This is a genomic window from Pseudomonas sp. OTU5201, assembly GCF_038440135.1.
GTDB classification, from domain to species: domain Bacteria; phylum Pseudomonadota; class Gammaproteobacteria; order Pseudomonadales; family Pseudomonadaceae; genus Metapseudomonas; species Metapseudomonas resinovorans.
In genome coordinates this window covers 1-57671 of sequence record NZ_JASATC010000005.1, presented here as the reverse complement: position 1 = coordinate 57671, position 57671 = coordinate 1, and the positions used below count along the sequence as shown (strand labels likewise).

The following is a 57671-nucleotide window of genomic DNA, read 5'->3' as shown; positions in this document are numbered from 1 at the left end:
CCAACTGCGCAATGGCGTTCGCCTGCTGGCGTCGCCGTCCACCTGCGTGCAGTTCGCGCCGGGCAGCGAGGACTTCTGCGTGGGCAACGAGGCGCCGGGGTATCGCTGGTTGCGCCTGATGCGCAACGGAAGCGTTGAAACCGGGGTTTCGCGGGTCACCGGAATCACCTTCGAAGTGGACTACAGCGTCAAGGGTTATTGACCTTCTCGCCGTGGCACGGCAAGAAGTACAACTTTCCCTCGATCTGCCAGGAAGCCGCGTGTCCAGCTCGCAACCCAGCCTTCTCTACATCCACGGATTCAACAGCTCGCCATCTTCGTTAAAGGCGCGCCAGCTCGGCGCGCTGATGCAGCGCCTCGGGCTGGCCGGGCAGCTGCAGGTGCCTACCCTGCGCCACCATCCGCGCCAGGCCATTGGACAGCTCGAGGCCGCCATTGCCGAGCTGGGGCGCCCGGTGCTGGTCGGCAGCTCCCTGGGCGGCTACTATGCGACCCACTTGGCCGAGCGCCACGGCCTGAAGGCCGTGCTGATCAACCCGGCGGTAGCCCCGCATCGGTTGTTCGAAGGCCGGCTTGGTCCACAGAAGAACTATTACAGCGACGAAATCTGGGAGCTGACGCTGGAGCACGTGATGGCACTGGCCGAACTGGAAGTGCCGCCACCACAGGATCCGGCCCGCTACCAGGTGTGGTTGCAGACGGCCGACGAAACCCTCGACTACCGCCAGGCGGAGCGCTACTACCGTGCCTGCGCCTTGCGCATCGAGGCTGGCGGCGACCACGGTTTCCAGAACTTCCCTGCCCATCTGCCCGCCTTGTTGGCCTTTGCCGGCTTTCCCGCGCAGTTGTGGCGTGACATCGACTTTTCCGACCTCTGACTGAAAGGGAATCCATGGCTACTTACAACGCGGATGCCATCGAAGTCCTCTCCGGCCTCGACCCGGTGCGCAAGCGCCCGGGCATGTACACCGACACCACTCGCCCCAACCACCTGGCCCAGGAAGTTATCGACAACAGCGTGGACGAGGCCCTGGCCGGCCACGCCAAGAGCGTGCAGGTGATCCTCCACGAGGACAATTCCCTGCAGGTGATCGACGACGGTCGCGGCATGCCGGTGGATATCCACCCCGAAGAAGGGGTGCCTGGCGTCGAGCTGATCCTCACCAAGCTGCATGCCGGTGGCAAATTCTCCAACAAGAACTACCAGTTCTCCGGTGGTCTCCACGGTGTGGGTATCTCGGTCGTGAACGCCCTGTCGACGCGCGTCGAGGTGCGGGTCAAGCGCGAGGGCAACGAGTACATGATGACCTTCGCCGATGGCTTCAAGGCCAGCGAGCTGGAGGTCGTGGGCAGCGTCGGCAAACGCAACACCGGCACCAGCGTGCACTTCTGGCCGGATGCCAAGTATTTCGACTCTCACAAGTTCTCCGTCAGCCGCCTCAAGCATGTGCTCAAGGCCAAGGCAGTGCTCTGCCCGGGGTTGTCGGTCACCTTCGAAGACAAAACCAGTGGCGAGCGCATCGAATGGCACTATGAAGATGGCCTGCGTTCCTACCTGGAGGATGCTGTCAGCGAGTTCGAACGGCTGCCGAGCGAGCCGTTCTGCGGCAGCCTGGCCGGAAACAAGGAGGCAGTGGACTGGGCGCTGCTATGGCTACCCGAGGGCGGCGATAGCGTTCAGGAAAGCTACGTCAACCTGATTCCGACCGCCCAGGGCGGCACCCACGTCAACGGACTGCGTCAGGGCCTGCTGGACGCCATGCGCGAGTTTTGCGAGTTCCGCAATCTGTTGCCGCGTGGGGTCAAGCTGGCGCCGGAGGACGTCTGGGAGCGCATCGCCTTCGTCCTCTCGATGAAGATGCAAGAACCGCAGTTCTCCGGCCAGACCAAGGAGCGCCTGTCTTCCCGCGAGGCGGCCGCTTTCGTTTCTGGCGTGGTCAAGGATGCCTTCAGCCTCTGGCTCAATGCTCACCCGGAGCTGGGCATGCAATTGGCCGAATTGGCCATCAGCAATGCCGGCCGTCGTCTGAAAGCGAGCAAGAAGGTCGAACGCAAGCGCATCACCCAAGGCCCAGCCCTTCCAGGCAAGCTGGCGGATTGCGCTGGCCAGGACCCGATGCGCTCCGAGCTTTTCCTGGTGGAGGGTGACTCCGCCGGCGGGTCGGCCAAGCAGGCGCGGGACAAAGAGTTCCAGGCGATCATGCCGTTGCGCGGCAAGATCCTGAACACTTGGGAAGTGGACGGCGGTGAAGTGCTGGCCTCCCAGGAGGTCCATGACATCGCCGTCGCCATCGGCGTCGATCCCGGTGCTGCGGACCTGAGCCAGCTGCGTTATGGCAAGGTCTGCATCCTCGCCGACGCCGACTCCGATGGTCTGCACATCGCCACCCTGCTGTGTGCCTTGTTCGTCCGTCACTTCCGCCCACTGGTCGAGGCCGGGCATGTCTACGTGGCCATGCCGCCCCTTTACCGCATCGACCTGGGCAAGGAGATCTACTACGCCCTGGACGAAGCTGAACGTGACGGCATCCTCGACCGCCTGGTGGCCGAGAAGAAGCGTGGCAAACCTCAGGTCACTCGATTCAAGGGCCTGGGCGAGATGAACCCGCCGCAGCTGCGCGAGACCACCATGGACCCGAACACCCGCCGCCTGGTCCAGCTGACCCTGGAAGACACCGAAGGCACGGTGGAAATCATGGACATGCTACTGGCGAAGAAGCGCGCCAGTGACCGCAAGTCCTGGCTGGAATCCAAGGGCAACCTGGCCGAGGTCATGGTGTGAGGGGAGCCCTGATTCTCCTTGGCCTGCTGTCCTGCGCACCACTCTGGGCCGCTGATGACCCGGAACAATTGCGTCTGGCTGCCGAGTACCCGGTGGAGGGCATGCCCCAGGGCAACCTCTCCGGGCTGGCGCGCTGTGGCAATGAGCTGCTGGCCGTGTCCGACCGCGTCGACCACCAGCTGTACCGGCTCAAGCCCATTGGCGGCGTGCTCCAGGCTGAGGCCGAAATTTTCCATGCACCGCCGGCACCGCCGAGCAGCCTGCCCTGGGGCGTGCGCGCGCGTTCCTGGGCCGTCAGCATGGTGAGGGGTAACGAGCTGGATTTTGAAGGCATCAGTTGCGATGCCGCCGGTAACCGCTACCTGGTGAGCGAGACCCATGCGGCGGTACTGCAAGTGCCCGTGGCCGGAGAACCCAACTGGCTGCTGCTGCCGGACAACCTGGTCCGCCAGGCCCGTGCCAGCGGCATGCTGCTGCACTTCAATGCCCTGCTGGAGGGGATCGCTGTCGATCCCAAGGGCGAGCGGCTCTGGCTCGCCGCCGAGCGCGAGCGTCGTGGCCTGATGGTCCTGCACAAGCAACAATCCACCTGGCGCTGCACCGGCGGCTGCGTGATCTTCAGCGAAGCCGGTACCGAACGTCCGCCGGCACCTATTGGCAGCGAACAGCAGATGCCGCGCGACTTTTCCGACGTGGCCTTCCATGAAGAGAAACTCTTTACCCTGGAGCGTCTGGCGCACCAGATCTGCCGGCGCAAGCTGAGCAATGGTGAGGTGGAGCGCTGCTGGTCCTTCGCCGAGGAGGCCCTGGCCGACACCCGCCGCTACGGTGTGCCCTTCGGTGTGTCCGAAGGCCTGTGGATAGATGCCGAAGGCGCCTGGGTCGGCCTCGATAATGGCGGCAAGATCCGCGCCGATGGCGAACGTCGTCCCATCGTCTGGCGCTTCACCGCGCCCAAGGGCGGCTGGAGCGCGAAATGACCACGCAGACACCGGGCAGACGTGCGGGAAGGGTCATGCTGGTGCTCGCCTGGGGCATCGGTCTGATCCTGGCCGCGCGTTTCTTCGGCATCTGGGAGGAGCGTCAGCACAACCCCAATCGCGAGCCTGCGTCGGTGCGCGGCGACGGCTACGTCGAAGTGCGGCTGGCGAGCAGTCGCCAGGGCCACTATCTACTGAATGGCCGCATCGATGGCCAGGACGTGACCTTCCTGCTCGACACTGGTGCTACCCAGGTGGCGGTGCCCGCCCGGCTGGCCGAGCGCCTTGGCCTGGCGCCCGGTGCGTCGGTCACCTTGAGTACTGCCAACGGCCGTGTCACCGGCCAGCGCACCCAGTTGCAGGAACTGCGCCTGGGTGACATCCGCCTGACCCAGGTGCCGGCGATCATAGTGCCGGGCATGGACGGCGATGAGGTGCTGCTTGGCATGAGCGCCCTCAAACAACTCGAATTCACCCAGCGCGACGGCACCCTGGTGCTGCGCCAAGTCACTTCTCCGTGAGGCACGCATGAGCGAATCCCTCGATCTGAGCCTGGAAGGCGTTGAGCGCCGCTCTCTGGCCGATTTCACCGAACAGGCCTACCTCAACTACTCCATGTACGTGATCATGGACCGCGCCCTGCCCCATATTGGCGACGGTCTGAAGCCCGTACAGCGCCGCATCATCTACGCCATGAGCGAGCTGGGCCTGGACGCCGACTCCAAGCACAAGAAGTCGGCGCGTACCGTCGGCGACGTGCTCGGCAAGTTCCACCCCCACGGCGATTCGGCCTGCTACGAGGCCATGGTGCTCATGGCCCAGCCGTTCAGCTATCGCTACACGCTGGTGGATGGCCAGGGGAACTGGGGTGCCCCGGACGATCCCAAGTCTTTTGCCGCCATGCGCTATACCGAAGCGCGCCTGTCGCGTTACTCGGAAGTGTTGCTGTCCGAACTCGGGCAGGGAACCGTGGACTGGGTGCCGAACTTCGACGGCACCCTGAACGAACCCGCCACCCTGCCGGCGCGCCTGCCGAACCTGCTGCTCAATGGCACCACCGGCATCGCCGTGGGCATGGCTACCGATGTGCCACCGCACAACTTGCGGGAAGTGGCCGCCGCCTGCGTACGCCTGCTGGATGAGCCGAACGCTACGGTGGAGCAGCTCTGCGAACATATTCTCGGTCCTGATTTTCCCACCGAAGCCGAAGTGATCACGCCACGTGCCGAACTGCTGAAGATCTACGAAACCGGTCGTGGTTCGGTGCGCATGCGCGCCGTATACCGAGTGGAAGACGGCGACATCGTGGTCACCGCGCTGCCGCACCAGGTCTCCGGGTCCAAGGTGCTGGAGCAGATTGCTGGCCAGATGCAAGCCAAGAAGCTGCCCATGGTGGCCGACCTGCGTGACGAGTCGGATCACGAGAACCCTACCCGCATCGTCATCATCCCGCGCTCCAATCGCGTGGACGCGGACGAGCTGATGCAGCACCTGTTCGCCACCACCGACCTGGAGTCCAGCTACCGGGTCAATGCCAACGTCATCGGTCTGGACGGCAAGCCCCAGGTCAAGGACCTGCGCACCCTGCTCAGTGAATGGCTGACCTACCGCATCGGCACCGTGCGCCGGCGCTTGCAGTTCCGACTGGACAAGGTGGAAAAGCGCCTGCACCTGTTGGACGGCTTGCTGATCGCCTTCCTCAACCTGGATGAAGTGATTCACATCATCCGTACCGAGGACCAGCCCAAACCGGTCTTGATGGAGCGCTTCAGCCTCACCGAGATCCAGGCTGACTACATCCTCGACACCCGTCTGCGTCAGCTGGCGCGACTGGAAGAGATGAAGATTCGCGGCGAGCAGGACGAGTTGCTGAAGGAACAGAAGCGCCTGCTGGCCCTGCTGGGCAGCGACGCCAAGCTTAAGAAGCTGGTTCGTGACGAACTGATCAAGGACGCCGAGACCTACGGTGACGATCGTCGTTCGCCCATTGTCGCTCGCGCCGAAGCGCGCGCCCTGTCGGAAACCGAGCTGATGCCTACCGAGCCGGTGACCGTGGTGCTGTCCGAGAAGGGCTGGGTACGCTGCGCCAAGGGGCACGATATCGACGCCACCGGGCTGTCCTACAAGGCCGGGGATGGTTTCAAGGCCGCCTCGCCGGGTCGTTCGAACCAGTACGCGGTGTTCATCGATTCCACGGGGCGCAGCTACTCGCTGGCGGCCCACTCGTTGCCTTCGGCCCGTGGCCAGGGCGAGCCGCTCACCGGTCGGCTGACGCCACCGCCGGGGGCCAGTTTCGAGTGCGTGTTGCTGCCTGAGGACGACGCCACGTATGTCATCGCTTCGGACGCTGGCTACGGCTTCGTGGTCAAGGGTGCGGACCTGCAGGCCAAGAACAAGGCTGGCAAGACCCTGCTCAGCCTGCCGAACGGTGCCAAGGTGGTGCCGCCGCGGCCTGTGCAGAGTGTCGAAGAAGACTGGCTGGCGGCGGTGACCACCGAAGGTCGCCTGCTGCTGTTCAAGGTTGCCGATCTGCCGCAGCTGGCCAAGGGAAAGGGCAACAAGATCATCGGCATCCCCGGCGATCGCGTGGCCAGCCGTGAGGAGTACCTCACCGATCTGGCGGTGCTGCCGGCTGGTGCAACCCTGGTTTTGCAGGCTGGCAAGCGCACCTTGTCACTCAAGGCCGACGATCTGGAGCACTACAAGGGTGAGCGCGGCCGCCGTGGCAACAAGCTGCCGCGCGGCTTCCAGCGGGTCGATGCGCTGCAGGTGGAGCCGCTGGCCTGACGGAGGAGGCGGCGAATTGACGTGGGGCTCTGGAGTCCTGCGTCACATTGACGGATGATATGTCCCCTCGCCATTCCCTGATGGTGGTGAGGACGAATGAATTCGACTGCAGGCTGCCCAAAAGGCGGCCGTGGGTGAGATTGATGACCGTGCGTTTTCCCCTGGCTGTGATGCTGGTGGGCCTCCTGGGCCTCGCCGGCTGTGTGCATAGCCCCCCGATTCCAATGTTCCAACTCGATGCAGGCACCCCGGAGGTGCCGTCAAAAAAGGCTGGGATGCAGGTACTGCTCGGTCCGGTGACCGTGGCTGACTACCTTCAGCGCGAAACCCTCCTGCAGCGCCAGACCGATGGCAGCCTGACTGCAGCCCCGGACGGCCGCTGGGCCGGCAGCCTGGCCGCGGACATCGATCAGGTGCTGCTGCGTCAGTTGTCCTGGCGCCTGGACAGCCAGCGCCTGGTGCTGGCTCCCGGCAATCCCGGCTTTACGCCCGAAGTTCAGGTATTGCTGACCATCAGTCGCCTGGATTCTGGCCCCCAGCGCCCGGCTGTGCTGGAGGCGCAATGGCGCCTGCTGGACCGCGCCGGTCAGCTGCGTGACAGCCGCCTGGTGCGCCTGGAAGAGCCGCATGTCGGTACCGCAGCCGATCAGGTTCGGGCCCAGAGCCAACTGCTGCAGAAACTGGCCGAGCAATTGGCCGCTGCGGTCAAGCCACTGGAAGGTCAGCCGGTCGCCGTTGAGGCCCCGCGCAAACCGGCTGCTCCCGCGGCCCCGGCAAAGGCCAAAGAGGCCCAGCCGCCGAAGATCCCCATGGCGGCGCCAGTGCGCACCGACGTGGAGGTCTTCCGCTTCTAATCGCCGGATGTTGAAAGAAGCCCGCAACATGCGGGCTTCTTTTTGCCTGCTCGTCGAGGCTCTCCGCTGCCGGCCAACTCTGGCAGCGGATATGCGGCGCCGGATCGTGGCGGCACGTGCAGCGCCCCCCCAGCAAGGCGTCCAGTCTGGAATCGATACATTGGGCGCCGTGTTGCCCAGGCGCAGCAGTCCCAGCCGCCCTGGTAAATGCCCTTTGAGGGAACGCAATCGTCAGGCACTACGATTCGAACGGAAACAAAAAAGCCCGCATTCGCGGGCTTTCTCGTCGTTCGGGTGTTCAGTGTGCCCGGGCTTCGTGCATACGCGCCAATTGGCGCTCCAGCAGCGAAGGATAGGGCTCCAGCAGACGCTCCACGCAGCAGGCACCTTCCGGACTGGTGATGGAACGGATGCGGGCACGCTGGCGGACAAGATCGTCCTCGGCGACGGCGCGTTCCACCAGCAGCAAGTTGCGGCTGTGCTGGCTCAGCGCCAGCGCGCTTTGGGTGGTGTCGTTGAGCAGCAGATCGCCCTGGCCGAGACCGGACAGATCGTCACCCAGAGTCAGGCCCAGTTGCAGTTGCAGGGTGATGCCGCTGTCGGCAACTTCAATCTGCAGGGCATGTCCCAGGGCCCGCAGCAGCTCGCCGCAGCACAGCGCGTGGGTCAGGTAATCCTCGCCGCCGTCCTGACTGTGGAAGAGCATCAGGCTGCTGCCGTCATTCAGGGTCAGCAACTGGCCGTGGTATAGGCGGGAGGCCTGGTCGAGGCAGTCGCGATAGCGTTGCAGCAGATCCATCAGGCGCGCGCGTGGCAGGCGACGCAGCTGGTCCTGGGCGCCCAGCTGAATGGCCAGGACGGCACTGTTATGCCGTTCATCCGGGGCAACCGGCGCGGGTGCAGGGGCGGGCTCGGCCATTTCCTCGCGCAGGTCGGCGAAAGGGTCCTCCTCGTCCGGGGTGAACAGCTCGCTCGGGGATTCGTCCTCGCCGTCGAAGCTGTCATCGCGCAGGTCGCGGATCTCGAAGTGCTCCTGGTCGTTCTGGTCGTCCCGCTCATCTTCCAGGTAGTCCTCGTCGACCTCGGCGTAGTCTTCCTCCGGGATGGGTTCGGGCTTCTCCGGCACGAGGCGAGCCTGAAGTTGGCGAGCCAGGTCGCCGATCTCGTCCTGGCGACCGGCGCCTGGGGCAGGGTCATCCGGGTCGCGCAGCCAGACGCGCAGTTGCAGCAGGGGCGTTGAGATGTGCCGGCCAAGACGCAGGCTCAGCGACAGGGTCAGAGCCAGCAGGATCAGACTGAGCAGCCCCATGCTCTGCAGGCTGATAGTCATCGGCTGTTGGAATTGCTCCATGTCCAGGCTCAGGCGCAGATGGCCGGCGATCACTTCCTGGAAGGTGATTGGGGTGGAGTACAGGCCCTCGGTCTCACCCAGCAGGCCCTGCTTGGGCCGCGAACCGGCTTCGGCAAGGATGCGGTTGTCCACGCTGTAGATCGCCGCGTGGGCCACCAGCGGGTTCTTCACCAGGTTGTTTAGCAGCACATTGAGACTGAGGATGTCGTTGGACACCAGCAGCTCGGTGGCCGAGGCCGCGGTCTGTGCGGTCAGGCTCTGGCCCAGGGCATCAGCCTGCTGTTGCATGGCCTGCTTGAATTGCATGCCCATGACCCAGGCGTAGATCACCAGGGCCAGGGCTACCAGCAACAGGCTGTGGCTGGCAATGCGCAAGGCAATCGGCACGCGCCGCTGGCGCAGGGCGTGGAAGATCAGCAGGAAGAAATTGTCGGGTTTGACAGGCGTGGGCCGGTTCACAGAGCGCGGCTCTTCTCGGACGAAATTGTGGCGCAGTATAGCGAGCGCCCCTTGCAGGGCAAAGCGCCGGGCATGCTGCGGGGGCTGTGAAAGTGGGTAGAATGTGCGCCTTTTCATGCGTTGAGTGAGGTGCGCCTTGCGCGAGATTGTCCTGATCAACATCACGGGCGAGGATCGTCCCGGTCTGACGGCGGCTATTACCGGTGCGCTGGCCCAGGGCGGTGTGAACATCCTGGATATCGGCCAGGCGGTGATTCACGACACGTTGTCGTTCGGCATCCTGGTGGAAATTCCGGATAACGCCGAAGCCTCGGCCGTGCTCAAGGACGTGCTGTTCACTGCCTACAAGCTGGATCAGCAGGTGCGCTTTACCCCGGTGCCCGAGGCGGACTACCAGCACTGGGTGGACGGCCAGGGCAAGAGCCGCTACATCGTCACCCTGCTGACCCGCAAGGTGACCGCCGAGCAGTTGCAGCGGGTGAGCTCCATAACTGCCAAGTACGGCCTCAATATCGACCACATTGACCGTCTGTCGGGCCGCATGCATCTGGATACGCCCGCCGATCAAAGTAAGGGCTGCATCGAGTTTTCCGTGCGCGGCGAGCCGGCGGATCCGGTGGCCCTGCGTGCCGAGTTCCTCAGCGTGGCTCAGGAATTGAATGTCGACATTGCCTTCCAGCGTGATTCGCTGTTCCGTCGCAACCGTCGCCTGGCGGTGTTCGACATGGACTCGACGCTGATCGAGGCCGAAGTGATCGACGAACTGGCCAAAGCTGCCGGTGTGGGCGACCAGGTTGCCGAGATCACCGAGCGTGCGATGCGCGGCGAGCTGGACTTCCGTGCCAGCTTCAAGGAGCGTCTGGGGCTGCTCAAGGGGTTGTCCGAGGACGTGCTGGAAGAGATCGGCGCCTCTCTGCGACTCACCGAAGGGGCGGAAACCCTGTTCGCTGAGCTCAAGCGCCTGGGTTACAAGACCGCCATCCTCTCTGGTGGCTTCAGCTATTTTGCCAAACAACTGCAGGCCAAGTTGGGCATCGACTATGTGTTCGCCAACGAGCTGCAGATTGTCGATGGCAAGCTGACCGGTGTGGCTATCGAGCCCATCGTCGACGCCCAGCGCAAGGCCGATCTGCTGCGCGAACTGGCGGAGAAAGAGGGCTTGCGCCTGGAGCAGACCATTGCTGTCGGCGATGGTGCGAATGACTTGCCGATGCTCGGTCTGGCTGGGCTGGGCGTTGCCTTCCGCGCCAAGCCGCTGGTCAAGCAGTCGGCCAAACAAGCCATTTCCACGCTGGGCCTGGATGGCATTCTCTACCTGCTGGGTTTCCGCGACCGTGACGGCAGGGACTGAATGTCGCGCCGGAAATGAAAAAGCCGCCTTCGGGCGGCTTTTTCATGGGCTTCAAGGTAGTGGCTGGCCTTGGCCTGGCGGGCGAATGAATGCGCTACTCGTCTCCGGAGGAGAAGTCGTAGTCCATCGCCTGGCTGGGGCCTTGCAGGTAATAACCCTGGATGTAGTTCACGCCAGCCTGCCAGAGGGTGGCCAGGACGCTGGCCGTCTCGACGAAGGGCACGATGGTCATCTTGGCCTGGGCGTGCAGGCTCGCCAGTTGGGTCTTGAGGGCCTCCTGGTTCTCCGCACGGCTGAGGTCCTGGGTAAAGGAGCCATCCACCTTCACGAAGTCGATGGAGAGGTGCTTGAGGGTATTGAACGGGTTCAACGCGCAGCCGAACTGGCTCAGGGCGACCTGGCAGTGCAGTTCGGCCAGGCCTTGGGTCAGTGCCTTGGCTTGCTTCAGATAGGCGATGGCGTCTGGCTCGCTGAACTGGAAGATCAGTGCGTCGGACGGTAGGCGTGCCGCCTTTAGCGCCACGCTGAGCCACGGCAGCAGCGTCTGGTCCTGTAGGCTGGCGCCGGACAGGTGGACGAAGAGTCGGGTGTTGTGTCCCTTGGTGCGGTGTTCGGCGAGCAGCTTGATGGAGTTGAGGATCACCCAGCGGTCGATCTTCTCCGCCAGGCCTGCGTCCTTGGCGGCGTCGAGGAAATCAGCGGGAGGCACTTCCTCGCCTTGAGGGCTGAGCAGGCGCAGTAGCACTTCGTAGTGCTCGAAGCTGTCCCCGCGCAGGCTGATGATCGGTTGAAACAGCAGGCGGAAGCTGTTGTTCTCCAGGGCCTGCTGGACCATCGCCACCAGGCTGCCACGGTTGGCCGCAGCGGCCAGCTCATCGGCTGGGTTGTACAGTTTGAGGCCGTTCTCGTCGCCCAGTTCGTCGGCGCAACGATGAGCGCGGTCCACCACGTCCTGGGCCCTGGGGGTGGTCTCGCTGAGGCCGGCAACGCCGATGCACAGGCTGACCTGCACGGTGCGGCTGCTGACGTCGAAGAGGTGGACGTCGATCTTCTTCAGTAGGTTCTGCAGGCTTTCCTCGGCCTGTTCCGGGGCAATGCCCTGTTGCAGGACGCCGAATACGTCGTCGCCGTAACGGGCGAGTTGCGCATCGCCGGCGAAGTGGGCACGCAGCAAGTTGGCGAGGTCGGTGAGCAGCAAGTCGACACCGGCAATGCCGACTTCGGCGAGCAGGCTGGAGTAGCGGGTGACGCGGATGTACGCGACGCTCGAAGGCTGGCTGGTCTTGACCGCGCGCTCGGCCGCTGTGTCGAGCATTTCGTTGAAGTGGGAGCGGTTGAACAGGCCAGTGACCAGGTCCTGGCTGCTGATCTCGCGCAGTTTTTCCTCCAGCTCGGCACTGTCGGTCTCGGTGCGGATGACCACCTGGATGCAGGGCTCCCCATCATAGGTGGCAGGGGAGAAATTCATGCGTGCCTGGAAGCTCTGGCCGTCGACTTTGCAGCCATTGCAGGTGAGTTCGCCACTGCCTTCGCCGTCGCGGTAGTTCTTCAGGAAGTCCTTGAAACCGGCCTGGTCGACGCCGGCTATCAGGTCGATCATCGGCATGCCTTCGAGTTCGTCGCCATCGTCGTAACCGAACATCTCGACATAGGCGCGGTTGGCATAGATGTGCATGCCGTCGTGGACATAGGCGATGGCGTCAACCGAGCTGTCCAGCAACAGCTGGCAGCGCTTCTCAGCTTCCCGCAGGCTGACTTCGGCGGCGCGGCGAGCGCGGCGTTGCTCGAGGTTGGCCAGCTCGCGGTTGGCAACCAGTACCAAGCGCTCGTCTTCGCCCTGGGGCAGGGCGTCCTGGGCGCCTAGCGCCAGAGCCTCGGTGATGAGGTCGGAGTCGTTGTCTTGCACCAGTTGGATGAACGGAATGTCCTTGGACTGGCGCCGGATGCTGTTGAGGGCCTCGCCCGGGCTCAGGTGCTCGCTTTCGGGCGCGGCGATCAGGAGGTCCCAGCTTTGTTGCAGGACCTCATTGAGGTCGTCAGCGGAAATGATGCGATGGACGCGAGTCGCGCGGCCTGAGTTGCGAAACAGGCTGACCAGGCGCTCGGCTTCGTTCTGCGAGTCTTCCAGGATCAGCAGGCGGATCGTTTTCTTTTCGATGGCCATGGCCTGTGCTTAGCGCCGAACGAGCGCGAATAGGCGACGAATGGTGGTGAGTCGGGAATCTACAGCGACTTCCATAGCGAGTCAAAATCTTCCTCGCTGCCTTGCGACACGCTGCCTGGACCTAAGACAGGTTTCCCCTGCTGCGGTGTCGGTTGTTCGAAAGTCCGGTACTCGAACTGGTTGAAACTGCCGGTACTGGTCAGGCGTCGGGTGAGCACTGCGCGGTGTTCATCGCCATGCAGGTTGATCTGCACCTTGTTGCCTTCCTGGAAGGGAAGGCGCGGGGTGATCAGGGTGGCTGGACGGGAAATCGCGCCAATGGCCGGCAGCAGCAGGGCGCGCAGGTAATGGCTGTTCTGTTCGCCTTTGCGCATCAGCAGCACGCCGCAGGACTGGGCCTGGGGGGCCACCAGTTCGATGCCCATCTGGGTGCCGCCGCCTCTTACCTGCCGGATCCAGCGCACTACGGCGATGCTCCAGCCCTGGTCGGGTGCGTCCTGAACGCCGAGCAGTTCGCCGGCCTGTAGCTGGCTGGGGACTTCCTTGGGCCAGCTCAGGCAGTAGCCTCCTGGGCTGTGATTGACCACCGCGACGTTGAAGGTCGGATAGCTTTCCGGCGCCGTGCTGGCCTGGGGCGGAGGCGGGCTGCTCTCGGAAACGGGTCTGGTGTATTCGATTTCTTCCATCGGCATGCCCGGCTGCCAGCCCTGGGTGGGTTGCGCGTCGAAGGCGTTGGCCCAGATGTCTTTTGCAGGTTGCTTGCCGAGCGTGTCGAACACCGCCTGGCCGACATCCTCGGGCAGCTTGAGCACTTCGCTGAAAGGGCGACTGCCTGCCAGGAAGAAGTGCAGCGCGCTCATGCCGATGCACAGGGTCAGGCCGCCCTGGCCGGGGTTGCGCTGGAAGGTGCGCTCGGAAATATCGCCCCAGGCTGAACTCAGGTGCTGCAGCAGATCGAGGGTCAGACCCTCAGGCAGCGGCAGGCGCGCCTGGTTGCGCTGTTCAGCCGGCAGAATCAGGTATTCCTTGATGGCATCCACCAATGGCAGCGGATCGAGGCCCAGCAGCGTGCGTGGGTCGACCTCCTGGAACAGCGACTTGTAGCGCGGTGGTCCGTCCAGTTGTGGTGCCACGGCGAAGAGGCTGGAGGGCAGCTCGGCCGACTGTAGCTTGACCAGCGTGCTCCAGGGTTCGAGGATTTCCGCCAGGCGGGCGATGCCGTTCTGGCGCATCTGGTTGCAGCGGGCGCAACCCAGCAGCAGTGCCACCAGGTAGGTCTGCTCAACGCTGAGCCCTTGCGTGTGACGGGCAAGCGGGTCGCGCACGGCGACTCGATGGAGTTGGCGGCTCTGAGCCAACTGATAGAGCTGGTGCAGTTCCAGCCAGAGGCCTTCGGGAACCGGGCAGTAGAGCTGGCTGGAGCGGATCAGTGGGCCGTTCAGGCTGTGGGTTGCCCGTTGCAGGGCAATGGCGAGGAGTTGTGCGCGCTCGCGGTCACGGCTGGGGCGCGGAGACTCCTGAACGATGATCAGTTTGTAGCCGATGGCCAGGTGGTTCTGCAGGGCCTGGCAGAGGTTGGCAACCTTGCGCGGGCGCTCGTCCAGGACGATGGACTGGCCGATGAAGTGCCGTTCCAGGTGCTGGCAGACGAAATGCACTTCCGGACGCATCAACTCGAGAAGTTGCAGGCGGTTCTCGGTTGGGGTGATCAACTGGTTGAGTTCCACCAGAGCCTGATAGAGCTGGCGAGCGGTTTCGCCGAGGTTGGCCTTGGGCAGGTGGGAGATCCAGCGTTTCAGCTCACGAGGGGTGGCACCGCAGAAGGACAGGCTCTGTTTGCTAGGTGCGGGTGCACGCAACAGCAGGTGAGGGCTCTGGTGGTCCATCCGGATCGGTTTCTCCGATTTCTCGTGTGGGGTGTATTGGGTTGGATCTCAGCACTCTATCAGCATCCTTGTACGCTGGCAGCCTATCCAAAGGGTCAGCCTGTGGACGGGTTGGCCGTTTGGCCGTACGCAGTGCTTCGCTGATAGGCGTCTGGCCGAACCGGACGGTCCGGCCAGGATTCGCTTCGATCAGGCGTCCTTGGGCAGGGCCAGCAACTGGCCCATGCGTACCTGGCTGCCCGGCCAGGCGCTTTCGGACCAGCGAACCTGGTCCGGGCCGAACAGGACAATGGCGGTGGAGCCCAGTTTGAAGCGACCGAGTTCGTCGCCCTTCTCCAGCTTGATGGGTGCGCGCGCCGCTTCGTCATAGCTGAAGCTCTTCAATTCGCGCTTCGGCGGCGTCACCAGGCCGGCCCAGGTGGTTTCGATCGAGGCGACGATCATCGCGCCCACCAGTACCACGGCCATCGGACCGCGCTCGGTGTCGAAGATGCACACCACGCGCTCGTTGCGGGCGAAGAGTTCAGGCACGTTTTCGGCGGTGCTCTGGTTTACCGAGAACAGCCGGCCCGGTACGTAGACCATCTCCCGCAGTGTGCCGCCGAGGGGGGCGTGCACACGGTGATAGTCCTTGGGCGAAAGGTAGACGGTGGCGAACTCGCCGCCCATGAAGCACGCGGCGCGCTCGGCGTCGCCACCCAGCAGCTCCAGTACACTGAAGCTGTGGCCTTTTGCCTGGAAGCAGCGACCGTGCTCGATCGGACCCATCTGGCTGATGGCGCCGTCGGCCGGACAGAGGATGGCCCCGGGGGTTTCGTCCAATGGTCGGGCGCCGGGCTTCAAGGCGCGGGTGAAGAACGCGTTGAAGTGCTCGTAGGCGGTGAGGTCTTCGACCAGCGCTTCGCTCATGTTCACCTGATAGCGCTTGGCGAACCAGGTGGTGAAAGCATTCTTGAACCAGTGCACGCGGCACTCGGCGATGCAGCCGGCCAGGCGCGATAGCAGGTGATGCGGCAGCAGGTACTGGCTGATGATGAATAGGCGTTCTTTCATTGGGGTTCCTTGGCGGGTAGGGCGTCAGAGCTCTACGGGGGTATCCGGATGATTGCCCCACTCGGACCAGGACCCGGCATAGCCCTTGACCCGCGGATAACCGAGGGCCTTGGCGACCAGGTAGGTGAAGCCCGAGCGGTGGTGCGTCTGGCAGTGGGTGACGATTTCCTTGTCCGGCGTAATGCCCAGGGACTGGAGGATTTCGGCCATGTCGGTACGGATGCGCAGGGCGCGGTCGGGGTCCATGCCTGCGGTCCATTCGAAGTTGACCGCGCCGGGGATATGCCCGCCCTTGGCGGCTAGCACCTTGGTGCCGTTGTACTCGCCGGGGCCGCGGGCGTCCCAGATGGCCAGATCGTCGGCGCCCAGGCGACCCTGCAGGTATTCGCGGGTGGCGGTGGGCGCTTCGTGCAGGGTCAGGGCGAGCGGACCACCCACCGGCGTGGGTGTGGCTTCAGTGGTTTCCCGGCCTTCGGCCAGCCAGGCGTGCAGGCCACCGTTCAGGTAGTGGTAATGGTGGTGGCCGATCACATCCAGCAGCCAGATGAAACGTCCGGCCCAGCCACCGCCTTCGTCGTCATAGACCACATAGGTGGCATCGGCGCGGTGGCCGAGTTCGCCGAACAGCGTCTCGAGATCGGCCTTGGCCGGCAGCAAACCAGGTGCCGGCGGTTGGCCGAGCTGGGTGCGCTTCGGATCGACGAAGCGTGCGCCAGGGATGTGGCCCGCGGCGTAGCGGGCAGCACTGGTGAGGTCGACCAGGATCAGCCCGCTGGCGCCAAGCAGGGGCGCCAGTTCGGCCGGCTCGATTACCAGTGGCAGGTTGGAGAAGGCAGACATGAAAGCCTCCATGAATGGACAAAGTGGCGGATTGTATAGGAAAGCCTAGCGGCCGCGTCTGGCGAAGGTGGCGAGGGCGCGCTCGATGCACTGGGCCGTCTTGGCGAAGGCACGCAGGCTGAGTTCTGCGAAAGGCGCCCCGTCCTGATCCGCCACCACCAGCATGGCAACCCGACCGTTTACCGCGATGGAACGCAGCAACAGGTGATGTCCAGGGAACAGACTCTTGAGCTGGCCGGGCAGCAGGGCAGAAAACTGCGCCATGTTGTCGGGGCCCAGGCGCAACTGTCCGGGTTGGGTGAGCAGGCGTCGCAGCACCTGGCTCTGGTTGGGGTCCAGTTGCAGGCCGTTGGCCTCCTTTGGCAGTCCGGCCTGTTGCTGGGACAGTAGACGGCTGTGATTGCGGTCGGCCAGTAGTACGAGGATCCGACGCATGCCTCCGCTTTCCAGGGCATCTCGGGCGCAGGCGGAAAGTTGCACCACGTTGGTGAAAGGGCTGGGTTCGCGAATCAGCTCACCGCAGTGGCGGCGCCAGTCGTCCAGGGCGTCCGCAGTAGGTGCTGGTGCCGTGACGGGTTCACGGTGCAGGCGATGTTGGTTCCAGGGCCAGAGCAGGGATTCGGCGGGGTGCCAGAGGTCGCCGCGGGCATGCAGGCGCCCGCTCTGCGCGGCCTGTTGGTGGACATGCTGCTGCAGTTCGTCGAGCGGCATCTTCATGAACAGCCCGGTGAGGCGCTGCCAGCGAAGGCTGTGGCCGCCGGACCAGCCGGCATGGGCAGAAATCGCCAGGCCGTTGGCCAACAGGACGGTGTTGCCCGGTTGGGTCAGCCAGCGACCCAGGGCGGGATTGGCGTCCAGTTGTTGCTGCTGGTGCAGGGGGTGTTCATTGTCGCGGGCGATATGTAAGGCCTTCACCAGCAGGCGACGATCGTCATTCAGCAGGCGGTAGCCCTCGACAATCCAGCCGGGCAACTTCCAGTGTTCGGCCAGGGCCTGGCAGAGTCGCAGCAGCGGCACGCCAAGCAGCTCGCGCTCGACCCTGGTGGCCGGCTCGCCTTCGCCCAGTACGCGCTGTTCCCAGGTGGCGAAGAGCTCCGGATGAGTGGCCAGCAGCGGCCAGAGGGGGGAGAGGAATAAAAGACTGCACCAGTGGATCTCCTGCCAGAGGCGCGCCAGCCGGGCGGCGAACAGACCGTTGGCCTGCTGGGCGGCGTGCTGGCTGATCAACTGCAATTGGCGCAGCGCGTGGGGAATTTCTTCCTCGGGGATGGCCGGTAAGCGGTTGAGCAACACTTCCGCGCGCTTCAGGCCCAGACGGCTGAGGGCGACTTCCAGGCTCTCCGCCGGGCTGCTCAGCATGCTGCCGGCGGCGTTGGCCTCGCGCAGAAGGCTGAGGGCAAGGGCGGGACTCTCCTGAGTCAGGTCGGCGATATCGCGCAGGGAGCGGCGGCTGTCGCCGAGGGCACGGCGGACTTTTTCATGGGCGGCGGCGGGGACGGGCAGGCGCACTCCATCGAGGTGCTTGATCCAGCCGTCGAGGCTGCGTGGCAAGGACTTTGCGGTTGACATAGAGGGCCGCCAATCTGGCTTTTCGCCTGAACAGGCTATAGTCTGGCGCATATCTTCCGATAATTAGAAGGGGCTCTTTTCATAACCCTTTCTACTGACTCTTCAAGCTTCCTTCCTATGGCAAAAATCATCGGCATCATCGTCGTATTCGCCAGCGTGCTCGGTGGGTACATCCTGTCTCACGGCAAGATCGCCGCGTTGATCCAGCCTTTCGAGGTGTTGATCATCGGTGGCGCCGCGCTCGGGGCGTTCCTTCAAGCCAACCCCGGCAGCACGACGATGATCGTGTTCAAGAAGTCGCTGAAGATGTTCGGCACCCGATTCACACACGGCTTCTACCTGGAAGTGCTGCGCTTGCTCTATGAAATCCTCAACAAGAGCCGTCGCGAAGGGATGATGGCCATCGAGGCCGATATCGAGGACGCCGCCGCCAGTCCCATCTTCAGCAAGTACCCGGGCATCCTCAAGGATGAGCGGATGACTGCCTACATCTGCGATTACCTGCGCATCATGTCCTCCGGCAACATGGCTCCCCATGAGCTGGAAGGCCTGTTCGACATGGAGCTGGCCAGTCTGAAGGAAGAGTTGGAACACCCTTCCCACGCCGTCAACCGGATCGCCGATGGCCTGCCGGGCTTCGGTATCGTCGCTGCTGTATTGGGTATCGTGGTCACGATGGCCATGCTGGGCGAAGCCGAGCAGGCCGCCCTCGGCCAGCACGTGGGGGCGGCGCTGGTGGGTACCTTCCTCGGTATCCTCGCGGCCTACGGTTTCTTTGGCCCGCTGGCGGTGTCCTTGGAGCACGATGCCCGCGAAGAGCTGAACGTGTTCGAGGCTATCAAGGCCTGCCTGGTGGCTTCAGCTTCCGGCATGCCGCCGTCGCTGGCAGTGGAATTCGGCCGCAAGACGCTGTTCCCGGCGCATCGCCCGAGCTTCAGCGAGCTGGAACAAGCCGTGCGCGGCAGCTGAAGGCTGAGTCATGGAGAACAACCAGCCGATCATCGTCAAGCGCGTCAAGCGCTACGCCGCCGGTCACCACGGCGGTGCCTGGAAGATCGCCTTCGCCGACTTCGCCACCGCGATGATGGCGTTCTTCCTGGTGCTCTGGCTGATGTCCTCGGCTACGCCTGAGCAGAAGAAAGCCATCTCCGGCTACTTCAAGGACCCCATCGGCTTCACCGAGAGTGCCAGCCCCTACGTCATCGACTTGGGGGGTACGCCGACGCCAGCGCCTGATCGCACTCTCAATCCGGAACTGAAGGACGCCCCTGATGCCCAGGAGGTGCCAACCGACACCAGCGATACCGCGCCCGTTGACGCCAGCCAGGTCGAAACCCTGGCCGAGCAGATCGAACGCGAGCGCCTGGAGCTGTTGCTGCAGGAGCTGCAGAACAAGGTCGAAGAGAACCCCGAGCTGCGCAAGTTCAAAGACCAGATACTTTTCGAGATCACCCAGGACGGCCTGCGTATCCAGATCATGGATGCTGCCAATCGTCCTATGTTCGACCTTGGCAGTGCCCGCCTGCAGCCCTATTTCGAAGACATCCTGCTGATCCTTGCAGAGACCATCAAGGCGGTCCCCAACAAGATCAGCATCAGCGGCCATACCGACGCCAAGCCCTATGCCGGCGATGGCGATTTCGGCAATTGGGAGCTGTCCGCCGGTCGTGCCAACGCTGCACGTCGGACCCTGATTGCCGGTGGTTACCCGGAAGGGCAGGTGGCGCGGGTGGTGGGGTATGCGTCGTCCGCTTTGTTCGATCGCAAGGACCCTTTCAATCCGGTCAACCGCCGCATCGATATCATCGTCCTGACCAAGAGGGCCCAGCGAGCCATCGAGGGTGAGCAGGGGGAAGGTGACAATCCTGCCAATCAGCAGCCTCAGCAAGCCGAGCCCCCAGTCAGTGACGGGGCGATGCCTCAACCGCCGGCAACTGACCCGGTGGAGCCCACGCAGCCGCGCGAGCTAAGAGAGAAACTGAACATCTTCGAAGACGGTGTGCTGAGGATGGACGAGCCCAAGGGGCAGTGATCCTGCGGCATACGAAAGAGGCCACGCATTGCGTGGCCTCTTTGTTTTCGGGAGGTATTGCGGGATCGACGTCGCTCAACACGACCGAACTTGCAGGATCAGTATTCGTCCTCGGGCAGGCTGGCAAGGATATGCCGGTAGCTGGCCATGCGTTGTGGATGGATGCGTCCTTCTTCCAGGGCCTTGAGCAGGGCGCAGCCGGGCTCGCGGTCATGCTTGCAGTCACGGAAGCGGCAGGTCCCGAGCAGATCGTTGAACTCGATGAAGCCGGCATCGACGTCGCCACGGCTGACGTGGCCCAGACCAAATTCGCGGATGCCGGGGGAGTCGATCAACTCACCGCCACCAGGGAAGTGAAACAGTCGCGCGGTGGTGGTGGTGTGGGTGCCCTTGCCGGTGAGTTCGGAAAGGGGACCTACTCGGGTATCCACACCTGGAAGCAGGCTGTTCACCAGGGACGATTTGCCCACGCCGGACTGGCCGACGAACACGCTGATATGGCCATCGAGCCGCGACATCAGGTCCTCCATGCCGCCGCCTTCGCGCGCCGAAACCTCCAGCAGCGGGTAGCCTAGCTGGCGGTAGACGCCGAGCAGATCGTCGAGCATGGCGCTGTTCTGTTCATCCACCAGGTCAGCCTTGTTCAGTAGCAGCAACGGGTGGATGCCCGCGTGTTCGGCGGCGATCAGGTAGCGGTCGATCAGGTTGGCGTGGGGATGAGGTAGAGGTGCGAAGACGATGACAATCTGGTCGACGTTGGCTGCCACTGGCTTGAGCAAGCCGCGCATATCCGGACGGCATAGCTCCGAGCTGCGCGGCAGCTGGGCAACGATCACGCCGATGCCTTGATTGCCGGAGCGCCAGACTACGCGGTCCCCGGTGACCAGGGTTGGCAGGTTGGCGCGCAGGTGGCAACGCATGATCTGGCCGGCCTGTTCGCCTTCCAGTGCCTCGACTTCCACCTGGACGCCAAAGTGAGCGATCACCAGACCGGTCTGCTCTGGGCCCAGGTCGCCGCCTTCGAGCTCATCGAGCGCGCGGGACTCCCGTTTGGCTGCGCGGGATGCGCGCTCTTCCTGGATTTTCTCGATGCGCCAGCTTTGCCGGCGAGTGAGTTGGCGCTTTGCCATGGTGGGTCCGCTTGTGAAAAACCGCGCGAGTTTAGCACGCAGCCCGTAACAGCAGGCTCTAAGCTAGAATGCGCGCCTCGCCTTGGAGACCGACTATGCAGAATGCCTTGAACCTGATCTGGATCGATCTGGAAATGACCGGCCTCAATCCGGATACGGACGTCATCATCGAGATGGCCACAATCGTTACTGACAGCGAGCTGAATGTACTCGCTGAAGGCCCGACCATCGCGATCCATCAGAGTGATGAAATCCTCGCCGGCATGGACGAATGGAACACCCGCCAGCACGGCCAGAGCGGCCTGACCCAACGTGTGCGCGAGAGTCGTATCAGCATGGCCGAAGCCGAGGCCCAGACCCTGACCTTCCTCGAACAGTGGGTACCCAAGGGCAAGTCACCGATCTGCGGCAACAGCATCTGTCAGGATCGCCGCTTCCTTTATCGCCACATGCCGCAGCTGGAAGCCTACTTCCACTACCGCAATCTGGACGTCTCCACGGTCAAGGAGCTGGCCGCACGCTGGGCGCCCAAGGTGCGTGACGGCGTGAAGAAGAGCAGTAGCCACCTGGCTATGGACGACATCCGCGACTCCATCGCCGAGCTGCGGCACTATCGTGAGCACTTCATCAAGATCTGACTCGCGTCGCGCTTGCCCCGTGCCGGGCAAGCGCCCATTCCACATGCTCGCGCACCAGCTCAGAGGGGTATTCGCGGCGCAGCTGCAGGGCTTCGAGTACCGGGATGCTCGACGGTGCATTGCCCAGCCCCACCGCCAGGTTGCGTAGCCAGCGTTCGTACCCGGCGCGACGCAGGGGAGAGCCTTCGGTGCGACTGAGGAATTCTTCCTCGCTCCAGCGGAACAGCTCAGCCAGCTCGGCGTTGTCCAGGCCGTGGCGGGGCTGGAAGTCGCCCTCACCTGAGGGGCGTGCAAAGCGGTTCCAGGGGCAGACCATCTGGCAGTCGTCGCAACCGAACACCCGGTTGCCGATCAGCGGGCGCAAGTCTTCGGGAATACTGCCCTTGAACTCGATGGTCAGGTAGGAAATGCAGCGCCGCGCATCCAGCTGGTAAGGGCCGACGAAGGCGGCGGTAGGGCATATGTCCAGGCATGCCGAACAACGGCCGCAATGCTCGCTGCCGTGGGGCTCATCCACCGGCAAGGGGGCGTCGACGAACAGTTCGCCGAGGAAGAAGTAGCTGCCGGCCTTGCGGTTGAGAACCAGGGTGTTCTTGCCAATCCAGCCCAGGCCGGCCTGCTCTGCGATGGCTTTCTCCAGCACCGGCGCGCTGTCGACGAAGGCGCGATAGTTGAACGGCCCTATGACCTTCTCGATGCGCTCGGCCAGGTGCTGCAGGCGTTTGCGGATCAGTTTGTGGTAATCGCGCCCCAGGGCGTAGCGCGAGACATAGGCCTTTTCCGGCTGGCCCAGAACCTTGGCCATGCGCGTATCGCCGGGCAGGTAGTCCATGCGCAGGGAAATGACCCGCCGGGTGCCGGGCACCAGTTCGTCCGGGTGCGAGCGCTTGCTGCCGTGGGCGGCCATGTAGTCCATTTCGCCTTGGAACCCGGCGTCCAGCCAGCGCTGCAGGTGTCGTTCATGTTCACCGAGCGCCACTCCGGTGATGCCCACCTGCTGGAAGCCCAGTTCTCGGCCCCAGTCCTTGATGGATTGAGCGAGGGAGGCGAGATCTTGCGAGGAAAGGGTCATGCTGGGGCGGGAAACCGGTGTCGAGGTGGATATAATTCTGCCAGACCTCGCAGCCACAACCGAATCCAATGCTTCCTTCCCGCGACGACCTGCCCCTTTCGCTTCATTCCGCCGCCCAGGTGCGGGATCTCGACGCCCGCCTGATCGCTGCCGGCACTCCGGGCTTCGAGCTGATGCGGCGTGCCGCTCATGCGACCTGGCGGGCCCTGCGCCGGCGTTGGCCGGAGGCAGGCAGCCTCAGCGTCCTGGCCGGCCACGGCAATAATGCCGGCGATGGCTACCTGATAGCGGCACTGGCCCAGCGCGCCGGCTGGCGGGTCAAGGTATTGGCCGTTGGGGCGAGCGGTGCCCTCACCGGTGATGCCGCGCTGGCGAGGGACGAGGCCATTGCCGCCGGCATTACCATCCAGCCTTGGAGCGAATGCGCGACATTGGATGGCGTGGTAGTTGACGCCCTATTGGGCACCGGGCTTTCCGGCGCGGTGCGCGAACCCTACGCCCAGGCCATTCGCCAGCTCAGTTCCAGTGCCCTGCCGGTGCTGGCCGTGGATATTCCGTCCGGCCTCTGTGCCGACACCGGCCGCGTCCAGGGCGTCGCAGTGCGAGCAGACCTGACGGTGACCTTTATCGGCCTCAAGATCGGCCTGTTCACTGCCGATGCGCCGAATCAGGTAGGCGAGTTGGTGTTCGATGATCTGCAGGCCGATCCGGCTTTGCTTGCGGCCACGCCGCGAGTCGCAGAGCGTATGGCGGTCGGCAGTCTGCAGCGCCTTGCGCCGCGCCCACGGGCTTCGCACAAAGGTCAGTTCGGCCATCTGCTGGTGGTAGGGGGGGATCGCGGTCTGGGTGGCGCAGCGCTGCTGTCGGCGGAGAGCGCCCTGCGCAGTGGCGCTGGATTGGTGTCTCTGGCGACCCGACCCGAACACGTGTCGTCCGCGCTGGCGCGGTGCCCGGAACTGATGAGCGCGGGGGTGAACTCCGCCAATCAACTGCTGGCACTGGCGAGTAAAGCCGATGTGCTGGTGGTGGGGCCAGGGCTAGGGCAGGGCGCCTGGGGGCGCAGTCTGCTTAGCGTTGTGGCGGGGCTGGAAGTGCCCCAGGTCTGGGATGCCGATGCGCTTAACCTGCTAGCAGTCGAACAGGCCAGGCTACCTGTTGGCGCTGTGATCACGCCGCATCCGGGGGAGGCCGCGCGCCTGCTGGGGATCCCGACCGCTGAAGTGCAGGCCGACCGACCGCGTACGGCCTTGGCGCTGGCGCAGAAGTTCGATGCCGTTGTCCTGCTAAAGGGGGCCGGTAGCCTGGTGGCCGCCCCTGATGGTCGTCTCGCACTCTGTGATCGTGGCCATCCGGTGATGGCCGGGGCCGGGCTTGGGGATGTACTTGCCGGTCTGATCGGCGCTCTGCTGGCCCAGGGGATGGACGGCTACGCCGCCACCTGCTTGGCCGTCTGGCTACATGCCAATGCTGGCGAAAGCCTGGCCCGAGCGGGTAGGGGGCTGGCGGCCAGTGATCTAATTCCGACCATTCGTCAGTTGCTCGAGGAGTTTGCGCCGTGCCTGAAGTGATCCTGCATGCCGAAGGCGAGGAGGCCATGCTGGCCCTCGGTGCCCGCCTGGCGCTCCTGACCGAGGGGAGTGGAATTCTTTACCTGCACGGGGACCTCGGCGCGGGCAAGACCACGCTATCTCGCGGCATCCTGCGCGGCCTGGGCCACGCCGGTGCGGTGAAAAGTCCCACCTTCACCCTGGTGGAGCCTTATGAAATTGGTGACAAGCGTGCCTTCCATTTCGATCTATACCGCCTGGCCGACCCGGAGGAACTGGAATTTCTGGGTATCCGCGATTACTTCGAAGGCGATGCCCTGTGCCTGATCGAATGGCCGCAGCGGGGCGCCGGCATTTTGCCAAAGGCTGACCTGGACATTAACATTACGCAGCAAGCGGGCGGCCGTTCGCTGCGGTTGTCGCCACACACTGAGCGCGGCGAAGCATGGTGTGCCGCCCTGGCCTTAGGAGCATGAAAACAAAGATGGGGTGGGGTATGCGCTCGCGCGCACTGTTTGCCGGGATTGGGGTTCTGCTTGCGGCGTTCGCCGCTGATGTCCTGGCTGCCGCGGAGGTCCGCGGGGTGCGGCTTTGGCGCGCGCCTGACAATACCCGCCTGGTCTTCGACTTGTCCGGACCGGTGCAGCATTCCGTCTTCACCCTGACTGCACCCAATCGCATCGTCATCGATATCAATGGCGCCCAGCTGGCCACCAAGCTGGAGCAGCTGTCCCTCAGCAATACGCCGATCACCAGCGTCCGTTCCGCCCAGCGCACTCCCACCGATCTGCGGGTGGTGATCGACGTGTCAGCCACTGTGACGCCGAAGAGCTTCTCCCTGGCGCCCAACCAGCAGTACGGCAACCGCCTGGTGGTGGACCTGTTCGATCAGGAAGCCGCCGCCGCTGAGGCCAGCGCCCCTCAGGTTGCCACCGCGCCAAGCACGCCTCAGCCTCCCGTGACGCCGACCCAGCCGGCCCCCAGCAAGCTGCCGCCAGTGCCGGGCGGCAAGCGCGATATCGTGGTCGCCATCGACGCTGGTCATGGTGGTGAAGACCCCGGCGCCCTCGGGCCCAAGGGGCAGCACGAGAAGAACGTGACCCTGGCCATCGCCAAGGAGCTGCAGCGCCAGATCAATCAGGAGAAGGGCTTCCGTGGCGAACTGGTGCGTACCGGCGACTACTTCATCCCGCTGCGCAAGCGTACCGAGATCGCCCGTAAGAAAGGCGCTGACCTGTTCGTCTCCATCCACGCCGACGCTGCGCCCAGTCGAAGCGCCTTCGGTGCTTCGGTGTTTGCCCTGTCTGACCGTGGCGCCACTTCGGAAACCGCGCGCTGGCTGGCCGACAACGAAAACCGCTCCGACCTGATCGGTGGTGTGGGCAGCGTCAGTCTGGACGACAAGGATCGCATGCTCGCGGGTGTGCTGCTGGATCTGTCGATGACGGCAACCCTGTCCTCCAGCCTCAACGTCGGACAAAAGGTGCTGAGTAACGTCAGCCGCGTCACCCCGTTGCACAAGCGCCGGGTGGAGCAGGCTGGCTTCATGGTGCTGAAGTCGCCGGATATTCCGTCGATCCTTGTGGAAACCGGCTTCATCTCCAACCACAACGAATCCCAGAAGCTGGCGAACCGCAGCCACCAGCAGGCGCTGGCACGCTCGATCCAGACCGGCATCAAGCAGTTCTTCCAGCAGAACCCTCCGCCGGGTACCTATATCGCCTGGCTGCGTGACCAGGGGAAGATCGCCATCGGTCCGCGTGAGCACGTGGTGACCTCTGGTGAGAGCCTGGCGCTGATTGCTCAGCGTTATGAGGTGAGCATGGCCACCCTGCGTAGTGCCAACTCTCTGAAGAGCGACAACCTCAAGGTCGGTCAGACTCTGAATATCCCCGCGGCAGCGCTGGCGGCGCAGCCATGAGTGAGTTGGCGCGCATCCAGCTGCTGAGTCCGCGGCTGGCAAACCAGATCGCCGCCGGTGAGGTGGTTGAGCGCCCTGCCTCGGTTATTAAGGAGTTGCTGGAGAACAGCCTGGATGCCGGTGCCAAGCGTATCGATGTTGAGGTGGAGCAGGGCGGCATCAAGCTTCTGCGGGTGCGTGACGACGGCGGTGGCATCCCTCCAGATGACTTGCCCCTCGCCCTGGCTCGCCACGCCACCAGCAAGATTCGCGATCTCGAAGACCTGGAACGGGTGATGAGCCTGGGTTTCCGTGGTGAGGCCCTGGCGTCGATCAGTTCCGTCGCGCGCCTGACCATGACTTCGCGGACCGCCGATGCTGACCAGGCCTGGCAGGTGGAAACCGAAGGCCGCGACATGGAAGCCCGGGTACAGCCGGCCGCCCATCCCGTGGGCACTTCGGTGGAGGTGCGCGACCTGTTCTTCAATACACCTGCGCGACGTAAGTTCCTGCGCGCAGAGAAGACCGAATTCGACCATCTGCAGGAAGTCATCAAGCGCCTGGCCCTGGCACGCTTCGACGTGGCATTCCACCTGCGCCACAACGGCAAGACCATCTTCGCTCTGCACGAGGCGCGCGAGGCCGTTGCCCGAGCCCGTCGTGTCGCGGCTGTTTGCGGTCCTGCCTTCCTTGAGCAGGCGCTGCCCATCGAAGTCGAACGCAACGGCCTGCATCTCTGGGGTTGGGTCGGTTTGCCAACCTTCTCCCGCAGCCAGGCGGACCTGCAGTACTTCTACGTGAACGGCCGCATGGTGCGTGACAAGCTGGTCGCCCACGCGGTGCGACAGGCTTATCGCGACGTGCTCTACAACGGGCGGCACCCGACCTTTGTGCTGTTCTTCGAGGTTGATCCGGCGGTGGTCGACGTCAATGTGCACCCGACCAAGCACGAGGTGCGCTTCCGTGACAGTCGCATGGTTCATGACTTCCTCTACGGCACCCTGCACCGCGCCTTGGGTGAGGTTCGCCCCGAGGACCAGTTGGCTGCGCCGGGCGCCACCGAAGTTGTGATGCGCCCGACCGGCAGCGCTGCCGGCGAATTCGGACCCCAGGGTGAGATGAGTCTGGCGGCTAATGTGTTGGAGCAGCAAGCGGTCGAGCCGGCATGGCGTCCGCCGGCAGGTGGCGGCTACCAGGCTCCGCGTTCGCAGCCAGCTGTGCCGGTTGCCGAGGCGCAGGGCGCCTATCGTGAGTTTTTCGCGCCGCTGACAGCCACTTCCGCATCGCCTGCGTTGCCTGAGTCGCAGGGTGATATCCCGCCTTTGGGCTACGCATTGGCCCAACTCAAGGGTATCTACATACTCGCTGAGAATGCCCAGGGGCTCGTGGTGGTGGATACGCATGCAGCCCACGAACGTATCACCTACGAGCGCTTGAAGGTGGCCATGGCCAGTGAGGGGCTCAAGGGGCAGCCGCTGCTGGTGCCCGAATCCATCGCCGTCAGCCAGCGCGAGGCCGATTGTGCTGAAGAGCATGGCGAGTGGTTCCGCCGGCTTGGTTTTGAGCTGCAGCGTCTCGGTCCGGAAACCCTGGCCATCCGCCAGATTCCGGCGCTGTTGAAGCAGGCCGAAGCCTCGCAACTCGTGCGCGACGTGCTCTCCGATTTGCTGGAGTACGGCACCAGTGATCGCATCCAGGCCCACCTTAACGAGCTGCTCGGCACCATGGCCTGTCACGGCGCCGTGCGTGCCAATCGCCGCCTGACTCAGCCGGAAATGAATGCCTTGCTGCGGGACATGGAACAGACTGAGCGCAGCGGTCAGTGCAACCATGGGCGTCCGACTTGGACGCAGCTGGGTATGGATGACCTGGACAAGCTGTTCCTGCGCGGCCGCTGAACATGACTGAACGGCTGCCGCCCGCAATCTTTCTCATGGGCCCCACGGCTGCCGGTAAGACCGACCTGGCCCTGGCACTGGCGCAAACACTGCCGTGCGAGTTGATCAGTGTCGACTCGGCGCTGATCTACCGTGGCATGGATATCGGCACGGCCAAGCCGGATAAGGCCACATTGGCCGAGTTTCCCCATCGCCTGATCGATATCCGCGACCCGGCCGAGAGCTACTCAGCTGCAGACTTCCGTGCCGATGCCCTCGCCGCCATGAAGGAAATCACCGCCAGGGGCAAGATTCCGCTGCTAGTGGGTGGCACCATGCTGTATTACAAAGCTCTGTTGGAAGGGTTGGCGGACATGCCCAGCGCCGATCCCGCGGTGCGCGCCGAGTTGGAAGCCCGTGCAGCCCGTGACGGCTGGGAGGCTCTGCATCGGGAATTGGCGGTGGTGGACCCGGAGTCCGCGACACGAATTCATCCCAACGACCCCCAGCGCCTGACCCGAGCGCTGGAAGTCTACAAGGTCAGTGGGCTTACCATGACTGCTCACCGGCAGCGCCAGGCTGCGCAAAATATGGCCGGGAACACGCCAGGAACGGCGTATTTGCCGTATACTGTCGCACACTTGGCCATTGCTCCCGCGCAACGTCAGGTTTTGCACGAAAGAATTGCGCAACGTTTTCGATTGATGCTGGAACAGGGCTTTATCGACGAGGTCGAAGCGCTGCGCCGCAGAAGTGACTTGCATGCAGGACTGCCGTCTATAAGAGCGGTTGGTTATCGTCAGGCCTGGGATTATCTGGATGGCGTGCTGACTCGGGCCGAGATGGAAGAGCGCGGTATCATTGCCACCCGCCAACTCGCCAAGCGACAGTTCACCTGGTTACGCAGTTGGTCCGACCTGCACTGGTTGGACAGTCTGGCTTGCGACAATCTGCCGCGCACCTTGAAATACCTGAGGTCGGTCTCCATATTGAGCTGAGACCTCACCGGTTACCGTCTATCCTTGGGGGTAGGGCGGGTACCGTTCATCTTTCTTGTCATTTGAAAACTAGATCCCTAAAGGAGTGCGGCATATGTCAAAAGGGCATTCGCTACAAGACCCTTACCTCAATACCCTGCGTAAGGAGCGCGTACCGGTTTCCATCTATCTGGTAAACGGCATCAAGCTGCAGGGCCAGATCGAATCCTTCGACCAGTTCGTGATTCTGCTGAAGAACACTGTCAGCCAGATGGTCTACAAGCACGCTATTTCCACTGTGGTACCGAGTCGTCCGGTACGTCTGCCCAGCGCTTCCGAGCAAGAGCAGCCTGAGCCGGGTAACGCCTGATAGGAGACTGCTTTGTTTTTCGAACGCCCTGGTGGTGGTGAACGGGCTATCCTGGTTCATCTGGAAGGCCAAGATCCCGAGGCGCGCGAAGACCCGCAGGAATTTCTTGAGCTTGCACGTTCGGCCGGTGCGGATACGGTGGCATTCGTCTCCGTTTCCCGTCACCAGCCAACGGCGAAGTACCTGATCGGTAGCGGCAAAGTCGACGAGTTGCATGACCTGGTCAGGGCTGAGCAAGCCGAACTGGTCATCTTCAATCACACCCTTACACCCAGCCAGGAGCGCAACCTTGAGCGCGCCTTCGAATGCCGGGTGCTCGATCGTACCGGTCTGATTCTCGATATCTTTGCCCAGCGTGCCCGTACCCATGAGGGCAAGCTGCAGGTCGAGCTGGCCCAGCTTGAACACATGAGCACGCGCTTGGTGCGCGGTTGGACTCACCTTGAGCGCCAGAAAGGCGGTATCGGCCTGCGTGGCCCGGGTGAAACCCAGCTGGAAACCGACCGCCGCCTGCTGCGAGTACGCATCCGCCAGATCAAACAGCGTCTTGAAAAGGTCCGCAGCCAGCGCGAGCAGGCTCGTCGCGGGCGCAAGCGTGCGGATATCCCGGCAGTTTCCCTGGTTGGTTATACAAACGCCGGCAAGTCTACGCTGTTCAATTCCCTGACCTCTTCTGAGGTCTATGCGGCCGACCAGTTGTTCGCCACGCTTGATCCGACTTTGCGCCGGCTGGAGTTGGACGATCTGGGGCCGATCGTGCTGGCGGATACCGTGGGTTTCATTCGCCACTTGCCGCACAAGCTGGTGGAGGCCTTCCGGGCTACCCTTGAAGAATCCGCCAACGCCGATCTTCTGCTACATGTGATCGATGCCCATGAGCCTGAGCGCATGGCGCAGATTGAGCAGGTGCTCGCGGTGCTGGGCGAGATTGGCGCTGAAGGCCTGCCGATGCTGGAGGTCTACAACAAGGTGGACCTGCTGGAAAGCGTCGAGCCGCACATCCAGCGCGACGAAGAAGGCAAGCCGGAGCGAGTCTGGCTGTCGGCACGTGATGGCAGTGGTCTCGAGTTGCTCGAGCAGGCCGTGGCTGAGCTGCTGGGTGACGACCTGTTTGTGGGTACCTTGCGCTTGCCTCAGCGATTCGGCCGGTTGCGGGCTCAGTTCTTCGCTCTCGGCGCTGTGCAGACCGAGGAGCACAATGAAGCCGGGGATGCGTTGTTGGCTTTGCGCCTGCCGCGCGTCGAGCTGAACCGGCTGGTCAGTCGTGAAGGTTGGCAGCCAAACGAGTTTCTCGAACAACACACTTTGCAATAAAGCCCGTTTAGGTGGTTTTGCGGCGGGCCGCGGGCTTGGGTAGCATGGGCGGGCGCGCCGTGGGCGCGTCTTTGCTTTATCAGTATGGAGAGCGCTATGGCTTGGAATGAGCCGGGTGGCAACTCGAATAACCAGGATCCCTGGGGTGGGCGCCGTGGTGGCGACCGCAAAGGGCCGCCGGACCTGGACGAGGCCTTCCGCAAGCTGCAGGAAAGCCTAAATGGGCTGTTCGGCAGCGGCAAGAAACGTGGCGGCGGCGATGGCGGCGGCGGCAGATCAGGCAGTTTTGGCCTGCTCGGTATTGGCCTGGCCCTGCTTGCCGTGGTCTGGCTGTACAGTGCCGTCTATGTGGTGGATGAGCAGGAACAGGCCGTCGTGCTGCGCTTCGGCAAGTACTACGAGACCGTTGGTCCCGGCTTGAACATCTATTTCCCGCCGATCGATCGCAAGTTCCAGGAGAACGTCACCCGCGAGCGTGCATACAGCAAACAGGGGCAGATGCTCACCGAGGACGAGAACATCGTCGAGGTGCCGCTCACGGTTCAGTACAAGATCAGCAACCTCCAGGATTTCGTGCTGAACGTCGATCAGCCTGAGGTCAGCTTGCAGCACGCCACTGAAAGCGCCCTGCGCCACGTGGTGGGCTCCACTGAAATGGACCAGGTGCTGACTGAGGGGCGCGAGCTTATGGCAAGCGAGATCAAGGAGCGCCTGCAGCGCTTCCTCGACACCTATCGCACCGGTATCACTGTTACCCAGGTCAACGTGCAGAGTGCGGCTGCCCCGCGCGAAGTGCAGGAAGCCTTCGATGACGTGATTCGTGCCCGCGAAGACGAACAGCGCGCCAAGAACCAGGCTGAGGCCTATGCCAACGCAGTGGTGCCCGAGGCTCGAGGTCAGGCCCAGCGCATCATCGAAGATGCCAACGGCTACCGCGACGAAGTGATTGCCAGGGCTGAGGGTGAGGCGGACCGCTTCAGCAAGTTGCTCACCGAGTACCACAAGGCCCCGGAAGTCACTCGCCAGCGCCTGTACCTGGAGACCATGCAAGATGTCCTCGGTAGCACCAGCAAGGTGTTGGTGACCGGTAAGGACGGCCAGAACAATCTGCTTTACCTGCCGTTGGACAAGATGATCGACAATCGTGGCGGTAGCTCCGCCCCGGTGGCGCCAGCCGCATCTGCCACAGCAAGTGGCAGTGATCTCGGTTCGCGTGTTTCCACCGATTTGCAGCAGCGCAATCTGCGTTCCAGGGAGAGTCGCTGATGAGCAATAAATCGCTGTTTGCCCTGATCGGCGGTGTGGTGCTGGCCATGATCGTCTGGAGCAGTCTCTACATCGTGTCGCAGACCGAGAAAGCGGTTCTCCTGCAGTTCGGCCGCATCGTCGAAGCTGACGTGCAGCCTGGCCTGCACATGAAAATTCCGTACGTCAATCAGGTGCGCAAGTTCGACGCTCGCCTGCTGACACTGGACTCCCCGACCCAGCGTTTCCTTACCCTCGAGAAGAAAGCGGTAATGGTGGATGCCTATGCCAAGTGGCGTGTGGCTGATGCCGAGCGTTTCTACACCGCGACCTCTGGTATGAAGCAGATCGCCGACGAGCGTCTGTCTCGCCGGCTCGAGGCTGGTCTGCGCGACCAGTTCGGTAAGCGGACCCTCCACGAAGTGGTTTCCGGCGAGCGCGATGCGCTGATGGCGGACATCACGGCCGCGCTGAATCGCATGGCTAACAAGGAGCTCGGTATCGAGGTGGTGGACGTGCGGGTGAAGGCAATTGACCTGCCCAAGGAAGTCAACCGTAGCGTTTTCGAGCGGATGAGCACCGAGCGTGAGCGAGAGGCCCGCGAGCACCGCGCCAAGGGTTCGGAGCTGGCGGAAGGTATTCGCGCTGACGCCGACCGTCAGCGCCGCGTATTGCTGGCCGAGGCCTATCGCGAAGCTGAGGAAACCCGCGGTGACGGTGACGCCAAGGCAGCGTCCATTTACGCCAAGGCTTATGGCCAGGACCAGGAGTTCTACGCCTTCCACCGCAGCTTGCAGGCTTACCGCGAAAGCTTCTCCAGCAAGGGTGATGTGATGGTGCTGGACCCCAATAGCGAATTCTTCCGCTATCTGGACAAGGCCACACGCTGAATCAGTCCCCCGGCGGACGCTCATCGTCCGCTGGGGTGACCGTCAGGGAAAACGTGTTATTATGGGTCAGCCGGGAAATCCCGGCTTTTTTGCGTCCGCGGGAATCATGTGGCAGGAACTTGGCATTGCCTTTTGTCTGATGTTGGTGCTGGAAGGCATCCTGCCCTTCCTCTATCCGCGCCGTTGGCGCACCGCGGTGCTTGGGTTGGCGGAGTTCAAGGACCGCCATCTCCGCCTGATGGGCCTGTCCAGCATGTTGCTGGGGACCGGCCTCCTTTATCTGCTTCACTGATGGCTTGCCGCCCGGTTGAGAGGGGATTGGCGAAATGGCAACGGTAGATCGCTGGCTGCTGCCAGACGGTATCGAAGAAGTACTGCCGCCCGAAGCGGCGCGCATCGAGGCAGCCCGCCGCCAGGTGCTGGACCTGTTCCTGCGTTGGGGCTACGACTTCGTGGTCACTCCGCACATTGAATATCTCGAGTCCCTGCTGACCGGCGCCGGCCAGGACCTTGATTTGCGCACCTTCAAGGTGACCGACCCGCAGTCGGGCCACCTGATGGGCTTCCGCGCTGACATCACGCCGCAGGTGGCGCGAATCGATGCTCACACCCTGCGCCGCGAAGGCCCGAACCGACTGTGCTACGCCGGCAGCGTGTTGCATGCCAAGCCGCGCGCGCTGTCCACCTCGCGCAGCCCGATCCAGTTGGGTGCTGAGCTTTATGGTGACGCAAGCCCGGCGAGCGATGTGGAAGTCATCAGCCTGATGCTGGAAATGCTCGAGCTGGCTGCTGTGCCGGATGTGCATATGGATCTCGGCCATGTCGGCATCTATCGCGGTCTGGCCAAGGCTGCAGGTCTCTCTGGCGAAGTCGAGCGCAGCTTGTTCGACGCGTTGCAGCGCAAGGCCGTGGACGAAGTGGCTGAGCTGACCGCAGGCCTGCCGCGCGAGCTGGCCTCCATGCTTCGCGCCCTTGCCGAGCTTTGCGGTGGTCGCGAGGTGCTGGATCTCGCTCAGGGCGTACTGATGGACGCCCCCGATGATGTGCATGTCGCGCTGGATGAGCTGATCGCCATCGCTGATGCGTTGGAGTTGCGTTACCCCGAGCTGCCGCTCTATTTCGACCTGGGTGAACTGCGTGGTTACCGCTATCACACCGGGGTAGTGTTTGCCGCCTTCGTGCCGGGCGTCGGGCAGTCCATTGCCCAGGGCGGTCGCTACGATGACATCGGCGCCGACTTCGGTCGTGCCCGCCCCGCGACTGGTTTCTCCACCGACCTGAAAACCCTGGTCACCCTGGGGAGCATGGCGCTGGATCAGTCGCTGCCTGGCATCTGGGCGCCCGATAGTCACGATCCTTACCTCTGGTACGAGGTCAAGCGTCTGCGTGCCGATGGGCAGCGTGTGGTGCAGGCCTTGCCGGGTCAGGAAGTGGCGTGTGCGCAAGAGGCTGATTGCGATCGCCTTCTGGTCCTGCGTGATGGGCGCTGGCAGGTGGCGGCGCTTTCCTGAGGAAAGTGGCTGCATGGCCGGCGTAGTTGGCCGGCCACAAACGAGTTTCCGTGTTTTCCGCCGGCGGCTGCCGGCATCGAGCTTCTGCGAAGAGGACAAGTGTTATGGGTAAGAATGTCGTAGTCCTGGGCACCCAGTGGGGTGATGAGGGTAAGGGCAAGATCGTCGATCTGCTGACCGACCAGGCTGCCGCCGTCGTGCGCTATCAGGGCGGCCACAACGCTGGCCACACCCTGGTGATCGATGGCGAGAAGACCGTGCTGCACCTGATCCCGTCCGGCATCCTGCGCGAAAACGTCGAGTGCCTGATCGGCAACGGCGTAGTGGTTGCGCCGGATGCGCTGCTGCGCGAAATCACCAAGCTGGAAGAGAAAGGCGTACCGGTGCGTGAGCGCCTGCGCATCAGCCCGGCCTGCACCCTGATCCTGCCGTACCACGTGGCCCTGGACCAGGCGCGCGAAAAGGCCCGCGGCGATGCCAAGATCGGCACCACCGGTCGTGGCATCGGTCCGGCTTACGAAGACAAGGTTGCTCGTCGCGGCCTGCGCATTGGCGATTTGTTCCACCGCGAGCGCTTTGCCGCCAAGCTGGGTGAGTTGCTGGACTACCACAACTTCGTTCTCCAGCACTATTACAAGGAGCCGGCGGTCGACTTCCAGAAGACCCTGGACGAGGCCTTGGCCTATGCCGAGCTGCTCAAGCCGATGATGGTCGACGTGGCTGCGCGCCTGCACCAGCTGCGCAAGCAAGGCGCCAACATCATGTTCGAAGGCGCGCAAGGCTCGCTCCTGGACATCGACCACGGTACCTACCCCTACGTCACCAGCTCGAACACCACTGCTGGCGGTACCGCCACCGGCTCCGGCTTTGGTCCGCTGTACCTGGATTACATCCTCGGCATCACCAAGGCCTACACCACTCGCGTGGGTTCCGGCCCGTTCCCGACCGAGCTGTTCGATGAAACCGGTGCCTTCCTGGCCAAGCGTGGCCACGAGTTCGGCTCGACCACCGGTCGTGCCCGTCGCTGCGGCTGGTTCGATGCCGTGATCCTGCGTCGCGCCATCGAGATCAACAGCATCTCGGGTCTGTGCCTGACCAAGCTGGACGTGCTCGACGGTCTGGAAACCATCCGCATCTGCACGGGCTACAAAGACCAGAACGGCGAGGTCCTGGTGGATGCTCCTACCGATGCTGACAGCTACATCGGTCTGCAGCCGGTCTACGAGGAAATGCCGGGATGGAGCGAGTCCACCGTTGGGGTCAAGAGCCTGGAGGAGCTGCCAGCCAACGCCCGCGCTTACATCAGGCGAGTGGAAGAGCTGGTGGGGGCGCCCATCGATATCATCTCCACCGGTCCTGACCGTAACGAGACGATCATCCTGCGTTACCCGTACGCCTGAGTCTTCCGACTCCCCAGAAGGGCCGCCTCGTGCGGCCCTTCGTCGTTTCAGTGGTCGCAAATGTCGCGCAGCTGGTCGGCACGTACCTTGCTGGCACTTTATAAATCCGAGTTGTCGCCGTTATAGCGGTAACGGTCGTTAAGGAGCCACAAGTCTTGTCAGCCATCCTGTCTTTGTTGCAAAGCCGTTTACTGCGTCCCGTCTTCATCGCCTTGGGCATTGCCCTGCTGGTGCAGGTGGTGGTGGCCGTTGCCCTGACGCGGAGCACTGTGAATTCCCTGGTGGATGATCTGGGTGTGCGGCTGGGTAGCGATACCCAGCGCCTGGCGGATGATCTGGGGCTCGCCGGGCAGGAGGTTGCCGGTAGCTTGAGTGCGCTTTCCGGCAAGACTCGCGAGCGTCTGGGGGCAGGCCTCAGTGAGCGTCTTCAGCAGGAGCAGGCCCAGTTGCGCCAGACCTTGGAGCAGAACCTCAAGGAGTCGGCCAACGATCTCGCCCAGCTACTCGCTGCCGTAGCGCCGCGTGCCATGTGGGATAACGACGTGCCGACGCTGTCCGAGTTCGCTCGTCGTGCTCAGCGCAATCCCAATGTGCTCTTCATCATCTATGACGACGCGAATGGTCAGCATCTGACCCGTTACCTCAATCGCGAAAATCCGCAGATCAAGGCGCTGTTAGCCAGGGGGCAGGGTGAACGGGCGCTGGACAAGGTGCTGAATGCAGCAGCCAGCGACCCTTCGGTCTACCTGGTGGATGCTCCCATCAGCCCCAATGGTGTGGAAATCGGCAAGGTGCGCATGGGTGTGTCCACCGCCTCGGTCGAGCAGCAGTTGAAGGCGCTGGACCAGCGTTTCGCCACCCTGATTGCCAGTGGTGGCGAGTTGGTGGGCGAGAGCCTCTCCGGCGCTGCCACCGAAAGTAGCGCGGCCCTGACTGCCCGCCTGCAGTCGGCTCGCGAGACGGCTGGCAACATGAGCGCTGGCACTCGTCAGGCTGTGGAGTCGGCGGCGGGTGAGTTGCGTTGGCGCATTGGCTTGGGGTTGGCGCTGGTCGGTCTTGGTGTGCTGCTGGTGCTGGCCGTGGTGCTGGGGCGCCGTGTGGTGGTTCGCCTGCGTCTGTTGATCGCTGCGCTGAACGACCTGGCCGCCGGCGAAGGTGACCTGACGCGCCGGGTTCAGTTGGACAGCCGTGATGAGGTGGGCGAAATGGCCGCTGCGGTGAACCGTTTCGTCGACAAGCTTCAGCCCATTGTTCGTGAGGCGGGCGATGTGGCGCAGCGCACGGGCGTGGAGATCAAGGCGCTATCGGAGCGTAGTCAGTCCGCCGAGGCTGCGGCCCAGCGCCAGCGTAGTGAGGTGGAAGGCAGTCTGAGTGTGCTGGCGGGCATGGTCTCTGAGGCTCAGGCCGAAAGTCATGCGATGCAGGATGCCCTGCGCCAGGTGGGCGAAATTCGCCAGGCTGCCCAGGATAATGCGGCTATTGCGCGCAAGGTCGGAGGTCTGATCGAGAACCTGGAAGCGCGGGTGCAAAGCGGGTCCGAGGTGATCGAGCGCCTGGCGCGGCAGAGCGAGCAGATTGAGATGGTGTTGTCGGTGATTCATGGTATCGCCGAGCAGACCAACCTGCTGGCGCTGAACGCGGCGATCGAGGCTGCGAGGGCGGGGGAAAGCGGGCGTGGATTTGCCGTGGTGGCAGACGAAGTAAGGGCGCTTGCGAGTAAGACCCAGCAGTCCACCGGCGATATCCAGGAGCACATCACTGCATTGCAGACCGGTGCGCGCGAAGCTGTGTCGGCTATCTCTCAGGCGCGTGAGCGTGCGGTGGAAGGGCTGGAGGCGCTGCGCGACAGCGAGCGTTTGCAGCAAAGCGTGCAGCAGGCTGTGGAGCAAGTGCATGGAGCGGTGCAGGCCGCCGCGCGTGCTGCGCAGCACCAGGCGGCGGGCGCCGATGGGGTGCGTGGTCGGGTGGACGTGATCCATTCCGAGGCCAGTCTGGCGGCTGAAGCGGTGGCGGCGACTGCCAGCAGTGGGCGTGTGCTCGCCGGTCTGGCCGATCAGCTCAAGGCCAGTCTGGGGCAGTTCAAGGCGTAGAGTGCTTTCAGGAGATGGGGCGGGGCGCAGGCTCGGCCCCTTGATCTGGACGCTATCGAGGTTTTCCGAACGTCAGACAGCACAAAGCCGAGCAGAGCTCGGCTTTGTTTAAGAGTGGTGCCCAGGAGAAGACTCGAACTTCCACGGTGTTGCCACCGCTAGGACCTGAACCTAGTGCGTCTACCAATTCCGCCACCTGGGCACATTGCGATGATTGCTCATCGACTTATACGGTGTTCATCGTTGAGCGACACGGAACCATACGATCCGTTAAACAAGAAACCGAGCTTTGCGGCTCGGCTTCAGAAGAGTGGTGCCCAGGAGAAGACTCGAACTTCCACGGTGTTGCCACCGCTAGGACCTGAACCTAGTGCGTCTACCAATTCCGCCACCTGGGCACTGGATGCGATGATTGCTCATCTGCTTCCTTCACAACGTCTCAGCGACGCTGTGGGCGCGAACTATACGAGCCGACTTTTGTGTTGTAAACCCCTGAGCGCGAAAAAAATTATTCTTCGGACTAAGCTGACCGACAATCGGAATTCGCGCTTCAATAAGAGACATGGCAAATCCCTCTATGGATAAAAAGGTGATCACCCCCTGATGGCCGATTGGCAGAACCTCGACCCCGAGGCCGCTCGCGAGGCGGAAAAATACGAGAACCCCATCCCCAGCCGCGAATTGATCCTGCAGCGCCTCGATGAGCGCGGTGCCCCCGCCAGCCGAGAGCAGCTGGTAGAAGAATTCGGCCTGACCACCGACGAGCAGCTGGAAGCCCTGCGCCGTCGACTCCGCGCCATGGAGCGCGATGGTCAGCTTATCTATACGCGCCGGGGCACTTATGCGCCGGTGGACAAGCTCGACCTCATCTGCGGTCGTATCAGTGGCCACCGCGACGGTTTCGGCTTCCTCATTCCCGATGACGGCAGTGACGACCTGTTCCTGAGTCCGGCACAGATGCGCCTGGTATTCGACGGCGACCGCGCGCTTGCAAGGGTTTCCGGCCTTGATCGACGCGGCCGCCGCGAGGGTGCGCTGGTGGAGATCATCGGGCGTGCCCATGAAACCCTGGTAGGCCGCTTCTTCGAGGAGAGCGGTATTGCCCGGGTCGTGGCGGACAACCCGAAGATTCAGCAGGAAGTGCTGGTGCCCGCCGGCAAGCAGGGCGCGGCCAAGCATGGCCAGTTTGTCCAGGTGAAGATCGAGCAGTGGCCGAGCAACTTCCGTCTCGCACAGGGTGAAGTGGTGGAAGTGCTGGGCGACTACATGGCGCCGGGCATGGAAATCGAAGTGGCCCTGCGCAGCTACGACATTCCCCATGAGTGGCCGGCCGCCGTGTTGAAGGAAGCCGCCAAGCTCAAGCCTGAGGTGGCAGAGAAGGACAAGGAAAAACGCATCGACCTGCGTGACCTGGCCCTGGTCACCATCGATGGCGAGGACGCTCGCGACTTCGATGACGCCGTCTATGCCGAAGCCCGCAAAGGCGGCGGCTGGCGTCTGATCGTCGCCATCGCCGATGTTTCCCACTATGTAAAAGTGGGTTCGGCGCTGGATGAAGAGGCGACCAATCGCGGCAACTCGGTGTACTTCCCGGAGAAGGTCATCCCGATGTTGCCGGAGGTGCTGTCCAATGGCCTCTGCTCGCTGAATCCGCTGGTGGATCGCCTGGCCATGGTCTGCGACATGACCCTATCCCGTGCCGGGAAACTTACCGGCTACGAGTTCTACGAGGCGGTCATCCATTCGCATGCGCGGCTCACCTACACCAAGGTCAGTCAGTTCCTGGAAACCCCGGACTCCACTGAGGCCAAGCTGTTCGCCGAGCAGTTGCCGCATCTGGTCACGCCCCTGCAGCAACTCTACAAGCTCTATAAGGTGCTGCTGGCGGCTCGCCAGGTCCGTGGCGCGATCGACTTCGAGACTCAGGAAACCCGCATCGTATTCGGCGCCGACCGCAAGATTTCCGAGATCCTGCCGACTCAGCGCAACGATGCTCACAAGCTGATTGAGGAGTGCATGCTCTGCGCCAACGTCGCGACTGCGCGTTTCCTCATGCAGCACGAAATTCCGGCGCTCTACCGCGTTCATGAGGGACCGCCGAGCGAGCGCCTCGATAAGCTGCGGCAGTTCCTTGCCGAGCTGGGCCTGACGCTCAATCGCGGCAAGAGTGAGCCGACTCCGAGCGATTACCAGGCCCTGCTGGAAAAGATCCGCGAGCGCCCTGACTATCATCTGATCCAGACCGTGATGCTGCGCTCCCTCAGCCAGGCGGTATACAGCCCGGACAACGAAGGGCACTTCGGCCTCAACTATGACGCCTACACTCACTTTACTTCGCCCATCCGGCGATATCCGGACCTGCTGGTCCACCGTGCCATCCGTGGACTGATCCGCTCCAGGCGAGAAAGCGCACATGTTCGTCGCGCCGGCGCCGCAGCCATGCCCAAGGCGCGCATCTACCCCTACGACGAAGTTCGCCTGGCGCAACTCGGCGAGCAGTGTTCGATGACTGAGCGCCGTGCCGACGAAGCCACGCGCGATGTCACCAACTGGCTGAAGTGCGAGTACATGCGTGACCGCGTGGGTGAGACCTTCCCCGGTGTGATCTCGGCGGTGACCGGCTTCGGCATCTTCGTCGAGCTGATCGACATCTATGTGGAAGGCCTGGTGCATGTCACGGCCTTGCCGGGCGACTACTACCACTTCGACCCGATCCACCATCGCCTGTCCGGCGAGCGCAGCGGTCGCAGCTTCCGCTTGGGCGACACGGTGGAAGTCGTGGTGGCGAGGGTCGATCTGGACGAGCGCAAGATCGATTTCGAGCTCTCCGACAACGTTCTCTCCGCGCCGGTCGGCCGCAAGAATCGTGGCGCTGACAAATCCGTCCCGGTCAAAGGCGGGGCCAAGGCTGCCGAGCCTAAGCTCGGCAGGGGCCGCAGTCGGGGCGCTAAGGGTGCTGCTCGTCATGCCCAGCAAGAGACTCCCCAGCAGGAACCGAGGGCAGCCGTGGCGCCGCGTCGCCAGCGCGCCGGCAAGGTCCAGGCACTGCCTGCCGTGCCGACGGAGATGCTCGCCCAGGCCGAGGAGATGCTCGGCAACACCGATGTGGGCAAGAGCAGGGCCATGAAGCAGGCCTTGCTCAGCGAGGCCCGCCAGGGCGCCAAGGCCAGCAAGGGCACGCGCCCGACGCAGAAGCCTCTGGACAAACCTGCCAAGAGTGAAGTGACCGCTGCAGCCAAGCCGCCAAAGAAGAAAGCCAAGGCGGCGAAGGCCAAGGCCGCCAGTAAGCCCTCGAAACACCGTAAGGGACCGCCGAAACCCAAGGCGCCCAGTAGCAAGGTCAAGAAATGAGTCAGTTGGAAAAGGTTTACGGCGTGCATGCCGTGGAAGCGCTGCTGCGTCATCACCCCAAACGCGTCAAGCATCTCTGGCTGGCGGAAAGTCGGCATGATCCGCGAGTCCAGGTCCTGCTCGACCTGGCCGGCCAACATCGCGTTGCGGTTGGCCACAAGGATCGCCACGAGCTGGACGAATGGGCAGAAGGCGTCCATCAGGGCGTGGTGGCCGAGGTCAGTCCCAGCCAGGTCTGGGGCGAAAACATGCTCGACGAGTTGCTCGAGCGCACTTCCGGCGCGCCCCTGCTGCTGGCCCTGGACGGCGTTACCGACCCGCACAACCTTGGAGCCTGTCTCCGCACTGCCGACGCGGCAGGCGTACTGGCGGTGATCGTACCCAAGGACAAGTCCGCCACCCTCAACGCCACAGTGCGCAAGGTCGCTTGCGGTGCAGCGGAGGTCATGCCGCTGGTGGCGGTGACCAACCTGTCACGCACTCTGGAGAAACTGCAGAAGAAGGGCCTCTGGGTGGTCGGCACTGCCGGCGAAGCGACTCAGGAAGTCTATGAGCAGGACATGACCGGGCCGACCGTGCTGGTCATGGGCGCGGAAGGGAAGGGCATGCGCCGCCTGACCCGCGAGCACTGCGATTACCTGGTCAAGCTGCCCATGGCCGGCAGCGTTAGCAGCCTCAACGTCTCGGTGGCCACCGGGGTCTGCCTCTTCGAAGCGGTGCGCCAGCGCCGCACCCGCACTTAGTGCGGGGTCGCCCCGGGGCAGTTTTTTCTGCTGCTCCGGGCTGTTCAAAGTTTCGCCAATTTACCTTGCGCGGCATTCGCCCCTTCTCTAGAATGTCGCCCCTTGCCGTGAGGGCAGGCTATTGCGCGCCCTCGGCTCGGCAAGCCAAAACGAGATATTCACTCCTTGCCTGACCACTAAGTTGGCAGGCTACAACCCGTAAGGAGCATTTATGCGTCATTACGAAATCATCTTCCTGGTTCACCCGGACCAGAGCGAGCAGGTTGGCGGCATGGTTGAGCGCTACACCAAGCTCATCGAAGAAGACGGTGGCAAGGTTCACCGCCTGGAAGACTGGGGCCGTCGTCAGTTGGCCTACGCCATCAACAACGTTCACAAGGCTCACTACGTGATGCTGAACGTTGAGTGCAGCGGCAAAGCCCTGGCCGAGCTGGAAGACAACTTCCGCTACAACGACGCCGTCCTCCGCAACCTGGTCATCCGCCGCGACGAAGCCATCACTGGTCAGTCCGAGATGCTCAAGGCCGAGGAAAACCGCAGCGAGCGCCGTGAGCGCCGTGAGCGCGTTGAGACTGACGCTGTCGCCGAAGGCGATGACAGCGACAACGCTGACGAGTAATCCACGGATCTATTGAGGAGCCAAGTTCATGGCACGTTTCTTCCGTCGTCGTAAGTTCTGCCGTTTCACCGCTGAAGGCGTGAAAGAGATCGACTTCAAGGATCTCAACACCCTGAAGGCCTACATCTCCGAAACCGGCAAGATCGTTCCTAGCCGTATCACCGGCACCAAAGCCAAGTATCAGCGTCAGCTGGCTACCGCTATCAAGCGCGCCCGCTACCTGGCCCTGCTGCCCTACACCGACAGCCACGGCCGTTGATCTCGGTCGGTCGACCTAGGTAAGGAATAGATCGCAATGCGCGCTCTGGCTGAGTTCATCATGCGCGGTCGCATGCAGGCCACCCTGGTGGTGGCGGGTGCTGCGGCCCTGCCCATGATGTTTTGGCTGAGCGCAGCCGCCGGCAGCCTGGTGTTGCTGCGGCGTGGTATGAGCGATGCTCTCGGCATTATTGCCTGGGCTCTACTGCCTGCCCTCGGCTGGTGGTACTTCGGCGAACCGCGCACCCTGATGGTGTTGCTCGGCGCGTTGGGGTTGGCCCTGGTACTGCGTTCCAGCGTGTCCTGGACGCGGGTGCTGATGATCAGCGTGGCGCTGGGTCTGCTGTACGGCCTGGTGCTGGGCGCGGTGTTCCGCGAGCCTATTACCGCCATGGCGGGTGAGCTGCAGAAGCTCATGCCGCAGGTGATGGGCAACGTCTATTCGCAGTTGGCGGAAGACGAGCGAGTGCGCCTGGGAGCCATGGTCGCGCCGGTCCTGACCGGCCTGATCGCGGCGCTGCTGCAACTGGTCAGCGTGCTGAGCCTGATGCTCGGTCGCTACTGGCAGGCAGCCCTGTACAACCCCGGTGGTTTCGGCGGCGAGTTCCGCGCCGTGAAACTGCCGGCGGCACTGGCCTTCGGCTTGCTGGCCGCCATGTTGCTGGGTCCGAACCTGGGCCTGGAGCTGGCGATGCTGACGCCGATCTGCAGCGTGCCGCTGGCTTTTGCCGGCCTTGCCCTGGTGCACGGCCTGGCGAAGCAGGGTGGACTGGCCGGTTTCTGGCTGGTGGGGCTTTACGTGTCGCTGCTGCTGTTCATGCAACTGATCTATCCAATACTGGTGGTTTTGGCCATCGTCGACAGTCTGATTGATTTTCGTGGTCGCAAGGCGCGCAAGAATGGCGCCGGCCCCGCGAACGGTGAAGGTTAAAAGTTAAGAGGTAAGACTCAAATGGAAGTCATCCTGCTCGAAAAAATCGCCAACCTGGGCAACCTGGGCGACAAGGTGAACGTAAAGTCCGGCTACGGCCGTAACTACCTGCTGCCGCAAGGCAAGGCCACCGCTGCTACCGCCGAGAACGTTGCTGCGTTCGAAGCTCGCCGCGCTGAGCTGGAAAAGCAGGCTGCTGACAAGAAGGCCACCGCCGAAGCTCGCGCTGCCCAGCTGTCCGAACTGGAAGTGACCATCACTGCCAGCGCTGGCGACGAAGGCAAGCTGTTCGGTTCCATCGGCACTCACGACATCGCTGACGCCCTGACCGCCGCTGGCGTTCCGGTTGCCAAGGCCGAAGTCCGCCTGCCGAACGGCACCATTCGCCAAGTTGGCGAGTACGACGTTGCTCTGCACCTGCACACCGACGTCGAAGCTGCGGTCAAGCTGATCGTGATCGCTGGCTAAGCAAGCCGTCGAAGTGGACTTGCACTCAGGTGCAGGGCCGCTAACATCGGGCACGTCATTGCGAAAGCGATGACGTGCCCGATGTCTTTCTACCCCAAGATTTTCCGAGCCCATGAACGATATCTCCGTCCCGGAACAGTTCGACCTGCAAACTTCCGCCCTGAAAGTGCCGCCGCACTCCATCGAGGCCGAGCAGGCCGTCCTCGGGGGCCTCATGCTGGACAACAATGCCTGGGAGCGCGTGCTCGACCAGGTGTCCGACGGCGACTTCTACCGCCACGATCATCGGCTGATCTTTCGCGCCATCTTCAAGCTGGCCGAGCGCAACATGCCGTTCGACGTGGTGACCTTGTCCGAGCAGTTGGACAAGGAAGGTCAACTGCCCCAGGTCGGCGGCCTGGCCTACCTCGGCGAACTGGCCAAGAACACGCCGTCCGTAGCCAACATCAAGGCCTATGCCCAGATCATTCGCGAGCGCGCCACACTGCGCCAGTTGATCGGCATCAGCACCGAGATCGCCGATAGCGCCTATGCCCCTCAGGGGCGCACCGGCGAAGAGATCCTCGACGAAGCCGAGCGACTGATCTTCCAGATCGCTGAAGCGCGCCCGAAGACCGGCGGCCCGGTGGGCATCAACGACATCCTGGTCAAGGCCATCGACCGCATCGACGAGCTGTTCAACAACGGCGATGCCATCACGGGCCTGTCCACCGGCTTCAACGACCTGGACAACCTGACCAGCGGCCTGCAGCCGGCCGACATGATCATCGTCGCCGGCCGGCCCTCCATGGGTAAGACGACCTTCGCCATGAATCTGGTGGAAAACGCCCTGATGCGCAGCGACAAGGCGATCCTGGTGTACTCCCTGGAGATGCCCTCCGAATCCATCGTGATTCGTATGCTCGCGTCCCTTGGCCGCATCGACCAGACCAAGGTTCGCGCTGGCCGCCTGGATGACGACGATTGGCCGCGCCTGACTTCCGCAGTCAACCTGCTCAATGACCGCAAGTTGTTCATCGACGACACCGCCGGCATCTCGCCCTCCGAGATGCGTGCCCGTACCCGCCGCCTGGCGCGCGAGCACGGCGAGATTGGCCTGATCATGGTCGACTACCTGCAGCTCATGCAGATTCCCGGTTCCAGTGGCGATAGCCGGGTGAACGAGATCTCCGAGATTTCGCGCTCGCTCAAGGCCCTGGCCAAGGAGTTCAACTGCCCGGTGATCGCCTTGTCTCAGTTGAACCGGGGACTCGAACAGCGCCCGAATAAACGCCCGATCAACTCCGACCTGCGTGAATCCGGGGCAATCGAGCAGGACGCCGACATCATCCTGTTCGTGTACCGCGACGAGGTTTACCACCCCGAGACTGAATTCAAGGGCGTCGCCGAGATCATCATCGGCAAGCAGCGTAACGGTCCCTTGGGTACCGCGCGGCTGGCATTCCTGGGCAAGTACTCGCGCTTCGAGAACCTGGCACCTGGTGCCTACAACTTCGAAGACGAATAAGTCGTGGATCAATGAGCGCGGGCGTCCAGGCGGTATGATGGGCGCCCGTTTTCGTTCATGAGCCTGTCTCAATGCGCCCGCTGATTGCTGCCGTCGACCTCTCCGCCATTCGCCACAACTACACCCTGGCTAAGCGCTGCGCACCTGGCCGGCAGGCCTTCGCGGTGGTCAAGGCGAATGCCTACGGCCATGGTGTGCGTGAGGTCGTCAGCAGTCTGCACGGTGAGGCCGATGGATTTGCCGTGGCGTGCCTGGAAGAGGCTGCCGAAGTCCGCGCCCTGGACGACGAAGCGCGAATCCTCCTGCTGGAAGGCTGCTTCGAACCGTCCGAGTACCAACTGGCCTCCCAGCTCGGCCTGGACCTGGTCGTGCAAGGGTCGGAGCAGGCTGAAGCGCTACTCGCGTCCGAGCTGCCGAGGCCGCTGAACGTTTGGCTCAAGCTCGATTCCGGCATGCACCGCCTCGGCTTCGCCGCAGACGAGCTGCGCCGCTGGCATGGCCGCCTGCGGGGCGCTACCCAGGTGACCGAACTCAACCTGATCAGCCACTTCGCCTGCGCTGACCTGCGTGGTCACAGCCTTAACGAGGTGCAGCTGGACAGCTTCCTCGACCTGCTGAGCCTGGATTTCGACCAGCGCAGTCTGGCCAACTCGGCGGCAATCCTGACCCTCCCCGCCGCGCATATGGACTGGCTGCGTCCCGGCATCATGCTTTACGGCGCCTCGCCGTTTGCCGATCTCAGCGCTGCAGACCTTGGCCTGAAACCGGCCATGAGCCTCAGCGCCCAGCTGATCGCCGTACGCGAAATCGCGGCGGGGGAAACGGTGGGTTATGGCGCTACCTGGGAAGCGGCTCGGCCGTCGCGCATTGGCACCGTCAGCTGCGGCTATGCCGATGGCTATCCGCGTCATGCGCCCAATGGCACTCCGGTCGTGGTCAATGGTCGTCGTGTGCCTCTGGCAGGACGTGTATCCATGGACATGCTGGCGGTGGATCTCAGCGACATGCAGGAGGCCCGTGTCGGTGATCCGGTGGAGCTTTGGGGTGCTCAGTTGCCCGTGGATGAACTGGCCCAGGCCTGCGGCACCATCGGCTATGAGCTACTGACCAGGGTCACTGCGCGCGTGCCACGCCGCTATCTGGCCTGATTCGGCCTGCGTGAACGCCTTGCCGCTCGGGTGGTTCGAGCGGTGGGAGCGAATGTGCGGCGACGCGGTCTCTACAGCAACCCGCTGCGAATCTTCAGCACATCCAGTTGCAGACTGGCCTCGCTGGACAGCTCGCCATCTTCGCCAAATACCGCCAAGCCCGAGCGGCCGCGGGCCTTGACCTTGTAGAGGGCTTGGTCGGCGGTCTGGTAGAGCCCGGAGAAATGCCGGGCATGCTGCGGGTAGAGGGCGACGCCGATGCTGATACTCACTGACAGCTTCTCTGCGCCGTAGCACATGGGGGCCGCCAGTTCCTCCAGCAGACGATGGGCCACATCGACGGCCTCAGCTTGGGCGTCCGGCCCGCCGATCAGCACGGCGAACTCGTCACCGCCCAAGCGCGCTACGGCATCGCCCCCGCGCACCTGTTCGCGCAGGCGTCGACCGATGGTTCGAAGCATTTCATCGCCCGCGTCGTGGCCGAAGCGGTCGTTGATCGGCTTGAAATGGTCGAGGTCGATGAGCATCAGCGCCAGCGGCTCGTCGTGACGCTTGGCGTTGGCCAGGGCCGACTCAGTGCGCTCGATCAGATAGCGGCGGTTCGGCAGCTCGGTCAAGGAGTCGTGGAAGGCGGCGTGTTCCAGCGCCCGCTCGCGCTCGCTGAGGCGCTGGTTGGCCGCGGCTAACTCGGCTGTGCGCGTGGTGACAGCAGTCTGTAGTTCGTCGGCACTGGCCTGCATCTGCGCCAGGCGGGCGGCCTTCTCTCGGTCGGCCTGCTCCAGGGCGGCCGCGCGTTCCTGCTTGAGCATCTGGATACGGTAGGCCAGGGCGAAGGAGAACAGGATCGACTCCGCGGCGACGGCAACGGGGAACATATAGGCGGTGAAGTTGATCGGCTGGATCAGGCCGGCTGCACGCATCACCAGTACAGCGGTACTCATCAGCACGGTGCCATAGCCGATCAGGTAGAAGCGCGCCGGAATGAAGCCCTGGCGCCAACGGATCACTGCGCTGACCAAGGCGGTGGGTACGGTGACAATGGGTGTGATGGCGATCAGTATCGCGCCCTCGGCCCGGTAGCCGAAGACGTTGATCACGATGGCGATGGCATAGAGCACGCAGGCCACATTGAACAGGCGATCGGCCCAAGGCAGCCCTCGGCGCGTGTAGAGCAGTTCCTGGGTGAAACGCATCACGAAGATGCCCCAGAGCGAGGGGAGGGTGATGCGGTCCAGCCAGACGGGTACCGGCGCATCCGGCCAAAAATACTGGAAGCCGTGTCCGGTCATGCTGAGGATGAAAATCAGCGCCGACGCGGTGGCCAGCACGTACCAGAGGTAGGCGGTGTCGCGCAGCGCCGCGAGGATGAACAGGTTGTACAGGAGGAGCGCCAGGATCACTCCGTAAACCAGGCCGAAACCCAGGTTTTCGGTGGACTTCAGCTCCTTCAGATCATCCAGCTGCCACACTTTCAGCGGGAAGGAGTTGCCCGCCGGGTCGTAGCTGCGCAAGTACAGGGTCAGGGGCTGGGCGTCGATTTCCGGCAGCTTGAACAGCATGCGCCTGTAGGAATAGTCGCGGGTTTCCGCGAAGGGCAGGACCTCACTGGTCTCCTTGCGACTCCAGCCACCTTGGCCATCCGGCAGGAACAGGCTGACCCGATACACCGTGATGCCGGAATTCTCCAGCCACCATTGCTGCGGCGCGTCGCTGCTGCGGCTGAGTCGCACCCTTACCCACCAGACACTGCGGCTCTGGCCGACGGTCGCGCGGCCGTTTGCCGGGGTGAAGCGCTGCTGCACCTCGGGGGCGGCCATGTCCTGGATGTCCAGCGTGCCATCCGGGTCTTCCAGCAGGTCAATCGCCCCATTGAGCGTCGCACCACTGCTCTGCGGCGTGAGTTCGAAGGCCGCCTGGGCTGGCAATGTCAGGCCCAACCAGCAAAGGAGCAGGAGGAGGGTCAGGATCGGACGTGGCACCGCACATGCTCCTTGTAAGTTTTTTCCACTGCGGCTTGGCGGCATCTATGTCGGCCGAAGTATAGCGATCTGGAGAATTTGTGATCACTGTGTACGCCATTTCCTACAGAGTTGCATTCAGGCCTTGAGGAAACCTAGCGGCGGCGTCGGATTTGCTCAAATTTTGTGCTATATTCCGCGCCCCGTGAAAAAGCCCGCTGGTCAAAAAATATGCAAGCTGCGAAGCCGCTGTTCGACTATCCGAAGTACTGGGCCGAGTGTTTCGGTCCCGCGCCCTTCCTGCCGATGAGCCGGGAAGAGATGGATCAGCTCGGCTGGGACTCCTGCGACATCATCATCGTGACCGGCGACGCCTACGTCGACCACCCGTCTTTCGGCATGGCCATCATTGGTCGCCTGCTGGAAGCCCAGGGCTTTCGCGTGGGCATCATCGCCCAGCCGGACTGGCGCTCGAAGGACGACTTCATGAAGCTCGGTGAGCCGAATCTGTTCTTCGGCGTGGCAGCGGGCAATATGGACTCCATGATCAACCGCTACACCGCGGACAAGAAGATTCGGTCCGACGACGCCTACACCCCTGGCGGACTCGCCGGCAAACGCCCGGACCGCGCCAGCCTGGTGTACAGCCAGCGCTGCAAGGAAGCCTACACCCACGTGCCGGTGATCCTTGGCGGCATCGAGGCCTCCTTGCGCCGCATCGCCCACTACGACTACTGGCAGGACAAAGTGCGCCGCTCCATCCTGATGGACGCCACGGCTGACATCCTGCTCTACGGCAACGCCGAGCGCGCTGTGGTGGAGATTGCCCAGCGCCTGTCCTACGGCCAGAAGATCGAAGACATCACCGACGTGCGTGGCACTGCGTTCATCCGTCGTGACACCCCCGCGGACTGGTTCGAGATCGATTCCACCCGCATCGACCGACCGGGCAAGATCGACAAGATCATCAACCCCTACGTCAACACCCAGGACACCGCTGCCTGCGCCATCGAGCAGGAAAAAGGCCCGGTAGACGACCCGCAGGAAGCCAAGGTGGTGCAGCTGCTGCCCAACCCGCATCTGACCCGCGACAAGACCGTCATTCGCCTGCCGTCCTTCGAGAAAGTGCGCAACGATCCGGTGCTCTACGCCCACGCCAACCGCGTGCTGCACCTGGAGACCAACCCCGGCAACGCGCGCGCCCTGGTGCAGCGCCACGGTGAGGTGGACGTCTGGTTCAACGCGCCGCCGATCCCGATGAGCACCGAAGAAATGGACTACGTCTTCGGCATGCCCTATGCGCGTGTCCCGCACCCCGCGTACGGCAAGGAGAAGATCCCGGCCTACGAGATGATCCGCTTCTCGGTGAACATCATGCGCGGCTGCTTCGGCGGCTGTACCTTCTGCTCCATCACTGAGCACGAAGGCCGCATCATCCAGAACCGCTCGGAAGAGTCGATCATCCGCGAGATCGAGGAAATCCGTGACAAGGTGCCCGGCTTCACCGGCGTCATTTCCGACCTGGGCGGCCCTACCGCCAACATGTACCGGATCGCGTGCAAGAGCCCGGAGATCGAGAAGCACTGCCGCAAGCCGTCGTGCGTCTGGCCGGGTATCTGCGAGAACCTCAATACCGACCACTCGGCGCTGATCCAGCTGTATCGCTCGGCCCGCGCGCTGCCTGGCGTGAAGAAGATCCTCATCGCCTCCGGCCTGCGCTACGACCTGGCCGTGGAGTCCCCCGAGTACGTCAAGGAGCTGGTGACCCACCACGTCGGCGGCTACCTGAAGATCGCCCCGGAACACACCGAGGAAGGTCCGCTGGGCAAGATGATGAAGCCCGGCATTGGTTCCTATGACCGCTTCAAGCAAATGTTCGAGAAATACTCGAAGGAAGCGGGCAAGGAGCAGTACCTGATCCCCTACTTCATCGCCGCGCACCCCGGCACCACGGACGAGGACATGATGAACCTCGCCCTCTGGCTCAAGCGCAACGGCTTCCGCGCCGACCAGGTGCAGGCCTTCTACCCGTCGCCCATGGCCAGTGCCACCGCCATGTATCACTCGGGCAAGAACCCCCTGCGCAAGGTCACCTACAAGAGCGAAGGCGTGAAAATCGTCAAGAGCGAGGAGCAGCGCCGCCTGCACAAGGCCTTCCTGCGCTACCACGACCCGAAGGGCTGGCCGATGCTGCGCGAAGCGCTGGAGCGTATGGGCCGTGGTGACCTGATCGGCAACGGCAAACACCAACTGATTCCGGCCTACCAGCCAGCCACCGACGAGTACCACAGCGCCCGTCGCAAGAACTCCACCCCAGCCGGTAGCAAGAAGGTCGGCAAGGTGCTTACCCAGCACACCGGCCTGCCGCCCCGCGCCAGCGATGGCAGCAAGCCCTGGGACAAGCGCGAGCAGGCCAAGGCCGCGGCCTTCGCCCGCAAGCAGGCGGAGAACAAGGCCGCTGCGTCCGAGAAGGGCGGTGGCAAGAAAAAGCCGGCCAAGCGGCCAGTAGCGCCTCGCTGATCAAAACGCCAGCCTTCGGGCTGGCGTTCTGTATGTGCGCGTAGCACTGACTTTTCTTACCAGTTCATCGGAAACTTCTTACCAGGAGAGTAATTGGCACTATAGTGCCAATATTCATAAGAAGAGTCCGGTGCCTGCCCATGCGTTCGATTTCCCTCCTGGCCCTTGCGCTCCTGATTGCCGGTTGCAGTGATCAGGGCGAAGCCCCTGTCGCCCATGCCGATTTCCAGAAAGACCTCCAGGCCCGCCTGATCAAGGCCAAGCCCGGCACCGTCATCGAGATTCCCGCTGGCACTTGGCAACTGGATCGCGGCCTCAGCCTCAAAGTCAGCGGCGTGACCCTCAAGGGTGCCGGCATGGACAAGACCATCCTCAATTTCAAGGGCCAGAAGGCCGGCGCCGAAGGGCTGCTGGTGGACGCCTCGGACTTCACCATCGAAGACCTCGCCCTGGAAGACAGCAAGGGCGACGCCCTCAAGGTGGTGGGTGGCAAGAATATCGTCATCCGCAACGTGCGCACCGAATGGACCAACGGCCCGGCCACCGAAAACGGCGCCTACGGCATCTACCCGGTGCAGACCGAGAACACCCTGATCGAAGGCGCAGTGGCCATCGGCGCGTCCGATGCCGGCATCTACGTCGGCCAGTCGCGTAACGTGGTGGTGCGCAACAGCCGCGCCGAGCGCAACGTCGCCGGCATCGAGATCGAGAACACCATCGGCGCCGACGTCTACGACAACGTCGCCACCGGCAACACCGGCGGTATCCTGGTGTTCAACATGCCCAACCTGCAGCAGCCCGGGCACGGCACCCGCATCTATCGCAACCGGGTCGAGGGCAACAACCACGAAAACTTCGGCCACAAGGGCACTCCGGTGGCCAGCGTGCCGGCCGGTTCCGGCGTGGTGATCAACTCCAACGACGATGTGGAAATCTTCGACAACGACATCGGCCACCACCGCACCGCCAATGTCATCGTCAGCAGCTACTTCAGCACCGGCTACAGTGACCTCTCCACCCGCGAGGACTTCGACCCCTACCCAGAGCGTATCGCCATCCATGGCAATCGCTTCGGCCCCGCTGGCGACAGCCCCGACCACCTCGAACTGAAAGCCCTCAAACTCGCCAAGTTCGGCCTCAATGGTCGCTTGCCGGACATTCTCTGGGACGGCTACGTGAACCCCGCGAAACTGGTGAGCGGCAAGCTGCCCGCGGAACTGGGCATCTGCGTCGACAACGGTGCGGCCACCCTAGTCAACGTCGACGGCCCGAATAATTTCAAGAACATCAGCACTGACATGGGCGCCCACCGCTGCAAATTGCCGCCGCTGCCCGAAGTGGTGCTGGCCAGCGCGCTGGAGAACAAGGGCTCATGAGGCGCGCGCTCGGCCTGATGCTGGTGCTGCTGGCCGGCTGCGACCAGCAACCTGATCCGCTCTACCTGCCTGAAGGTGAGGCCTACCCGGAAAAACTCAGTGGCTGGGGGATGGTGCAGCGCGCCAACGGCCATCTGCAGCCGGCTGCCGAGGCCCTGGCCTATGACCTCAACACGCCGCTGTTCAGCGACTACACCCACAAGCTGCGCACCGTCTGGCTGCCGCCGGGCCAGGCCGCCCGCTATGGCGCGGAGCGCTTCGATTTCCCGGTCGGCACCGTGCTCACCAAGACCTTCTATTACCCGAAGGATGGCCGGGGGCGCCTGCTGAAAACCGCACGCGATGAGCGCGACCCGGCCCAGGGGCTGGCGCTGGCGAAGGTGAAACTGATGGAAACCCGCGTGCTGCTGCGTCAGCAGCAGGGCTGGGTGGCGTTGCCCTATGTGTGGGACGACGCACAGCAGGACGCGACCCTGGAGTGGGCGGGCGCCAGCGCAGCGCTGGAACTGCACGGCGAGCATGGGGGCACGCTGGCGGTGGATTACCAGGTGCCCGACGCCAACCAGTGTGCCGGCTGCCACGAAGAGCGCCACGGCGAAGGCATTCAGCCCCTAGGCCCCAAGGCACGTCACCTGAACCGTGACCTGGCGTATCTGGAGGGTGTGGAAAACCAGCTGCAACGCTGGCAGCGCCATGGATTGCTGCAGGGGCTGCCGGCGCACGAGAACATCCCGCGCAATACGCAGACCAGTGCGCCGCGCCCGGGGGAAAGCCTGGAGCAGCAGGCGCGCAGCTACCTCGACATCAACTGCGCCCATTGCCACAACCCCAAGGGGCCGGCGCGCACTTCGGGGCTCTACCTCGACCCTGCGACTCCACTGGGCATTCCCTACGGACTGTGCAAGCAGCCGGTGGCAGCGGGCAAAGGCTCCGGGAATCGTCTGGTGGACATTCACCCCGGCCAGCCAGAAGCCTCGGTGCTGATTTATCGAGTCGAGAGCACCGACCCCAGCGTGATGATGCCCGAGCTTGGCCGCTCCACCGCTCACCGCGAAGGGCTGGAGCTGTTGACGCGGTGGATCGCCGGGTTGTCAGGAGGGTGTTGAGCCGCTACAGAAGTCGTCGTGTTCGGTAGACGCTTATACCCAATCAGCCTAACCAGCCTTTCGCGAATTCCCTTCTTCTTCATCTTCGGCCGCTAGGCTTGAACCTCACCCGTCGTCCGACCGCGAACCATTTTTGTGCGGCCGGTGCATTCGGGTGCAAAGGCGGCCCTTTTCCGGTGCTCGGAGGGGCCGAAATCCACGGTTCGAGGGCTGGCACAAGTCTTGCGCGACTCCCAGCATCGCCCAGGCTCGCAGGAGGCACGCCGTGTCGATCCATGTCGCACTGCATCACGTCACCCACTATCGCTACGATCGTGAGGTCAACCTCGGTCCGCAGATCATCCGTCTGCGGCCGGCACCCCACAGCCGCACGCGCATCCTCGGCTATTCGCTGAAGGTGGCGCCGGGCAAGCACTTCATCAACTGGCAGCAAGACCCCCAGGGCAACTACCTGGCGCGTCTGGTGTTTCCGGAAAAGACCCGCGAGTTGACGGTGGAAGTGGACCTGGTTGCCGAAATGGCCGTGTTCAACCCCTTCGACTTCTTCCTCGAGCCTTATGCCGAGCAGATCCCCTTCAGCTACACCACCGATGACCAGCGCGAACTCGCGCCCTATCTGAGTCGCCTGCCGGCCACGCCGTTGTTCGCCGACTACCTCACGCGCATCGACCTCACACCCAAGGGCAGCGTGGATTTTCTGGTGGCGATCAACCAGCAGCTGTCGCGGGATATTCGCTACCTGATCCGGATGGAACCCGGTGTGCAGAGCCCGGAAGAGAGCTTGAAGAATGCGTCCGGTTCCTGCCGCGATTCAGCCTGGCTGCTGGTGCAGATCCTGCGGCATCTGGGCCTGGCGGCGCGCTTTGTCTCCGGTTACCTGATCCAGCTCACCGCCGACCAGAAGTCCCTCGATGGCCCGAGTGGCACTGAGGTGGACTTCACCGATCTGCACGCCTGGTGTGAGGTCTATCTGCCGGGTGCCGGTTGGGTCGGCCTGGACCCGACCTCCGGCCTGTTCGCCGGAGAGGGGCACATTCCGCTCGCCTGCAGCCCGGAGCCATCCTCGGCGGCGCCCATCAGCGGCGCGGTGGATGAAAGCGAGTGCGAGTTCTCCCACGACATGCGCGTCGAGCGGGTCTGGGAAGCGCCGCGTGTGACCAAGCCCTACAGCGATGAACAGTGGCAGGCCATTCGCGAACTGGGGGCACGTATCGATGCCGACCTCGCGGCGGGCGACGTACGCCTGACCATGGGCGGCGAACCCACCTTCATCGCCATCGACTACCCCGACGACCCGGAGTGGAACACCGCTGCCCTGGGCCCGAACAAACGGCGCCTGGCCGCCGACTTGTTCCACCGCTTGCGCGGGCACTATGCGGCCCAGGGCCTGGTGCACTTCGGTCAGGGCAAGTGGTACCCCGGCGAGCAGCTACCACGTTGGTCGTTGAACTGCTTCTGGCGCAAGGACGGGGAGCCCATCTGGCAGGACTCGGCCCTGTATGCCGACGAAAGCCGTAGCTACGGTGCCGACACCCGTCTCGCAGCGCGCTTCCTCAGTCGCGTAGCCAACCGCCTCGGCGTATCGGGCGAGCATCAGTTTCCGGCATTCGAGGACTGGCTCTACTACCTTTGGCGCGAGCGCACGCTGCCCAGCAACGTCACGCCGGAAGATGCCCGCCTGGCCGACCCGCTGGAGCGCGAGCGCCTGCGCCGGGTATTCGAACGCGGCCTGGGCGAGGAGGTTGGCCAGGTGCTGCCGCTGGGACGCAACGCGGTCGGGGACGCCTGGGAAAGCGGCCGCTGGTACCTGCGCGATGAGCATTGCCGGTTGATCCCCGGCGACTCACCCCTGGGCTACCGCCTGCCGCTGGATTCCCAGCCCTGGGTCAACGAGGCCGACTACCCCTACGTGAACCCGGCCGACCCCAGCCAGGCCTTCCCGCCGCTGCGCCGTTCGGCGCTGATCCGTGAGCAACTGCGTGATGGCGCGCCGGGGGCTCAGGGTGATTTCCGCGAGCCCGTCCGTCACCAGTCCGCAGTCGGCATTACGCGCACCGCACTCTGTGCCGAACCCCGCGAGGGGCGGCTCTACCTGTTCATGCCGCCCCTGGGCGAGCTGGAGGCCTATCTGGAGCTGGTGGCGGCCATTGAAGCCACGGCCGGCGATCTGGGCTGCCCGGTGCTGTTGGAAGGCTACGAGCCGCCCAGCGACCCGCGCCTGACCAACTTCCGTGTCACCCCCGACCCCGGTGTGATCGAGGTGAACATCCATCCTTCGGCCAACTGGGACGAACTGGTGGAGCGCACCGAATTCCTCTACGAGGCGGCGCGGCAGTGCCGGCTGTCCAGCGAGAAGTTCATGGTCGACGGCCGTCACGTCGGTACCGGCGGCGGCAATCACTTCGTCCTGGGAGGCGCCACCCCGGCAGATTCGCCCTTCCTGCGCCGACCGGACCTGCTGCGCAGCCTGATCAGCTACTGGCACAACCATCCGTCGCTGTCCTACCTGTTCTCCGGCCTGTTCATCGGCCCCACCTCCCAGGCACCACGGGTGGACGAGGCGCGCAACGACGCACTCTACGAACTGGAAATCGCCTTCAGGCAGATGCCCGAACCCGGCACCGACTGCCCGCCCTGGCTGGTGGACCGGCTGTTGCGCAACCTGCTGGTGGATGTCACCGGCAACACACACCGCGCCGAGTTCTGCATCGACAAGCTTTACTCGCCGGACAGCAGCAGCGGTCGTCTCGGCCTGCTGGAGCTGCGTGCCTTCGAGATGCCGCCCCATGCACGCATGAGCCTGGCCCAGCAACTGCTGCTGCGGGGGATGGTGGCGCGTTTCTGGGACGAACCCTATGTGCCACCGAAACTGGTGCGCTGGGGGACTGAGCTGCACGATCGCTTCCTGCTGCCGCACTTCGTCCAGCAGGACCTCGAGGACGTGGTCCACGAGTTCAACGCCGCGGGTTATCCCCTGCGCGCTGAATGGTTCGCACCGCACTTCGAGTTCCGCTTCCCTAAATACGGCGATTTCCAGGTCAAGGGTATCGACCTGGAGCTGCGCCAGGCCCTGGAGCCCTGGCATGTGCTGGGAGAAGAGGGCGCCAGTGGCGGTGCCGTGCGCTATGTGGATTCCTCGCTGGAACGGGTGCAGGTGAAGGTCACCGGCATGGCGCCGGACCGTTATGTGCTCACCTGCAATGGCGAGCCGGTACCGTTGCGGCCCACCGGGCGAGGCGGCGAGTTCGTCGCCGGTGTGCGCTACCGCGCCTGGCAGCCGGCTTCCTGCCTGCAGCCCACCATCGGCGTTCACGCGCCCCTGGTGTTCGACCTGGTGGACACCTGGATGCAGCGCTCCCTGGGGGGCTGCCAGTACCACGTCGCTCATCCCGGTGGGCGCAGCTACGACAGCTTCCCGGTGAACGCCTACGAGGCGGAAAGCCGGCGATTGGCGCGCTTCTTCCGCCATGGGCACACACCGGGCAAACTGCAGGTCACTCCACCGCGAGCCGACGACGAACTGCCCATGACCCTGGACCTGCGTCGCCGCTAAGCGGCGCGCGTGGCTCCCCGGGCGCCCGGGTTGGGGGCCGGGGGGGGGCGGGGGCGGGAATTTT

At 63.6% G+C, this 57671-nt stretch carries 45 protein-coding genes, 2 tRNA genes and 1 pseudogene (1 of these 48 running past the window's edge); 37 read left to right on the top strand and 11 right to left on the bottom strand.

Annotated features, from left to right (window positions below):
* The 7 genes from cpdA to AAHM40_RS04630 all read left to right on the top strand — a co-directional run.
* Positions 1 to 202: the 3' portion of a 3',5'-cyclic-AMP phosphodiesterase gene (gene cpdA, locus AAHM40_RS04660; RefSeq protein WP_342243616.1), read on the top strand. The gene continues 614 nt to the left of window position 1, outside the view; only the last 202 of its 816 coding nucleotides appear in the window; its start codon lies off the left edge, out of view; its stop codon occupies positions 200 to 202.
* A 58-nt stretch (positions 203 to 260) separates the two neighbouring features.
* A complete protein-coding gene (locus AAHM40_RS04655; protein ID WP_342243615.1) occupies positions 261 to 878 on the top strand; it encodes a YqiA/YcfP family alpha/beta fold hydrolase in 618 nt (205 codons plus the stop codon).
* A 14-nt stretch (positions 879 to 892) separates the two neighbouring features.
* A complete protein-coding gene (parE, locus tag AAHM40_RS04650) occupies positions 893 to 2782 on the top strand; it encodes a DNA topoisomerase IV subunit B (RefSeq protein ID WP_342243614.1) in 1890 nt (629 codons plus the stop codon).
* Complete coding sequence (locus tag AAHM40_RS04645; protein WP_446731536.1) at positions 2779 to 3762, top strand: esterase-like activity of phytase family protein; 984 nt, start codon at positions 2779 to 2781, stop codon at positions 3760 to 3762. Before parE ends, AAHM40_RS04645 begins: the two co-directional genes overlap by 4 nt.
* Positions 3759 to 4283, top strand: coding sequence for a retropepsin-like aspartic protease family protein (locus tag AAHM40_RS04640; protein ID WP_342243613.1), 525 nt, complete (start codon positions 3759 to 3761; stop codon positions 4281 to 4283). Before AAHM40_RS04645 ends, AAHM40_RS04640 begins: the two co-directional genes overlap by 4 nt.
* A gap of 7 nt (positions 4284 to 4290) precedes the next feature.
* Positions 4291 to 6549, top strand: a complete 2259-nt coding sequence (parC, locus tag AAHM40_RS04635; RefSeq protein WP_342243612.1) for a DNA topoisomerase IV subunit A — start codon at positions 4291 to 4293, stop codon at positions 6547 to 6549.
* 140 nt (positions 6550 to 6689) lie between these two features.
* Positions 6690 to 7403 carry a PqiC family protein gene (locus tag AAHM40_RS04630; protein WP_342243724.1) on the top strand — a complete coding sequence of 238 codons (714 nt, stop codon included), beginning with the start codon at positions 6690 to 6692 and terminating at the stop codon, positions 7401 to 7403.
* A gap of 298 nt (positions 7404 to 7701) precedes the next feature.
* Here the strand turns inward: AAHM40_RS04630 and AAHM40_RS04625 are convergent, their stop codons facing one another.
* Positions 7702 to 9213 (bottom strand): AhpA/YtjB family protein, encoded by a 1512-nt coding sequence (locus AAHM40_RS04625; RefSeq protein ID WP_342243611.1) that lies wholly within the window; start codon positions 9211 to 9213, stop codon positions 7702 to 7704.
* 136 nt (positions 9214 to 9349) lie between these two features.
* Between AAHM40_RS04625 and serB the strand changes: the two genes are divergently transcribed.
* Entirely contained in the window at positions 9350 to 10564 is a 1215-nt protein-coding gene (serB, locus tag AAHM40_RS04620; RefSeq protein ID WP_342243610.1) for a phosphoserine phosphatase SerB, read from the top strand.
* Positions 10565 to 10658: 94 nt separating this feature from the next.
* Here the strand turns inward: serB and AAHM40_RS04615 are convergent, their stop codons facing one another.
* From AAHM40_RS04615 to AAHM40_RS04595, 5 genes are all read right to left on the bottom strand, one after another.
* Positions 10659 to 12728 carry an EAL domain-containing response regulator gene (locus AAHM40_RS04615; RefSeq protein WP_342243609.1) on the bottom strand — a complete coding sequence of 690 codons (2070 nt, stop codon included), beginning with the start codon at positions 12726 to 12728 and terminating at the stop codon, positions 10659 to 10661.
* Between the two features lie 59 nt (positions 12729 to 12787).
* Entirely contained in the window at positions 12788 to 14614 is a 1827-nt protein-coding gene (locus AAHM40_RS04610) for a molecular chaperone (RefSeq protein WP_342243608.1), read from the bottom strand.
* A gap of 189 nt (positions 14615 to 14803) precedes the next feature.
* The gene (gene asd / locus AAHM40_RS04605; RefSeq protein ID WP_342243607.1) at positions 14804 to 15667 is read right to left on the bottom strand and encodes an archaetidylserine decarboxylase; all 864 of its coding nucleotides are present in this window, start codon (positions 15665 to 15667) and stop codon (positions 14804 to 14806) included.
* Positions 15668 to 15691: 24 nt separating this feature from the next.
* Positions 15692 to 16507 (bottom strand): thiosulfate sulfurtransferase, encoded by an 816-nt coding sequence (gene rhdA, locus AAHM40_RS04600; protein WP_342243606.1) that lies wholly within the window; start codon positions 16505 to 16507, stop codon positions 15692 to 15694.
* Positions 16508 to 16552: 45 nt separating this feature from the next.
* Positions 16553 to 18076, bottom strand: a complete 1524-nt coding sequence (locus tag AAHM40_RS04595) for an HDOD domain-containing protein (protein WP_342243605.1) — start codon at positions 18074 to 18076, stop codon at positions 16553 to 16555.
* 117 nt (positions 18077 to 18193) lie between these two features.
* Here AAHM40_RS04595 and motA point away from each other — a divergent pair, with 117 nt between their 5' ends.
* Positions 18194 to 19045, top strand: a complete 852-nt coding sequence (motA, locus tag AAHM40_RS04590; RefSeq protein ID WP_342243604.1) for a flagellar motor stator protein MotA — start codon at positions 18194 to 18196, stop codon at positions 19043 to 19045.
* A 10-nt stretch (positions 19046 to 19055) separates the two neighbouring features.
* A complete protein-coding gene (gene motB / locus AAHM40_RS04585) occupies positions 19056 to 20108 on the top strand; it encodes a flagellar motor protein MotB (protein ID WP_342243603.1) in 1053 nt (350 codons plus the stop codon).
* Between the two features lie 98 nt (positions 20109 to 20206).
* Here the strand turns inward: motB and rsgA are convergent, their stop codons facing one another.
* Positions 20207 to 21238 carry a small ribosomal subunit biogenesis GTPase RsgA gene (gene rsgA / locus AAHM40_RS04580; protein ID WP_342243602.1) on the bottom strand — a complete coding sequence of 344 codons (1032 nt, stop codon included), beginning with the start codon at positions 21236 to 21238 and terminating at the stop codon, positions 20207 to 20209.
* Between the two features lie 95 nt (positions 21239 to 21333).
* Between rsgA and orn the strand changes: the two genes are divergently transcribed.
* Complete coding sequence (orn, locus tag AAHM40_RS04575) at positions 21334 to 21876, top strand: oligoribonuclease (RefSeq protein ID WP_342243601.1); 543 nt, start codon at positions 21334 to 21336, stop codon at positions 21874 to 21876.
* Here orn and queG read toward each other — a convergent pair.
* A complete protein-coding gene (gene queG / locus AAHM40_RS04570; protein WP_342243600.1) occupies positions 21866 to 22948 on the bottom strand; it encodes a tRNA epoxyqueuosine(34) reductase QueG in 1083 nt (360 codons plus the stop codon). The two genes, orn and queG, sit on opposite strands and share 11 nt — an antisense overlap.
* Positions 22949 to 23016: 68 nt before the next feature.
* On the opposite strand from queG, the gene AAHM40_RS04565 reads away from it, so the two are divergent.
* The 14 genes and pseudogenes from AAHM40_RS04565 to AAHM40_RS27180 all read left to right on the top strand — a co-directional run bounded on the left by AAHM40_RS04565 (position 23017) and on the right by AAHM40_RS27180 (position 38069).
* The gene (locus AAHM40_RS04565) at positions 23017 to 24516 is read left to right on the top strand and encodes an NAD(P)H-hydrate dehydratase (RefSeq protein WP_342243599.1); all 1500 of its coding nucleotides are present in this window, start codon (positions 23017 to 23019) and stop codon (positions 24514 to 24516) included.
* Positions 24504 to 24971 carry a tRNA (adenosine(37)-N6)-threonylcarbamoyltransferase complex ATPase subunit type 1 TsaE gene (gene tsaE, locus AAHM40_RS04560; RefSeq protein ID WP_028630648.1) on the top strand — a complete coding sequence of 156 codons (468 nt, stop codon included), beginning with the start codon at positions 24504 to 24506 and terminating at the stop codon, positions 24969 to 24971. Before AAHM40_RS04565 ends, tsaE begins: the two co-directional genes overlap by 13 nt.
* 8 nt (positions 24972 to 24979) lie before the next feature.
* A complete protein-coding gene (locus AAHM40_RS04555; protein ID WP_342243723.1) occupies positions 24980 to 26416 on the top strand; it encodes an N-acetylmuramoyl-L-alanine amidase in 1437 nt (478 codons plus the stop codon).
* Positions 26413 to 28293 (top strand): DNA mismatch repair endonuclease MutL, encoded by a 1881-nt coding sequence (gene mutL, locus AAHM40_RS04550; protein WP_342243598.1) that lies wholly within the window; start codon positions 26413 to 26415, stop codon positions 28291 to 28293. Before AAHM40_RS04555 ends, mutL begins: the two co-directional genes overlap by 4 nt.
* A gap of 2 nt (positions 28294 to 28295) precedes the next feature.
* A complete protein-coding gene (gene miaA / locus AAHM40_RS04545; RefSeq protein WP_342243597.1) occupies positions 28296 to 29270 on the top strand; it encodes a tRNA (adenosine(37)-N6)-dimethylallyltransferase MiaA in 975 nt (324 codons plus the stop codon).
* A 94-nt stretch (positions 29271 to 29364) separates the two neighbouring features.
* Entirely contained in the window at positions 29365 to 29619 is a 255-nt protein-coding gene (hfq, locus tag AAHM40_RS04540) for an RNA chaperone Hfq (RefSeq protein ID WP_003453015.1), read from the top strand.
* Between the two features lie 12 nt (positions 29620 to 29631).
* Positions 29632 to 30933 carry a ribosome rescue GTPase HflX gene (hflX, locus tag AAHM40_RS04535; protein WP_342243596.1) on the top strand — a complete coding sequence of 434 codons (1302 nt, stop codon included), beginning with the start codon at positions 29632 to 29634 and terminating at the stop codon, positions 30931 to 30933.
* A 96-nt stretch (positions 30934 to 31029) separates the two neighbouring features.
* A complete protein-coding gene (gene hflK / locus AAHM40_RS04530; protein ID WP_342243595.1) occupies positions 31030 to 32199 on the top strand; it encodes an FtsH protease activity modulator HflK in 1170 nt (389 codons plus the stop codon).
* Positions 32199 to 33068 (top strand): protease modulator HflC, encoded by an 870-nt coding sequence (hflC, locus tag AAHM40_RS04525; RefSeq protein WP_342243594.1) that lies wholly within the window; start codon positions 32199 to 32201, stop codon positions 33066 to 33068. Before hflK ends, hflC begins: the two co-directional genes overlap by 1 nt.
* Positions 33069 to 33174: 106 nt before the next feature.
* The gene (locus AAHM40_RS04520) at positions 33175 to 33360 is read left to right on the top strand and encodes a DUF2065 domain-containing protein (protein WP_044870772.1); all 186 of its coding nucleotides are present in this window, start codon (positions 33175 to 33177) and stop codon (positions 33358 to 33360) included.
* 34 nt (positions 33361 to 33394) lie between these two features.
* Positions 33395 to 34579, top strand: coding sequence for an ATP phosphoribosyltransferase regulatory subunit (locus tag AAHM40_RS04515; RefSeq protein ID WP_342243593.1), 1185 nt, complete (start codon positions 33395 to 33397; stop codon positions 34577 to 34579).
* A gap of 104 nt (positions 34580 to 34683) precedes the next feature.
* Entirely contained in the window at positions 34684 to 35979 is a 1296-nt protein-coding gene (locus AAHM40_RS04510) for an adenylosuccinate synthase (protein WP_342243592.1), read from the top strand.
* Positions 35980 to 36506: 527 nt separating this feature from the next.
* Positions 36507 to 37211 (top strand): annotated as a pseudogene (locus AAHM40_RS27185) (HAMP domain-containing protein); the annotation flags it as partial.
* The gene (locus AAHM40_RS27180) at positions 37185 to 38069 is read left to right on the top strand and encodes a methyl-accepting chemotaxis protein (protein WP_446731537.1); all 885 of its coding nucleotides are present in this window, start codon (positions 37185 to 37187) and stop codon (positions 38067 to 38069) included. The pseudogene AAHM40_RS27185 and the gene AAHM40_RS27180, both read left to right, overlap by 27 nt.
* A 115-nt stretch (positions 38070 to 38184) precedes the next feature.
* Here AAHM40_RS27180 and AAHM40_RS04500 read toward each other — a convergent pair.
* Positions 38185 to 38271 (bottom strand) — tRNA-Leu (locus AAHM40_RS04500).
* 109 nt (positions 38272 to 38380) lie between these two features.
* Positions 38381 to 38467, bottom strand: a tRNA-Leu gene (locus AAHM40_RS04495).
* A 205-nt stretch (positions 38468 to 38672) separates the two neighbouring features.
* Between AAHM40_RS04495 and rnr the strand changes: the two genes are divergently transcribed.
* The 8 genes from rnr to alr all read left to right on the top strand — a co-directional run bounded on the left by rnr (position 38673) and on the right by alr (position 47094).
* Entirely contained in the window at positions 38673 to 41420 is a 2748-nt protein-coding gene (rnr, locus tag AAHM40_RS04490) for a ribonuclease R (protein ID WP_342243590.1), read from the top strand.
* Positions 41417 to 42163, top strand: coding sequence for a 23S rRNA (guanosine(2251)-2'-O)-methyltransferase RlmB (gene rlmB, locus AAHM40_RS04485; protein WP_342243589.1), 747 nt, complete (start codon positions 41417 to 41419; stop codon positions 42161 to 42163). Before rnr ends, rlmB begins: the two co-directional genes overlap by 4 nt.
* 211 nt (positions 42164 to 42374) lie before the next feature.
* Positions 42375 to 42782, top strand: coding sequence for a 30S ribosomal protein S6 (gene rpsF, locus AAHM40_RS04480; protein WP_028630660.1), 408 nt, complete (start codon positions 42375 to 42377; stop codon positions 42780 to 42782).
* A gap of 28 nt (positions 42783 to 42810) precedes the next feature.
* A complete protein-coding gene (gene rpsR, locus AAHM40_RS04475; RefSeq protein WP_003452992.1) occupies positions 42811 to 43041 on the top strand; it encodes a 30S ribosomal protein S18 in 231 nt (76 codons plus the stop codon).
* 36 nt (positions 43042 to 43077) lie between these two features.
* Positions 43078 to 43971 carry a hypothetical protein gene (locus AAHM40_RS04470; RefSeq protein ID WP_342243588.1) on the top strand — a complete coding sequence of 298 codons (894 nt, stop codon included), beginning with the start codon at positions 43078 to 43080 and terminating at the stop codon, positions 43969 to 43971.
* A 21-nt stretch (positions 43972 to 43992) separates the two neighbouring features.
* On the top strand, positions 43993 to 44439 hold the full coding sequence (gene rplI, locus AAHM40_RS04465) for a 50S ribosomal protein L9 (RefSeq protein ID WP_342243587.1): 447 nt from the start codon (positions 43993 to 43995) through the stop codon (positions 44437 to 44439).
* A gap of 112 nt (positions 44440 to 44551) precedes the next feature.
* Positions 44552 to 45946: a replicative DNA helicase gene (gene dnaB / locus AAHM40_RS04460; RefSeq protein ID WP_028630663.1), complete on the top strand. Its 1395-nt coding sequence runs from the start codon at positions 44552 to 44554 to the stop codon at positions 45944 to 45946.
* A 71-nt stretch (positions 45947 to 46017) separates the two neighbouring features.
* Positions 46018 to 47094, top strand: a complete 1077-nt coding sequence (alr, locus tag AAHM40_RS04455) for an alanine racemase (RefSeq protein ID WP_342243586.1) — start codon at positions 46018 to 46020, stop codon at positions 47092 to 47094.
* A gap of 71 nt (positions 47095 to 47165) precedes the next feature.
* Here alr and AAHM40_RS04450 read toward each other — a convergent pair whose 3' ends face one another.
* Positions 47166 to 49118 carry a diguanylate cyclase gene (locus AAHM40_RS04450; RefSeq protein ID WP_342243585.1) on the bottom strand — a complete coding sequence of 651 codons (1953 nt, stop codon included), beginning with the start codon at positions 49116 to 49118 and terminating at the stop codon, positions 47166 to 47168.
* A gap of 165 nt (positions 49119 to 49283) precedes the next feature.
* On the opposite strand from AAHM40_RS04450, the gene AAHM40_RS04445 reads away from it, so the two are divergent.
* The 4 genes from AAHM40_RS04445 to AAHM40_RS04430 all read left to right on the top strand — a co-directional run bounded on the left by AAHM40_RS04445 (position 49284) and on the right by AAHM40_RS04430 (position 57607).
* A complete protein-coding gene (locus AAHM40_RS04445; protein ID WP_342243584.1) occupies positions 49284 to 51572 on the top strand; it encodes a YgiQ family radical SAM protein in 2289 nt (762 codons plus the stop codon).
* Positions 51573 to 51712: 140 nt separating this feature from the next.
* Complete coding sequence (locus tag AAHM40_RS04440) at positions 51713 to 52948, top strand: parallel beta-helix domain-containing protein (protein WP_342243583.1); 1236 nt, start codon at positions 51713 to 51715, stop codon at positions 52946 to 52948.
* Positions 52945 to 54054, top strand: a complete 1110-nt coding sequence (locus AAHM40_RS04435; protein ID WP_342243582.1) for an SO2930 family diheme c-type cytochrome — start codon at positions 52945 to 52947, stop codon at positions 54052 to 54054. The genes AAHM40_RS04440 and AAHM40_RS04435 overlap by 4 nt, the downstream gene beginning before the upstream one ends.
* A 265-nt stretch (positions 54055 to 54319) precedes the next feature.
* Positions 54320 to 57607 carry a transglutaminase family protein gene (locus AAHM40_RS04430; RefSeq protein ID WP_342243581.1) on the top strand — a complete coding sequence of 1096 codons (3288 nt, stop codon included), beginning with the start codon at positions 54320 to 54322 and terminating at the stop codon, positions 57605 to 57607.
* Positions 57608 to 57671 lie beyond the last annotated feature (64 nt).

Excerpts from the sequence above, each read along its gene's own strand:
- rplI (WP_342243587.1), top strand. The coding sequence starts at position 43,993 with ATGGAAGTCATCCTGCTCGAAAAAATCGCCAACCTGGGCAACCTGGGC.
- motA (WP_342243604.1), top strand. The coding sequence starts at position 18,194 with ATGGCAAAAATCATCGGCATCATCGTCGTATTCGCCAGCGTGCTCGGT.
- AAHM40_RS04640 (WP_342243613.1), top strand. The coding sequence starts at position 3,759 with ATGACCACGCAGACACCGGGCAGACGTGCGGGAAGGGTCATGCTGGTG.
- AAHM40_RS04445 (WP_342243584.1), top strand. The coding sequence starts at position 49,284 with ATGCAAGCTGCGAAGCCGCTGTTCGACTATCCGAAGTACTGGGCCGAG.
- AAHM40_RS04440 (WP_342243583.1), top strand. The coding sequence starts at position 51,713 with ATGCGTTCGATTTCCCTCCTGGCCCTTGCGCTCCTGATTGCCGGTTGC.
- rhdA (WP_342243606.1), bottom strand. The coding sequence starts at position 16,507 with ATGTCTGCCTTCTCCAACCTGCCACTGGTAATCGAGCCGGCCGAACTG.
- rsgA (WP_342243602.1), bottom strand. The coding sequence starts at position 21,238 with ATGGCAAAGCGCCAACTCACTCGCCGGCAAAGCTGGCGCATCGAGAAA.
- hflK (WP_342243595.1), top strand. The coding sequence starts at position 31,030 with ATGGCTTGGAATGAGCCGGGTGGCAACTCGAATAACCAGGATCCCTGG.
- alr (WP_342243586.1), top strand. The coding sequence starts at position 46,018 with ATGCGCCCGCTGATTGCTGCCGTCGACCTCTCCGCCATTCGCCACAAC.
- asd (WP_342243607.1), bottom strand. The coding sequence starts at position 15,667 with ATGAAAGAACGCCTATTCATCATCAGCCAGTACCTGCTGCCGCATCAC.
- orn (WP_342243601.1), top strand. The coding sequence starts at position 21,334 with ATGCAGAATGCCTTGAACCTGATCTGGATCGATCTGGAAATGACCGGC.
- AAHM40_RS04450 (WP_342243585.1), bottom strand. The coding sequence starts at position 49,118 with ATGCCGCCAAGCCGCAGTGGAAAAAACTTACAAGGAGCATGTGCGGTG.
- AAHM40_RS04470 (WP_342243588.1), top strand. The coding sequence starts at position 43,078 with ATGCGCGCTCTGGCTGAGTTCATCATGCGCGGTCGCATGCAGGCCACC.
- dnaB (WP_028630663.1), top strand. The coding sequence starts at position 44,552 with ATGAACGATATCTCCGTCCCGGAACAGTTCGACCTGCAAACTTCCGCC.
- rlmB (WP_342243589.1), top strand. The coding sequence starts at position 41,417 with ATGAGTCAGTTGGAAAAGGTTTACGGCGTGCATGCCGTGGAAGCGCTG.
- queG (WP_342243600.1), bottom strand. The coding sequence starts at position 22,948 with ATGACCCTTTCCTCGCAAGATCTCGCCTCCCTCGCTCAATCCATCAAG.
- rnr (WP_342243590.1), top strand. The coding sequence starts at position 38,673 with ATGGCCGATTGGCAGAACCTCGACCCCGAGGCCGCTCGCGAGGCGGAA.
- AAHM40_RS04595 (WP_342243605.1), bottom strand. The coding sequence starts at position 18,076 with ATGTCAACCGCAAAGTCCTTGCCACGCAGCCTCGACGGCTGGATCAAG.
- parE (WP_342243614.1), top strand. The coding sequence starts at position 893 with ATGGCTACTTACAACGCGGATGCCATCGAAGTCCTCTCCGGCCTCGAC.
- AAHM40_RS04515 (WP_342243593.1), top strand. The coding sequence starts at position 33,395 with ATGGCAACGGTAGATCGCTGGCTGCTGCCAGACGGTATCGAAGAAGTA.
- AAHM40_RS04615 (WP_342243609.1), bottom strand. The coding sequence starts at position 12,728 with ATGGCCATCGAAAAGAAAACGATCCGCCTGCTGATCCTGGAAGACTCG.
- AAHM40_RS04610 (WP_342243608.1), bottom strand. The coding sequence starts at position 14,614 with ATGGACCACCAGAGCCCTCACCTGCTGTTGCGTGCACCCGCACCTAGC.
- rpsF (WP_028630660.1), top strand. The coding sequence starts at position 42,375 with ATGCGTCATTACGAAATCATCTTCCTGGTTCACCCGGACCAGAGCGAG.
- miaA (WP_342243597.1), top strand. The coding sequence starts at position 28,296 with ATGACTGAACGGCTGCCGCCCGCAATCTTTCTCATGGGCCCCACGGCT.
- AAHM40_RS04510 (WP_342243592.1), top strand. The coding sequence starts at position 34,684 with ATGGGTAAGAATGTCGTAGTCCTGGGCACCCAGTGGGGTGATGAGGGT.
- mutL (WP_342243598.1), top strand. The coding sequence starts at position 26,413 with ATGAGTGAGTTGGCGCGCATCCAGCTGCTGAGTCCGCGGCTGGCAAAC.
- parC (WP_342243612.1), top strand. The coding sequence starts at position 4,291 with ATGAGCGAATCCCTCGATCTGAGCCTGGAAGGCGTTGAGCGCCGCTCT.
- AAHM40_RS04435 (WP_342243582.1), top strand. The coding sequence starts at position 52,945 with ATGAGGCGCGCGCTCGGCCTGATGCTGGTGCTGCTGGCCGGCTGCGAC.
- AAHM40_RS27180 (WP_446731537.1), top strand. The coding sequence starts at position 37,185 with ATGGCCGCTGCGGTGAACCGTTTCGTCGACAAGCTTCAGCCCATTGTT.
- hfq (WP_003453015.1), top strand. The coding sequence starts at position 29,365 with ATGTCAAAAGGGCATTCGCTACAAGACCCTTACCTCAATACCCTGCGT.
- AAHM40_RS04565 (WP_342243599.1), top strand. The coding sequence starts at position 23,017 with ATGCTTCCTTCCCGCGACGACCTGCCCCTTTCGCTTCATTCCGCCGCC.
- rpsR (WP_003452992.1), top strand. The coding sequence starts at position 42,811 with ATGGCACGTTTCTTCCGTCGTCGTAAGTTCTGCCGTTTCACCGCTGAA.
- AAHM40_RS04555 (WP_342243723.1), top strand. The coding sequence starts at position 24,980 with ATGGGGTGGGGTATGCGCTCGCGCGCACTGTTTGCCGGGATTGGGGTT.
- motB (WP_342243603.1), top strand. The coding sequence starts at position 19,056 with ATGGAGAACAACCAGCCGATCATCGTCAAGCGCGTCAAGCGCTACGCC.
- AAHM40_RS04520 (WP_044870772.1), top strand. The coding sequence starts at position 33,175 with ATGTGGCAGGAACTTGGCATTGCCTTTTGTCTGATGTTGGTGCTGGAA.
- hflC (WP_342243594.1), top strand. The coding sequence starts at position 32,199 with ATGAGCAATAAATCGCTGTTTGCCCTGATCGGCGGTGTGGTGCTGGCC.